Genomic DNA, 56,916 nt, shown 5'->3' with positions numbered 1-56,916 from the left:
GCTCAAACCGCGCCACGTGGAAATCCAGGTATTCGCCGACCAGCATGGCAATTGCCTGTACCTCAACGAACGTGACTGCTCGATTCAGCGACGCCACCAGAAAGTCGTTGAGGAAGCACCCGCGCCAGGCTTGAGCCCGGAACTGCGTCGTGCCATGGGCGAAGCCGCTGTTCGCTCGGCACAAGCCATCGGTTATGTCGGCGCTGGCACCRTGGAGTTCTTGCTGGATTCGCGCGGTGAGTTCTTCTTTATGGAAATGAACACGCGCCTGCAGGTTGAACACCCGGTCACCGAAGCCATCACTGGTCTGGACCTGGTGGCCTGGCAGATTCGCGTGGCCCGTGGCGAAGCGCTGCCGATGACCCAGGCTGAAGTGCCGCTGATCGGTCACGCGATTGAAGTACGACTGTACGCAGAGGACCCGGCCAATGATTTCCTGCCGGCCACTGGGCGCCTGGAACTGTATCGTGAATCAGCCGAAGGCCCGGGACGCAGGGTCGACAGCGGTGTTGAAGAAGGCGACGAAATTTCACCGTTCTATGACCCGATGCTGGGCAAATTGATTGCCTGGGGCGAAGACCGTGAACAGGCGCGCTTGCGGTTGCTGAGCATGCTCGATGAGTTTGCGATTGGCGGACTCAAGACCAACATCAACTTCCTGCGCCGGATCATCGCGCACCCTGCGTTTGCTGCTGCAGAACTGGACACCGGGTTTATCCCGCGTTTTCAGGAGCAATTGTTGCCAGCACCTTCGGACCTCAGCGACGCGTTTTGGCAGGCTGCCGCTCAGGCGGTTGCCCAGAGCCAGCCAGACTCACCGCGTGCAGATGACGTGAGTTCGCCATGGGCTATCGGCAATGGTTTCCGTGCCGGTTTACCGAAAGAAATCACCCTGCACTTGAGCTGCGAAGGCCAGGACCGCGCGCTAACCTTGGGCGACATCCGCACAGCCCACCTTCAAGGTGAGCAATTGCTGACTGAGCACAACGGCGTACGCCGTCAGCACCGGGCAATCCGTCGTGGCGACCATGTCTATCTGCAATGGGAAGGTGAACTGCGCCGCATCGAATCCTATGACCCGATCAGCGCCGTCGAAGCCAGCCACAGTCATCACGGTGGGCTCACCGCTCCAATGAACGGCAGCATCGTACGAGTACTGGTAGAGGCCGGGCAAACGGTCGAAGCCGGGGCGCAATTGGTGGTGTTGGAAGCGATGAAAATGGAGCACAGCATTCGCGCGCCCCATGCGGGCGTGATCAAGGCCTTGTATTGCCAGGAAGGCGAAATGGTCAGCGAAGGCAGTGCGTTGGTCGAGCTGGAAGAAGCGTGAAATGAAGATCGGTCCTACGTTTTACGAGGACCGATCTGATTAGAATTTAGCCGTTGCCTGAACCACTACACCGAGAATTCGACATTCATCGGTGTAAAGGGCTTTCGGATACGTCGGATTGAGCGGGACCAGGTAACGCTGCCCGCCCTCTTCGATCAGTTTGCGAAAAGTCGCCTCGGTGCTGTCCGACCACTGCGCGATCACCAGCTTTCCAGGCTCCGGCACAATGGCCGGGTCCACCAGAATCATCATGCCCTCGGCGATGCTCACGCCTGTGGGTGCGGTCATCGCATCCCCCACCACCACCAGCCAGAAAGCTGCGCCCTGTGCGTGGTAATCCGTCAGCTCGAAACGCGGTTTGCCGTAGACCGATAACTCACCGTCACGCACTTGCGCGGGCTCGCGCCAGTCACTGACGGGATAGCGGAAGTACGGGTTGTACTTGTGGGCCAGGCAAGGCTCGTCGTCCTGCAAGACCAGACGCTCGCGAATCACCGTCGCCACTTCCAGAAAATCCATCCCGAGCGCGCGCAAGACACGATTCATGTCTTCGATGCTCGGCTGACGGCGCTTATTCAGCCAGTGACCCACGCCACCCTGGGACATCCCGAGGCGGTCGGCGAGGACCTCTTGAGTGACTTTGAGGTCACTCATCTTGGCTTTGACTAACTCAATCCATTTATCCATGTGCGGCACGATACGTGGGGTACTCCGACCAACAAAACACAAATTGTAGTATTTAAATTCCAGTCACAAATACAGTTCGTACTAGGATGGATTTACGGATCTGAATCTATCACGGAGCTTGCCATCGTCATGACGTTACCCAGCAATGACCTGCCAGATATGCAAATCGATACCACCCTGACCTCGCCAAAAGGCAATGCCGCCGCACAGCGAGCGCTGGATTATTACTTGAAACCAACTGTGTCCGAACCCGCTGCTGTGGAGCGTTTTTTTGACGTGAACCCGGACATCAGCGCAGAAGAGGCGCTGGTTCATGCCTCGGATTTGTTGCGATGCGCTGCGGCGACGGCACATGAATCAGCCAGCAACCTGCACGGTGCGAGCCGCGACCTGGCCTTTTCGACGGTGCACATGATCGACATGGCCAAGGCGATGATCGATCGGTCTTTGCAAGGGCATCAGAACGTGTGAAGCGGACGTGCTTTCAGGGAGGACAGGAAAGAATTTTCCAATCGTGCAGATAAAATCATTTGACTTGCAAACGAGAATGATTATTATTGCATGCAGCTGGTCGCGAGATCAGTCGATTGTCCAAGTGACCTTAGGTCGGTCTCCTGGACTATCTCCTCATCAGGCTAATCACGGTTTTTGACCCGGCTTTTTGCCGGGTTTTTTTTGCCAGTTATTCTGGCTTTACCTTCAGGCTAATGAAGTCTTTTTGGTGCTGCAAATTCGATGGCGCGGATGATATCAAAAGAATATCAGTTGGCAAAAGAAGCCCCGGCATCATTGGGCCAAACTAATGTACAAATAGCACTTGAGAATCAATCGCACAGTCTCTAAGCTGCGCCTGCGTCATGGAGGACGCCCCCCTCTGCAACCCGCAATTTCTCCTGGTTTTCCTTCGGTAAGCCGTCACGCTTTCGACGTCACTCTTGGCTGAATTACCTGCGACTCCTCGTTCACTATCGAGGTGACCATCGTCGCTATAATCGACTTCAGCGCCAACTGCCCCACTGGCTGACCCTGACTGTCTGTGACCACCAATTCATCGAGCCCCGCTTCAACAAGTCTTTTGACCGCTGACTCCAATGACGTCCCCATGGGTACGGCCAACGTCGCTCCGACTTTCACCTGAACAATGGGCCGCATGATTGCCTCGACGCCGATCACCCGCCCCCGATTCACTTCTTTGACGAAGTTGGCAATGTAATCATCGGCAGGATTCATGACGATTTCCTGTCGGGTGCCTTGTTGCACCACCTCGCCATCACGCAAGATTGCGATGCGATCACCAATGCGCAGTGCCTCATCAAGATCATGGGTAATGAACACGATGGTCTTCTTGATCTCTTTTTGCAGGTCCAGCAGCACCGACTGCATGTCCATGCGGATCAGCGGATCCAGGGCCGAGAACGCTTCATCCATCAACAGAATCGGCGCATCACTGGCCAATGCCCGGGCCAGGCCGACGCGCTGCTGCATGCCTCCGGACAGCTGATTGGGATAGTGACTCGCATACCCCTGAAGACCTACCCGGTCCAACCAGCCTGTAGCAATCTCTACTTGCCTGTCACGGGACATTCCCTGGATCTCCAGCCCATAAACCGCATTGTCGAGCACGGTGCGGTTTGGCAGCAGCGCGAACTTCTGAAACACCATGGAAATTTTATGTCGGCGAAACTCTCGCAGATCATTCTGGCTCATCTTGAGCACATCCACGCCACCGACGATGACTTCGCCGGCGGTAGGTTCGATCAATCGGTTGATATGGCGGATCAAGGTCGACTTACCCGAACCGGAAAGCCCCATGATCACCTGAATCCCCCCGGACGGCATGCTGATATTGATGTCCTTCAACCCCAGCACATGACTGTGATTGCTCAACAGTTCAGCCTTGCTCATGCCCTGTTTGACCCGCTCGATACTGGCCTGCGCCTGGTAACCGAAGATCTTGTAGAGATGCCTGATTTCGATGCCGAAATCGTTGGTCAGATTAGTGGCAATGAACCCTCTCCAAATGCTTTTGCAGTCTTCGGCCATAGGCTTGGCTGACTCGGTCAAAGATCACCGCAATACCGACAATGGCCAGCCCGTTGAAAATGCCCAGGGTGAAATACTGATTGGAAATAGCCTTGAGCACCGGTTGGCCCAAGCCTTGAACCCCGATCATCGACGCGATGACCACCATGGCCAGCGCCATCATGATCGTCTGGTTGATGCCGGCCATGATCGAGGGCAACGCCAAGGGTAACTGGACGTTTTTCAGTTTCTGCCAACTGGACGAACCAAAGGCGTCGGCGCACTCCAGCATCTCGGCGTCAACGTGACGGATGCCGAGATTGGTCAGGCGGATCATCGGCGGCAAGGCGTAGATCACAACCGCTATCAGCCCCGCAACCTTGCCGATCCCCAGCAACATCACCACCGGAATCAAGTAGACAAAGCTCGGCAGGGTCTGCATCACATCCAGTACCGGGCTGACCAGGTTCTGCAGACGATTGGAGCGGGCCATCGCGATCCCGGTCGGCAAACCGATGACGACGGATTTCACCGTGCAGACGAAGATCATCGACAGGGTTTTCATCGTGTCGGACCACATGTCCAGATACCCGATCGCCATCAGCGTGAACACGCACCCCAAGACGATTCTCCAGCTGCGGCTGGCGAACCAGGCAATCAAGGCGACCAGCACGATGATGATCCCGGATGTGGTGATCATCGCCACCGGCGGCCTGCCCCATACCGAAATTCTCTCGGCTGGCAATGAGCTGGTGGTCTCCACCTGGGACATTATTGCCGGGGATGTGAAACCCGGGCGCAATGTCCTGCTGTTCGACGACGCCGGTGATCATGCGGCGCTGCAGGCTGCCGAGTTCATCGCCAGAAGTGGCGCAAAAGTCGAGATCATGACGCCGGACCGGACCTTCGCGCCGGAAGTCATGGCGATGAATCTGGTGCCCTACATGCGCTCGCTGCAAGCATTGGATACCACCTTCACCGTCACCTACCGGCTGCTCGCCGTCGAGCGCGAGGGTCAGGATCTGCTGGCCACGATCGACAGCGATTACGGCAATGCGCGCAAGGTTCGACGCGTCGATCAAGTGGTGGTCAACCACGGCACCCGACCGCTGGACGAACTGTATTTCGAATTGAAATCCGCTTCCAGCAACGGCGGTGTGGTCGAACATCAGGACCTGATCGTCGGCAACCCACAACAGGTTGTGACCAACCCGGACGGCAGATTTCAGTTATTTCGCATCGGCGACGCTGTGGCTGCGCGCAACACCCACGCCGCGATCTACGATGCCTTGAGACTGGTCAAGGACTTGTAAACGAACTCAGGTGAAAAACATGCAAAGCAATGAAACACCCTCGTGGAGCATTGCCGGGAAAAACGGCATCCAGGGACCGGTCGAAGGCTCTATTTATTACTCGTCCTCGATGGATGACTGGTTGCCGACAAAGGCTGAAGGCTTCTGGATCAAACCGCTGTTTGAGGACAGCGAGCGCGGAGAAAAAACCCTGTTGATGAAAGTCGACCCTGGCGCCCATGTTGCCAGCCATACCCATAAAGGGGAGTTGGAGCAACTGTTCGTACTCCAAGGCTCATTCTACGATCAGAACCGAACACTGAACGTCGGCGACTACTGTTGCCGCGCACCGAACGCGGCACACAGCGCGGGCTCGGTGCAGGGGGCCATCCTGATGGTGATCTATACGCGCCGATGAAGGTTTCACTTCACCGCAGGGCGATGTTCGGGGTGAATGGCGCAACGGTAGCCGTCCAGCAATCCTGCCCTCCTCAGGAACCATGCGCCATTCCACAACCCGGGTTCTGAGGAAAAACAATGGCGACCTATAGGACTTGGCGATTTTTTCCAGCCGCCTGATCCTTTCCAGCGTGTAAAGTAGCAGCCATAAAAATCATATTCAGGAACCGACTATGACTGCGGCCAAATCTTCCTTCGACATCAGTGCAAACTTTGACAGCGGCAACATTGAAGTACTGGATATCAGCAATCCGCTTCAAGCGTTACTGGCCATCAAACCCGACACTCGCAGCCAGCATTTTCAATGGTTCCACTTCAAGGCCAGCGGCCTGCACGTGGGTCAGGAACATTGGTTTCGCCTGAACAACGCCAGCAAGTCCTCATACAACAAAGCCTGGGACGGTTATCAGGCCGTTGCATCCTACGATCACGTCAACTGGTTCCGCGTCCCCACCATCTTTGAAGGCGACTGCCTGCGCTTCAGCCTCGAAACCACCGCCACGCACGCCTGGTTTGCCTACTTCGAACCTTACGGTCGTGGCCGTCACGACTGGCTGATCGAACAGGCACTGACCAAGGCCGGCACCGAGCTGCTGGCCACGGGTAAGAGTGTTGAAGGTCGAGACATCCAGTTGCTGCGTAAGGGCACGGGTGCCGAAGGCCGGCGCAAGGTCTGGATGATCGCTCAGCAACATCCCGGCGAACACATGGCCGAGTGGTTTATGGAAGGCGTGATCGAACGTCTGGAAAAACACGACGACCCAGTGTTGAACAAACTGCTGGCCAGCGCCGACCTGTACCTGATCCCGAACATGAACCCGGACGGCGCCTTCCTTGGTCACCTGCGCACCAACGCCATGGGCCAAGACCTGAACCGCGCCTGGCAGAGCGCCAGCCAGGACCTCAGCCCAGAAGTGCTGTTCGCTCAACAGCAGATGGAAAAATATGGCGTCGACCTGTTCCTCGACGTCCACGGCGATGAAGAAATCCCTTACGTGTTCACCGCCGGCTGCGAAGGCAATCCAGGCTATACGCCGAGAATCGAAAAACTCGAAGAGCATTTCCGCAGCCATCTGAAACACCTGACCAAGGATTTCCAGACCAAGCACGGCTACACCCGCGACGAACCGGGAAAAGCCAACATGACCCTAGCCTGCAACAGCGTCGGTCAGAAATTCGACTGCCTGTCGTTGACCCTGGAGATGCCGTTCAAGGACAACAACGATGCACCGAATGCGCTCACGGGCTGGTCCGGCAAGCGCTCGAAGCAATTGGGCAAAGACGTGTTGACCACCATCGCTGACATGGTCGACACCCTGCGCTGATCGCCCGGCCCCTGTAGCAGCTGGCGCAGCCTGCGTCCGGCTGCGAAGCAGTCGTAAAAACGAACACCGCGGTGTTTCAGATCAACCGCGGTGTTTTTGATGACGACTGCTTCGCAGCCGGACGCAGCCTTCGGCAGCTGCTACAAGGGACGCAGGCTGCTACAGGGGTCAGCCGCGATCCTTGCCGCGCAACATGCTGTCCAGCACGTCATCGCGCCGCACCCAACCGTGAAACAACGCCGCCGCCAAGTGCAGCAGTACGGTGAGAAACAGCAGATACGCCAGATACCCATGCGCCTTGCGCAGGAACGCAAACACCTGTGCATTGGCCGGCAGGATCGACGGCAACTGGATCGAAGTGCCAAGCATCACCGGGTCCCCCGCCGCCGAAATCATTGCCCAACCGAGCAACGGCAATACCAACATCAAGACGTACAGCAACACGTGCGAGGCCTTGGCCGCCAGTGCCTGCCAACCCGGCAAGTCTGCTGGCAACGGTGGCTGTTGCGTGGAAAAACGCACGAACAAACGCACGATCACCAGCAGCAAAATCGCAACGCCCAACGGCTTGTGCAGATGAATCAACCACTCATGGCGCTCGGACACCGAGGCCACCATCCCCGCGCCGATAAACAGCATCGCAATGATCATCAGCGCCATCAGCCAATGCAGCAGCCGCGCCAACGGCGCGAAATGGTTCGGTTGAGCGCTCATTGTTGAGCCTCCTGTTTAGCGGCGGGCAACTGACTGACTTCACTGGTGCGGCGCAAGTAGGAATTGGCGTAACCGGCTGAACGAGCAGCGAGCAACGGGTCGTGGGAACCTTCGATACCGCTGGGCAGCACGAGCGGATCGTAGTTGATGTCGCGGCACTCGCCATTGAGTTGTGGCTGCGTACTTTCAAGGACCAAGGTGCCGGCATTCAGGACTTTGCGACCGTCGGGCCAGGCCTTGCTGGCGTCGTCGACCGGATCCTCCGGGTTCGCCAGCGTGATCCTCAACTGCCAATGCAGCGGCCCTGCCGACAAGCGCTGAACCAGGTCTTTCTCAAGAAAATCACTGCCTTCAGGCGCTGTGGCACCCACTGCATCCTGCGCCACCGGCACCATTTGCCAACGCACTGCCTGGCGTTGACCGGCCGCGTTCACCAGGTAAAACGCGTTGACACTGTTGTAAGTCTCCGTCGCATAACTGGCCGACGGCTTGGCGGTTTTGATCCAGGCCAGGAACGGCGCAGATTCCGGATGAGAACCGAAGAATGCCGGGACCGCCGTCGGGTTGGGTTTACCAGTGGCAGGATCCGGTGACTGGGCTTGCTGAAATTGATAAAACGCCTCAGGAGTGCCCACCGGGAACACCGGCATGCTGTTCATCCCGGTGCGCCACTGTTGACCATTGGCCTGGGTGAAACGCAACGCCATGCTGCGAATCGGTACGGCGCTGTCCGGTGCGTAAGGGTTGCCGGCGGGCAGTGCGAATCGCCCGACCACCGGGGTCCGGGCTTCACTGAACACCTGCGCACGGGAATAACTGCGTGCTTCAGCGGTGCTTTCGAAATGGCCGATCACGCACACGCCTTTGGCGTGGTTACGGCGGAAACCCGGGTGTACGCCGTTGTTCTTTTCCAGCACGTTGATCAGCGCTTTTGGTGTCAGGCGCTGTGGGTCGAGTGTGCCGTTGACGTAGGCAAAGGCACCGGCCAGCGCGGCGACCACCACCGCAATGCCAGTCAAACGCAGCGTCAGGCTTGCGGCACTCAGCGGTGGCCGGGTGGGCGGTGATGAGCGATCTACCATGAATAACTCCAGGGCCATCGGCCACAAGTGAGAAGAATCAAGCAGACGTACCCCACCGTGCTTTATTCCATCGCCCGGTGTTTATTTTTGCAGGCGTGGAATAACCTCGAATACCGGGCGTCTTCCTAGTCCAAAGCGTAGTGACTAGTCAGAAACACATGAACGATATCGACGAACAACTCAGAGAAATCATTCCCAGGTTGCGGCGTTTCGCCGTTTCACTGACGCGCAATCCCAGCAGCGCCGACGATCTGGTGCAGTCGAGCCTGGAGCGAGCGCTGTCGAGCTGGGGTGACAAACGCCCTGGGGGTGACTTGCGCGCCTGGTTGTTTTCGATTCTGTACCGGCAGTTTCTGGATGCCCATCGCCGCACCCGGCGTTATGCACGAATGCTCGAATTCTTTACCGGGCGCGACGACGCACAGCCGTCGGTCGAACGCACGGTGATTGCCCAATCGACGCTGCACGCCTTCGATCAACTCACCACCGAACAGCGCGCGCTGCTGCTTTGGGTGTCGGTAGAAGGATTGAGTTATAAAGAGGTCGCCGAGATTCTCGACGTCCCCACCGGCACCGTGATGTCCCGCCTGTCCCGCGCCCGCCAGGCCTTGCGCCAGCTCAGCGACGGCGAAATCACCAGCCCTTCTTTGCGGATACTCAAATGATCAGCATGCCCCCAAGCGAGCGTGACCTGCACGCTTACGTCGATCACCAACTCGACGACGCCGACCGACGTCTGGTCGAGACCTATCTGGCCAGCAACCCGCAAATGGCCGCGCAAGTGCGCGCCTGGCAGCACGACGCCCAACAATTGCGGGCAGCCCTGAGCGGAGCCCTGCAGCAACCCGTCAATCAGGAGCTTGACCCGGCGCTGATTCGCCAGCGCCTTAAACACCAATCCCGTCGTCATCTGGCCAGTGCGGCGATGCTGTTGATCGCCGTCAGCGTCGGTGGGTTGAGCGGCTGGCAAGCGCGCGAGATGACCCTGGCCAGTACCTCGCTGCCGATGACCGATGCCATGCAGGCTTATCGCCTGATCGCCCAGCAAGGCATCCTGCCAGCCGACTATAAAGTCAGCGCCGACGGCGACATGCAGGGGTGGCTCGACCGTTATTTCACCCGCGCCAATCGCCTGCCGGACCTGTCGGGCGCAGGTTTCAAACCGGTCAGCGGCCGTTTGCTCAGCACCGAACAAGGGCCGGCGGCGATGGTGGTTTATGAAGATCAGGGCGGGCACAAGATCAGCTTCTACGTGCGCCCACCGGGACCGAAAAACAACTTGCTGCCACGGGGAAGTCGCAGCGATGGCGAGTTGCAGGCCGAGTACTGGTCCGGCAGCGGCTACAACTATGCGATGGTCAGCCCGAGCGACACACCGGCGGCGCAGATGCTCAAGCAAACCGCGCAATTCTGACCACACCGCGGATCCCCTTGTGGTGCTCCCACAGAGGTCGGCGTCGATTACAAAACCTGGACCTACCCCCAATCAACTGTAGGAGTGAGCCTGCTCGCGATAGCGGTGGGCCAGTTGACATCAATGTTGGATGTACCGGCCTCATCGCGAGCAGGCTCACTCCTACAAGGGGGATCAGCGATTTATTCAGCCCTGCCCAAACACCTGCGAAGGCCGGCGCAGCAGCGGATCGAAGGGATTAATCCGCGGCCCGATCATCGCGGCTTCGCGCTTGAGCATTTCCACCACCGTCGGCAATCGATCCGGCCCAAGCCGGTCACTGACCGTCGCCACACTCAACGCCGCCACCGCCCGCCCCTCTCGATCCAGAATCGGCACCGCCACCCCGGCCATGCCTTGCAGCACACCGGTGTTGCGCCCGGCATAACCCAGCGAGCGCACGTTCTCGACCTCCGCGCGCAGGAACACTTCGTCGTAAAGATGGAAATCCTTGAGTCGCGGCAAGTTGTAGCGAATCACCGTGTCACGCTCCTCCTCCGGTAGAAACGCCAGAATCGCCAGGCTGCCCTGACCCACTCCCAGCGCCACTCGCCCACCGATATCGCCGGTGAACGTGCGGATCGGAAACGGCCCTTCGCTGCGGTCCAGGCAGATCGCRTCGAAACCGCTGCGCGCCAATAGAAACAACGAATCCCCCAACGAAGCCGAGAGCCGCAGCAGCGACGGTCGCACCAGTTCGCGCAGGTTGCCGGTATTGCCCGCACGCGCCGCCAAGGCAAAAAAATCCAGGCTCAGGCGATAGCGTTTGCTGCGCACATCCTGTTCGACCATGCCCTCGTCCATCAGGCTGCGCAACAAACGGTGCGTAGTGGGTTGCGACAAGCCGATGCGCTGCGCCAGTTGCGTCACGCGCTCCCCGCCCTCGACGGTGTCACCGAGGCTGCGCAGCACGGCAAACAATCGGGAGACCGCGCCGACACCGACTTCATTTTTGTTTTCATTCCGCTCAGTGGAATCAGGCATATGGTTTCTCGACAATAAATTTACTCACTGAATGAAATCGAAAATAGTCATCGCTTCAGTGAAATAGGCCATTGAGCCCATCCTAGTCTTCGTCCTAATCTGCGTCCACAGGGGCGATTCGAACAACAGCGGCAGCCGACTCAAGTCGAGCGCCAACGCACCCAGCAAGACCTTTTCGTATCTGCCCATACAAAAAAGCGCGCCTTCGGGTGACGCATAACAATCTCAGGTGGAGCGCAGTCATGGCTTTTGTGCAACTTGAAGGACTCGGCAAACGTTACGGCGAAATCGACGCCGTCGTGGCTACCAACCTATCGGTGGAGAAAGGCGAGTTCGTGTCTTTGCTCGGTCCGTCCGGGTGCGGCAAAACCACCACCCTGCAAATGATCGCCGGCTTCGTTGAAGTCACCAGCGGTCGCATCCTGCTCGACGGCCGTGACATCACCCACGCCAAACCCGCCAGCCGTGGCTTGGGCGTGGTATTCCAGAGTTACGCGCTGTTCCCGCACATGACCGTCAAAGACAACGTCGCCTTCGGCCTGCGGATGCGCAAAGTACCCGCCGCCGAGTTGCAGCAACGCGTGGCCCGGGTGCTGAAACTGGTGCGCCTGGATCAACATGCCGAGCGTTATCCACGCGAGCTTTCCGGTGGCCAGCGCCAGCGTGTGGCACTGGCCCGGGCCTTGGTGATCGAGCCGCCCGTGCTGCTGCTCGACGAGCCGCTGTCCAACCTCGATGCCAACCTGCGCGAAGAAATGCAATTCGAGATCCGCCGCATTCAGCGCGAAGTCGGGATCACCACGCTGATGGTCACCCACGACCAATCCGAAGCGCTGTCCATCAGCGACCGCGTGGTGGTGATGCAGGCCGGACGCATCACGCAAATCGACGCGCCTTACACCCYTTACGAACATCCACGCACCGAGTTCATTTCCGGCTTCGTCGGCAAAGCCAACCTGCTACCCGGCGAACGTGACGGCTCGGGCGTGGTGCAAGTGCGCAGTGGCGGCGAGCTGACCCTGAGCCTGCGCCCGGAAAAAATCGATCTGCGCGAGCGAGATCACGGGCGTCTACAGGGCAAGATCGCCAGCCGCTTCTTCCTCGGTAGCCAATGGTTGTATGGCGTCTCCACGACCCTGGGCGACATCAGCGTGGTGCGTCGCAACGACGGTTCGACACCGCTGAACGAAGGCACAGCGGTCGGTCTCGACTGGGATGCAACGCTGCTGCGGGTGCTGACTGTCGATGAGGTGTCGGCATGAGTACGTTGGTCGCCGTTCGCCAGGGACGCCAAGGGTATTTGTTGTCGGCACCGGCCCTGGCGTTGTACGTCAGCCTGCTGGCCATCCCGCTGCTGCTGACGCTGGTGTTGTCGTTCAACGTCTTCGACTACAGCTCGGGGATCAATGGCGACGCCTACACCCTCAGTCATTACAGCAGCCTGCTGGGCGACCCGTACTTCTACGAGATCTTTCTGCGCACGATGTGGATCAGCGCCCTGACTACCCTGCTTTGCGTGGTGATCGGCGTGCCCGAGGCCTACATCCTCAGTCGCATGGGCGCACCGTGGCGTTCGATCTTTTTGATTTTGATCCTCACGCCGCTACTGATTTCGGTGGTGGTGCGTGCGTTCGGCTGGAGCCTGTTGCTCGGCGCCGACGGCCTGGTCAATCAAACCCTGCAAGCCTTCGGCGGTTCGCCGATGAAGCTGTTGTACACGCCGTTCGCGGTGGTGATAGCGCTGGTTCACGTGATGCTGCCGTTCATGATTATTCCGGTCTGGACCTCGCTGCAGAAACTCGACCCGGCCGCCGAACAAGCGGCGATGTCCCTCGGCGCCAGTCACTTCACGGTGATGCGTCAGGTGGTTCTGCCGCAGATTATGCCGGGCGTGTTGTCAGGCACCTTGATCGTGTTCGGCCTGGCCGCCAGCTCATTTGCCATCCCCGGCCTGCTGGGCGGGCGTCGACTGAAAATGGTCGCCACACTGATCTACGACCAGTACCTGTCGGAGCTGAACTGGCCGATGGGCGCGGCGATTGCCGTGGCGCTGCTGTTGCTCAACCTGCTGATCATGCTGTCGTGGAACCGGATGATCGAAGGCCGCTACAAGAAGTCATTGGGATAACTCGTCATGTCCAAGAACGGTCCTTTCGCCCTGCTGTTCCATGCCCTGGTGGTGCTGTTCATGCTCGCGCCGCTGGTGGTGGTCTGCCTCGTTGCGTTCACCCCGGAAAACACCCTGAGCCTGCCGACCACGGAGTTTTCACTGCGCTGGTTCCGTGCGGTCTTCGAGCGCGCCGATTTTGTCGATGCGTTCTACAACAGCTTGATTCTGGCGTTCTGCGCCGCCAGCCTGGCGACCCTGATTGCGGTGCCAGCGGCATTGGCGATCACCCGTTTCGAGTTTCCGGGACGGGACTTTTTCAACGGTCTGTTCCTGTCGCCCATCATCATTCCGCACTTGGTGCTGGGCGTTGCCTTGCTGCGTCTGTTTGCGCTGATGGGGGTCAACGGCAGCTTCACCTGGCTGATTTTCGCCCATGTGCTGGTGATCACTCCCTATGTGCTGCGACTGGTGCTGGCCTCGGCCATTGGCCTGGATCGTAGCGCCGAACATGCGGCGCAATCCCTCGGCGCCGGACGCTTCACGCTGTTCCGGGAAATCACCTTGCCGATGATTCTGCCGGGGGTAGCGGGGGGCTGGTTGCTGGCGTTCATCAACAGCTTTGACGAGGTCACGCTGTCGATTTTCGTCACCTCGCCGGCCACGCAAACCCTGCCGGTGCGCATGTACGTGTACGCCACCGAATCCATCGATCCGATGATGGCGGCGGTGTCGGCCCTGGTGATCGCGCTGACCGCGCTGACCATGATTCTGCTTGATCGGGTCTACGGCCTTGATCGGGTGCTGGTGGGTAAACAATGAGGGCGCCATGGCTTTGCTGAAACGACTGGCCGAGGGCGACCGCCCGGCCGTGAACTTTACCCTCGACGGCCAACCGGCCACCGCCCTGCTCGGAGACACCGTGCTGACCGCGGTGCTGACCTGCAGCGACCACCTGCGCGGCAGCGACTTCAGCGCCGAGCCCCGCGCCGGGTTCTGCCTGATGGGGGCGTGTCAGGACTGCTGGGTCCGCCTGGGCGATGGCCGGCGCGTGCGCGCGTGTTCGACGCTGCTTGAGAACGATCACCACATCACCCGCGAACCGGGGCGCTCGCTATGAACACACCTTTCAACTGCAACCCCACAGGGGTTCAGCGGCGATCACAACACCTGCAATCAACACAAATCAAATGTGGGAGCGAGCCTGCTCGCGAAAGCGGTGTATCAGTCACCACCTATGTTGAAACTACCGCCGTCTTCGCGAGCAGGCTCGCTCCCACAAGGGTGTTGCGGCGATCATTTGAATGGTGGTGGGTATGAAGCCCGTGGTGATCATCGGTGCCGGCCCGGCCGGGATTCGGGCGGCGCAGACGCTGGTGGCGCATGGCGTTCGCCCGGTTTTGCTGGATGAAGCCGCGCGCGGTGGCGGGCAGATTTATCGGCGCCAGCCGGCCAACTTCAAGCGTTCGGCGGTCAAGTTGTATGGCTTCGAAGCGGGCAAGGCCGAGGCGCTGCATCAGACCCTGGATACGTTGCGCGAACAGCTCGACTATCGGCCGGATACCCTGGTGTGGAATGCCGAAACGGATGCGCTCGACACGTTGCATGAAGGTCGCGCCGCACGAATTGAATTCTCCCGCGTGATTGTCGCTACGGGCGCCACCGACCGGATTCTGCCGGTGCAAGGCTGGACGTTACCCGGCGTCTACAGCCTCGGCGCGGCGCAGATCGCCCTGAAATTTCAGGGCTGCGCCATCGGGGAACGCGTGGTGTTCGCCGGCAGCGGTCCATTGCTATATCTGGTCGCATATCAATACGCCAAGGCCGGCGCGAAAGTGGTCGCGGTGCTCGACAGTTCACCCTTCAGTGCCCAAGTCCGCGCCCTGCCCGGCTTGCTCTCGCAACCGGCTACGCTGGCCAAAGGCATTTATTACCGCAGCTGGCTGACCGCTCACGGCATCCCGGTGCATCAGGGCGCCACCTTGCAACGCATCGACGGCGAACACCGGGTTCAGTCGCTCAACTGGTCCGGCTCAAAGGGCGAACAACGCCTGACGTGTGACGCCGTCGCCTTCGCCCATGGCCTGCGTAGCGAAACCCAACTCGCCGATTTGCTGGGCTGCGAATTTGCCTGGAACCCGCTCAACCGCGCCTGGCTGCCGCAACGTGACAGTGCCGGGCGCAGCAGTGTCGCCGAGGTTTATCTGGCCGGTGACGGCGCCGGGATCATGGGCGCCGATGCCGCGGAAATGGCCGGTGAACGGGCAGCGCTGGCCGCGCTCGAAGACATCGGCTACCTGATTGCGCCGCAGCGCTGCGTCCAATTGGAACAATCGCTCACCCAGGTAAACACCTTTCGCAAAGGGCTGGAACAGGCCTTCATCTTCCCCGAACACTGGGCAACCGAAACCGCAGACGACGTGATGATCTGCCGCTGCGAAGAAGTGCGCGCCGGCGATATCCGTCAGGTCGTGCGCGAAGGCCACTGGGAAATCAACCGGGTCAAAGCCCATTGCCGCGTTGGCATGGGCCGCTGCCAGGGGCGGATGTGTGGCGCTGGTGCCGCAGAAATTATTGCCTGCGAAAGCCAGCGTGACGTATCGCAGATCGGTCGACTGCGCGCACAAGCGCCGATCAAGCCGCTGCCGTTTGGCCTGGAGGTCGAATCGTGATCGAAGTTGACGCCATCATCATCGGCGGCGGCATCGTCGGTGCCTCGGCCGCCCTGTTTCTCAGCAAAGCCGGACGTCGTGTGGCATTGCTGGAGCGGGATTTTTGCGGTTCACATTCCAGCGGAGTGAACTATGGCGGCGTGCGGCGTCAGGGTCGGCCGCTGTCGCAATTGCCCTTGTCGCAGCGGGCCCACGAGATTTGGGGACAACTGCCACAGTGGATTGGCATTGACGGTGAATATCAGCGCAGCGGCCATTTGAAGCTCGCGCGCAGCCTCGACGACTTGCGCGCTTTGCAGGATTACGCCACCAGCAGCCAGGGTTTCGGCCTCGATTTGCAGGTCCTTGATCGCCTTGAATTGCGCGCACGTTTTCCTTGGGTCGGTGACGTCGCCGTCGGCGCTTCGTTTTGCCCCGACGATGGTCACGCCAACCCGCGACTGGTTTCCCCCGCTTTCGCCCAAGCCGCGCGTCGCCACGGCGCACAGGTTCATGAACAATCAGCGGTCTCTTCCGTGGAGCACGACGGCCAGCGCTTTCGGGTCAGCACCCAAAACGGTCTCGAACTGCACGCGCCATGGCTGCTGAACTGCGCCGGCGCCTGGGCCGGCAGCCTTGCCGAACACTTCGGCGAAGCGGTGCCCATGCACGCCGGGCACCCGGCGATGCTGGTCACCGAGCCGTTGCCCCTGGTGATGAATGCCAGCACCGGCGTTGAAGGCGGCGGCATTTATGCCCGTCAGGTCGCTCGCGGCAATTGCGTGCTCGGCGGTGGCCAAGGCTTTGCCCTTGACGGTGCCCGCGCGCGCCCCGGCCAACAAGCAGTGATCGAGATCCTGCGCCAGGCCGTCGAACTTTACCCGTTTCTTGAAGGCGCTCAGGCGATTCGCACCTGGAGCGGCACTGAAGGATATCTGCCCGACCGCCAACCGGTGATCGGCCACAGCAGCACTCAACCCGGTCTGTTGCACGCGTTCGGCTTTGCCGGTGCGGGTTTTCAGATCGGGCCGGCGGTGGGCCAGGCGCTCACCGAGATCATCTGCAACGGCGCCTCGTCGACGTCGCTGGATGCGTTTTCCATCACCCGGTTTCACTCCATCTCCGTAGCTTGAAAGAGGAAGGTCGCGCCAATGAATCATTTCAAACGCACTGCACTGCTCGGATTTTCATGCCTGAGCGCCCTGCTCACGGTTACCCAGGCTCACGCCGAGCCGACGCTTTATCTGGGCATGAACGGCGGGACCATGGAGCGGCTGTACGCCGACAAGGTATTGCCGGTTTTCGAAAAAGCCAACAACGTCAAAGTGGTCATCGTGCCCGGTACCTCCGCCGATATTCTGGCCAAGGTCCAGGCCAGTAAAGGCAACCCGCAACTGCACGTGATGTTCCTCGACGACGGCATCATGTACCGCGCCATCGCTATGGGCCTGTGTGACAAGCTTGAGGACAGCCCGCCCCTGGCGCAGATTCCCGCCAAAGGCCGAATCAAGGATCAGGCCGTGGCGGTCAGTCTCGGCGTTACCGGGCTGGCGTACAACACACGGTTGTTCAAGGAAAAAGGCTGGAGCGCGCCGACGTCGTGGATGGACATGGCCGACCCGCGCTTCAAGGACAAACTGGTGTTCCAGTCGATGGCTTCGTCGACCTTCGGCCTGCACGGCTTCCTGATGTTCAACCGGATCCAGGGCGGCAGCGAAACCGACGTCGAACCAGGTTTCAAGGCCTGGCCGAACACCGTCGGACGCAACGTGCTGGAATACATCCCGAGCTCGGCGAAAATTTCCGAGATGCTTCAGACCGACGAAGCCGCGCTGTTCCCGTTGACCCCGACTCAGGTCACCGCGCTGAAACTCAAAGGCATGCCGGTCGAATACGCACAACCGAAGGAAGGCGCCGTGGTGCTCAACGTCGCGGAGTGCGCCATCGCCAACAACACCCAGCCGGAACTGGCGCAAAAACTCGCCGCGTTTTTGCTGACGCCTGAAGCGCAAGCTGCCGCACTTGAAGACGGTGACCAGATCCCGTCCAACCCGAACACCCCGACCACCGACAAGACGCGCGGCCAGGTCGAGGCGATGAAGCAGTACCTGCAAACGGCGATTGCCATCGATTGGGATCAGGTCAACGAACAGCGCCCGGCGTGGAACGCGCGGTGGAATCGCAGCATCGAACGGTAGATAACTGCCCCCGCACCCAGCTCGGCAGCTCCGCTATCGATGTAGCAGCTGTCGAGCAGCGCGAGGCTGCGTCCGGCTTGTAGCAGCTGTCGAGCACCGCGAGGCGGCGTTCGGCTTGTAGCAGCTGTCGAGCACCGCGAGGCGGCGTTCGGCTGCGCAGCAGTCGTAAACCCCGCACACACGGTCCTTCTGGAACACCGCTTTGCCTGATTTCACGACTGCTGCGCAGTCGAACGCAGCCTCGTAGGCTCGACAGCTGCTACAGGCTGTAATCCCTGTCCGACAACCCGCATCGTCCATCGACATGACTAGAAGGAAAACTACCCATCTGGTTACACTACGCCGCCGCTGCTGCTCGGGGAGCCGGCCTGACGATTTCTGGATGTTATGACCATGGCCGCTCGACCGCCCAACCGTTCGCGACTGACACCACGCTTGCCTTCCTTGCGCAGCCTTTTGTGCAAAGCGCTTGCGGCGCCGGCCAGCGGCATCTCGGCGGGCAAAGTCGTCCACGAATACTTCCGTCAAAAGGCCCATGCCCAGGGCTACACCCTCAGCCACAGCCAGCAGCGAGTGATCGACTGCATGGCGCAGCACGCCACCGCACTGCTCGGCGAGTCGGCGAAAACGCTCCCCGGTCTTTACCTGCATGGCGCGGTTGGACGCGGCAAGAGCTGGTTGCTCGACGGCTTCTTCCAGGCGATCCCGATCGAGACAAAACAGCGGCTGCACTTCCACGAGTTCTTTGCCCGGTTGCATCAGGGCATGTTCACCCATCGCGATCAACCCGATGCGCTGGCAGTCACCCTCGATGAACTGCTGAGCGATTGCCAGGTGTTGTGTTTCGACGAGTTTCACGTCCATGACATCGGCGATGCGATGCTCATCACGCGGTTGTTCAAGGCGCTGTTCCGTCGCGGCATTCTGCTGATGGTAACGTCCAACTATCCGCCGGAAGGGTTGTTACCCAACCCGCTCTACCACGCGCGTTTCAAACCGGTCATCGAGTTGATCCACGCCCGCATGCACGTGATGGAGGTCGGCGGCCCGCATGACTACCGCAGTCAGGTGAAAACGCATGCGCAGCAGGTGTTTACTCAAGGGCGGTATGTCTGGCCGGGTAGCGTGACGCAACGCCAGGCATTGAACCTGCCCGAACGCGACGCCCTGCCGTTGCAACTGCCGGTCGGCACCCGGCACTTTCAAGCGCGGCACTGTGAAGCAAGGACCATCGGCTTCACCTTTGGCGATCTGTGCGATCACCCCACGGCGGTCATGGATTATCTGGAGCTGTGCCGGCGCTTCGATCACTGGATCATTGACGAACTGCCCAACCTGGCCGACTGTTCGATCGCCGCGCAGCAGCGTTTTATCAATTTGATCGACGTTTTATACGATCAGGACAAACACCTGACGCTGCTCGGCCAACAGTCGTTGCGTGAAAGCCTGGGCGGCGATGCCATCGATCTGGCGCGTACGCGCAGCCGTTTGGGGCAGTTGCTGGAGGTACGCGTACCCACCTGACAGGCGAGTCTGCTTTACCGCTATCATGTCGCCCATTTCCAGGCCCCTGCGCCTTCCCTTGATCAAAAGCGAACTCGCTCATGGATACCCTCGCCCAACTGCGCGCCGGCCAATTGACTGGCATCACCCGCCTGGACCTGGCTTGCGGCCTGACAGAATTCCCCCGGGAAATCTTTGACCTGGCAGACTCGCTGGAAGTGCTCAACCTCACCGGCAACGCCTTGCGCAGCCTGCCGGATGACCTCCATCGCCTGACCCGCTTACGGGTGCTGTTCTGTTCGGACAACCTGTTCACCGAACTGCCGGCGTGCCTGGGCCAATGCGCCGCGTTGACGATGATCGGTTTCAAGGCCAATGCCATCGAAACCGTCCCTGCTGCCGCGCTGCCGCCGTTGCTGCGCTGGTTGATCCTGACCGACAACCGCATCACCGAACTGCCTACTGAACTGGGCGACCGACCGTACCTGCAAAAACTCATGCTCGCCGGTAACCGCTTGCAGCGCCTGCCCCGCAGCCTGAGTCAGTGCCATCGGCTCGAACTGATTCGCATCGCCGCCAATCAGCTCAGTGAACTGCCCGAATGGCTACTGGCCTTGCCCAGCCTGACCTGGCTGGCGTACGCCGGTAACCCGCTGGAAACCGAAGCCGATGCGGCTGCACTGGAAGCCACGGCCCAGATTCCCTGGGATCAATTGCGTCTGGGGCAGCAACTGGGCGAAGGCGCTTCGGGGGTGATTTATCGGGCCACATGGCAACAACCGGGGCAACCGGCCATGCCGGTCGCGGTCAAGCTCTACAAGGGTGAAATGACCAGCGACGGTTCACCCCTGCACGAAATGAACGCCTGCATCACCGCCGGCCTTCACCCTAACCTGATCCGGGTCGAAGGCCGAATCGTCGATCATCCCGACCAGCAAGCCGGGCTGGTCATGCAACTGATCGATCCGAGTTATCGCAATCTGGCCGCGCTGCCGAGCCTGGCCTCCTGCACCCGCGACATCTACACCGATGACACCCGTTTCAGCGCGGGCGTGGCATTGCGAATCGCCCATGGCGTCGCCTCGGTGGCCAAACACTTGCACCGCCAAGGCATCACCCACGGCGACCTCTATGGCCACAATATTCTGTGGAACGAGCACGGTGATTGCCTGCTGGGGGATTTTGGCGCGGCGTCTTTCCACGCAACCTGCGACAGCCCTGAAAGCCGAGCGCTGCAACGGATCGAGGTGCGGGCATTTGGTGTGTTGCTGGGGGAACTGCTGGAGCGCATCGACTCGGGGCTGAGCGATATCGCGCGCGTAGAGCTGGAAGTGTTGCAAGAGCGATGCTGTCAGCCAGAGGTGCTGAAGCGGCCGGGGTTTAGCGAGATTGTGCGGGAACTGCAAGATAGGTGACCGCTGCGCGGTCATTCGCGAGCAGGCTCACTCCTACAGTTGACCGAGTTCGTCAGATAGAACTCAATTCAACTGTAGGAGTGAGCCTGCTCGCGATAGCGGTATTACTGAATAAGCAAATTACCCAGCCAGACCCACAAACATATCCTGCACATCATCATGGTTGTCGAGGCCTTCAAGGAACGCTTCGACTTCAGCCATTTGCTCATCGCTCAAACCGCTGACCGGGTTCTTCGGCTGATAACCCAGTTTCGCCGCCAACACAGTGAAACCTTGCTCTGGCAGTGCTTTTTGCACCGCATCCAGGTCCGCTGGCTCGGTCAGGAACAGGGTTGTGCCCTCTTCTTCACCTGGCTCGAAATCCTGGGCTCCTGCTTCAATGGCGGCCATTTCCGGATCGGCGTCCGGGCTGTCCGGGGACGCCTCGATCATGCCGACATGGTTGAAGTCCCACGACACCGAACCCGAAGCGCCCAATTGGCCCTTACGGAACGCCACGCGGATTTCAGCCACGGTGCGGTTGATGTTGTCGGTCACGCATTCAACGATCAGCGGCACCTGGTGCGGTGCGAAGCCTTCGTAAGTCACGCGATGGTATTGCACGGTTTCGCCCAACAGGCCCGCGCCTTTCTTGATCGCACGATCGAGGGTTTCCTTGGGCATCGAGGCTTTCTTGGCCTGTTCAACCACAAGTCGCAGGTGTGCGTTGGTGGCGGTATCGGCGCCGTTGCGCGCAGCAATGGTGATTTCTTTCACCAGTTTGCCGAAAATCTTGCCCTTGGCGTTGGATGCCGCTTCTTTGTGTTTAACCTTCCACTGTGCGCCCATTACTCACTCTCTTGATCTGTGGCGCCGAGACATCTATTGGCCGACGCGTTGCGCAAGTTTATACGGCCTAAAGTTGGCAATCGACCAAAAAATGCTGGCTGACCCACCGGCATCACGGATCGACATTTTCGCCAGTACTCGTAGGGCAATTCTGAAACGCCGATTTACGGTGACCATTGAGTGCCCTGGTTTCGTACCCTTCGCGTCCGTACTCCATGGCAGAAGCGCGTTCGATGCACAACGACAAGGAAAGTCTCTACACCCTGACCCTCCTCGACAGCGGATTGAGCCTGCAGGTATTGCAGTTCAGTGGCGCTGAAGGCCTGAACCAGCCCTATCGATTCGACATTGAAGTGATTGGCCTGGTGCCGGCGATGAACCTCGCCCCCCTGCTGCAACAACCGGCTTATCTGAGCATGGGCGATTACACCGGCATTCACGGCATTGTTCATAGCGCCAGCCGTGAACATCGCGGCTTGCATCGCATCGGCTACCATCTGGTGCTAGTGCCCTACGTTCAAAACCTCGATCGCCACCGTTGCCGTCGGGTGTTTCATCGCCTCAGCGTGCCGGCAATCCTGCGTCAATTGTTCCAGGAACATGCGCTGCCTGAGGCCAGCTATCGCCTGGAACTGGCCTGCGTGCACTACCCGCCCCGGCCGTTTTGCATTCAATACGAAGAAACCGACCTGATGTTGATGCAGCGACTCTGCGAAGAAGAAGGCATCCACTATCACTTCGAACATCGGCAAGACGGGCATGTGCTGGTACTGGCCGATGACACTCAGAAATTCCCCGAGGAGCCGCTGTTGCTGCCCTTTCAGGCCGATACCAGTCACGAGACTTTATTGCCGGTCATCCATGAGCTGTCCCAGCGTCATGACGCGCGCGCCCGACCTGAACGCCGAATCGCCCACAGTCGCGGCCCTCAAGCTACCGGTGACGGCGCAGCCAACCACACCTTCGCCAAATCATCCGTTTCGACCACACGACCCGCCCCCGAGCAGGCACACCGCGTGCAACTCAGTCGTCGGGGACTGGAGCGGTTGCGCTGCCAGCATCGGCAGATTGAAGGCCAAAGCAATCAAGCTGACTTGCGCAGTGGAAGCATCGTACAAGTGGCGGAGCATCCACTTTCGGATTTCAACGATCAGTGGCTGATCACCGATGTTCAACACGAGGGGCAACAGCCTTCAATCCTCGTCGACCAACGTCCTCGGCGCTACAGCAACCGATTCACCGCCATTCCATGGTCAACGGAATTCAGGCCCGCATTGACACAGCCCCGGCCGAACATTCCGGGCTATCAGACAGCGTTAGTGCTGGGCGCGGTCGGGCAACCGGCAGCGCTGGATGAACACAATCGAATACACGTGTGGCTGTGGCCAACACTGGAAGATGACGCGGATAAATCCACCGGCCTATGGCTTCCCGTGGCCCTCGCCACGGCGGACGGTCGGATTGATCCCTCCAGGCTGCCTATCGCCGGCACTGAGGTGCTCATCAGCTTTCTCGACAGCGACCCGGACCGCCCGGTGTTGTGTGCCGCCGCAGGCCGACCGCCAAAGCCTCCAGCCGCTTACCCATCACGCCGTGATGGACGTTTATTGCTCGATTGGCTGATCAATCGCTAGCCCTTGTCAGCCTTGCCGGCCGCTGCGGCAAATTTGGCCAGACGCACGTCCAGGTGCCGTGGCCGGCGCCCGTGATCTTCGGCGCGCTCCTTGCGGCGGATAGCGTTGCGCACCATCAAGGAGCCGAGGTAACGAATCGGCTCCGGTGGAAAAAACCCCAAGGGGCCGTTCACCAACGGCGAACGGGTCCAGGCGTTGTCCAGCCCCAAGACCATCGAAGCCAGAATCTGCCCACCCATGTGGCACGGGCCAACACCGCTGCCGGAGTAGCCGAACCCGTAGAACACATTCCCGCTGGCGCTCATCTGGCCAAAGAACGGCAGACCGGTGACCGAGCGATCCGACGGGCCGTTCCAGGTCGCCTCGACCTTGGCGTCGGCGAACGCTGGAAAGAACTCGCTCAGGCTGTCTTTCAACAACCCGGCGTACGGCGACGGCTGATCGAACACCGGCAACATCCGCCCGCCATAGGCGAAGGTGTTACCACCCTTGCCGAGCATGATCCGGCCGTCCGGGGTGTTGTGGTAGTAGTGCACGAAAATCCGTGAATCGAGCACGGTGACACCGCTGGTCAGGCCAATTTCGTTAAGCAGATCAGGGCGTGGTTCGGTGATCAGCATGTCGCTGGAGACAATCGCCACGCTACGCTCGAACTGCGGGAACGCCCGGGCCATCCAGGCGTTCATCGCCAGTACCACCCGGTCCGCGCGAACCGTGCCGTTGGGGGTTTGAATCCCCGCCGGCTTGCCCTCCTCCAACCCGGTCATCGCGGTGTTCTCGTGAACTCTCACGCCCAGCTGCAACGCCACCCGCCGCAAGCCGCGCACCAGTTTGCCCGGTTGCACACTGGCGGCCGCCGGGGAAAACCAGCCCTCCAAATGCTTGCTGGAACCGGCCATGCGTTGCACGTCGGCGACCGGACGCTGGGTGAACGAGTTGATGCCATTGCGCTCCAGCGCGGCAATCACTGCATCGGTCGAGCCACACTGGGCGCGATTGGTCGCGGTGTAGAGCGTGCCATCGAGACGGTAATCGGCATCCACGCCGTACTGTTCGCAGAAGGTGCCAATCGCGTAAATGCTGCGCTCGGATTCCTTGACCAGGCGCACCGCTTCCTCGACACCGAACAGCCGCTCCAGGGTGAAGTACTTGGCCGACCACGACAGCGCGCAACCGCCGTTGCGGCCACTGGCGCCGGCACCGCAGATGTCGGCCTCGATCAGCACCACGTCGAGTTCGGGGTTCTGCTCCTTGAGCATGATCGCGGTCCACAATCCGGTGTAGCCGCCACCGACGATGCACACATCCGCGCGGGTGTCGCCGTCCAGTGCCGGGCAGGTGTCAGACGTCTCAGCCTTTAAGGCCTGGTCCAGCCAAAAGGGTCTCATGGGGAAAATCTCCAGTCAGATGCCCACACGACAGCCCGCCGCCAGTGCAGCAGGCTGCGAGGGGCAGGATTCAGGTACGCAGGGGTTTGATGGCCATCGCCCGATTGGGCACGAATGGGTAGTTGGTACGCAGGCCAGCCGGGCGGCTGTTCCAGTGGGGGATCAACACCAGGGCCGAGAACAAGGCGCAACCGGCGAAGACAATGAACACGGTGACCGAGTCGAAGTAACCCGGCAGCAATCCACCGAGAATCGCCCCGACCGAACCGCAACCATTGACGAAACCCGCCGCCGTCGCGCCCGCCTTGGCGGTGCCGAAATCAATCGCTGCCGCGCCGCTGATCATCGAGTCCGGTCCGTACAGAGTCAGGCCCATGACAAACAACAGCACGACCACCAGCAAGACGCTGCCGGTGTGCAGGGCGCCCATGAACAAGGCCAGGGTCACCGTCAGCGCCAACAGACTGAGGACGCAGGCCGGCATGCGTCGGGCACCGAACACCTTGTCCGACGCCAGACCGAGCAGAATGGGCCCGAGCAACCCGGCCAGTTCAAACGCGGTCGGGATGATCGCCGCGCCAACCTTGCCCACCGTCGGCATTTGCTCGAAGACGATCACCGGGCCCCACAGCAGAATCGCGTAGCGCGCCGGTTTCAGCAGAAAGTACGCCAGGCCCAGCACCAGCACCGTCCGGTTGCGCAGGATTTCCTTCAAGGGCTCCATAATGCTGATCTTGCTTTGGGCGTCAGCCTCTTCAGCCGTCAACTCGGGTTCGAGGTCTACCGCCGGTAGACCCACGTCTTGCGGCTTGTTGCGTTGAAAAATAAAAAACAGCACGGCGACCAGCCCAACCACCGCCGCACTGGAAATGAACGCCGCATGCCAGGTGCCGATCAGCGTATACGCCCACCAGCCCGCAAACGGCGATGCCACCAGCCCACCAAAGGCATAGCAGGAACTCCATAACCCCAGCACTCTGCCGCGCTGTTGCGCGGGGAAGAAACTGCCGAGGTTCTTACACAGCCCGGACCAGCCAGTGGACTGCGCCAAACCTTGAATCAACATGCAGGTCGCGAAGATCGGCAGTGTCGCGTAAGTGCCCATCACCAGCGCTGCCGCCGCCGAAATCAGTAACCCGCCGAGCACCACGACCCGTGGGCCAAAGCGGTCGGCGAGCATGCCCCAGGTGAACTGCCCAAAGGCGTACGCCGCCAGGTAGATCGCGTCGAGGTTGGCCATGGCCATTTTGTCGAGCATGAAGGTGGGGTCTTCGGCGATCCCCAGTTTTGCCACGGAAAACGCTTTGCGGGTGAAGTAGAAAGCGGCGTAGGCGAGCCAGGTGATCGCAAAGATCTGCACGCGCCAACGCTTGATGGTGCCGATGGGATTGTTCATTGTGGTTCTGACCTCAGGGTGTGAGTGTGCCGGCAGAATGGGTAGAAACGCCTGTGTTTTTATTGTTGAGCACTGCGATATCGCTGTTTCCCTGTGGCGATACCGGTCAGATGAGTCCTGCTGTTGCGCGCACAGGCTCATGGCCACCGATGCTGTTCGACTGACCAGTCACCGGGGCTGAGGTGGATAAAAACAATTACTGATTAATAAGTGAAATCGATTTATCGTATTTCAAAAATAAGCTCAACTTGTTACTAGAGGTTTCGATGTCGGTTTCCCACGCCCAACTCAAAGCCTTCCACGCCGTGGCCGTCCACGGAAGCTTTACCAAAGCCGCCGAGCGGTTGTTCCTCACGCAACCGGCCATTTCCGACCAGGTACGCAAACTCGAAGAGCGCTTCGGTGTGTTGCTGTTCCACCGCAACAAACGCTCGGTGCGCCTGACGGATCTGGGCGAGCGCTTGCTCGCCATCACGCAGCGACTGTTCGTGATTGAGGCCGAAGCGCAGGAGCTGTTGCAGGATTCCCAGGCGCTGCAAACCGGCAGCCTGATCCTCGCGGTGGATGCACCGGTGCACGTGCTGCCGCAGATCGCGCGGTTCTGCGAACGCTATCCGGGCATCAGTGTGAAGATTGAAACCGGCAACACCGATGAGTCGCTGTTTCGCCTGTTCAACTATCAGGCTGACCTCGCTTTGCTGGGGCGGGATGTCAGCGATGAACGGCTGATCTCATTGCCACTGCGCAATGACCCGATGGTGGCGTTTGTTTCACGCCATCATCCGTGGGCGGATCGCGAGTCGATCTGTCTCGCGGACCTGGATGACACGCCGTTGGTGCTGCGGGAAATCGGTTCGGTGACGCGCCAGACACTGGAAGAGGAAATGGCCCGGGCGGGGTTTCGCATTCGCCCGGCGATCCAGGTGGAAGGACGGGAAGCGGCGCGGGAGGCGGTGGTGGTCGGGATTGGCGTTGGGGTGGTGTCGGCGGCGGAATTTGGTGCTGACTCGCGGGTGTGTGCGTTGCCGATTACCGATTGCACACGGCGATTGACCGAGACACTGGTGTGCTTGCGCGAGCAGAGCTCGCGGCGGGTGGTGGCGACGTTTCTGGAGATGCTTCGCGAGAGTCTTGTTTAGGCAGGTCTGGCCCCTTCGCGGGCAAGCCTTGCTCCTACGGGAGGAAACGCCATTCCTGTAGGAGCAAGGCTTGCCCGCGATGACCGCGCCTCGGTTTATCTGGAAGGTGCTAATCCAAAAAACGCCTGTATCAAGCGCAAATCCCGCCGCCGCTCCATGCACCCGATCATGTGCCGGTTCACCAGTCCTTCCCCCACAATCGGCACCGCCGCCACCCGTGGGTCATGGCTGACTTCTACCGACGACACCACGCCCACCCCCAATTCCGCCGCCACGGCCTCGGTCACCGCTTCCCGACTGTCAAGTTCCAGCAACACCCGTGGATTGACCACCGCCGCCGCGCAGGCTTCATCGAACGTGCGTCGGGTAATCGAACTCGGTTCACGCAACACCATGATCACCTGATCCAGTTCATTGAGCTTCACGCTGTTCGCCTTGGCCCAAGGATGGCTTTCAGGCACCAACGCACAAATCCGCGATTCACTCAGCGCCTGCAAATGCAGGCCTTTGCGCGGTTCAACCTCGGTCAGCACCGCCACGTCAGCATGCTCGGACAATAACGCCGTCAGGGTTTCCTGGGCATTGCCCAGCCGCAGGTTCACGGTGATGCCCGGGTAGCGCGCGCGCAGACTGGCCAACATCGGCATCACCAAGTGTGGTCCATCTGCCGCCACTTCCAGGCGCCCGGTCAGCAACTGCCGGTTCGCTTCAAGCATCACCTGCGCCTCTTCCGCCAGGCCGAACATGGCCCGAGTGATCGCGGCCAGTTTGGTGCCCTCTTCCGTCAGCTCCACTCGTCGTGCGGTACGACGCAACAAGGTGATCTGGTAATGCTCCTCCAGGGCCTTGATGTGCCCGGTCACCGCCGGCTGACTGATAAACAACCGCGTCGCAGCTCGGGTGAAGCTGCCTTCGCGGGCCACGGCGTCAAAGGCTCGAAGCTGGAACAGGTTCATGAATAACTCTCGCTGATGGTTGGCATAACAACAAACAATTTGATTGATACAACCGCAAATTGCAATTTATGTCCCGTAGCTTCATCCCATCAAATGCGAGGACACGAGAATGAGTACTGCCGAACCCATCCTGCTCACCCCCGGCCCACTGACCACATCGACCCGCACCCGTCAGGCGATGATGGTCGACTGGGGTTCATGGGATGACCGCTTCAATCAACTGACCGCCAGCCTGTGCGAGCAATTGCTGGCCATCATCAACGGCGGCGCCAGCCACCACTGCGTGCCCCTGCAAGGTAGCGGCACCTTCGCGGTCGAGGCAGCGATCGGCACGCTGGTGCCCCGCGACGGCAAAGTGCTGGTGTTGATCAACGGCGCCTACGGCAAACGCCTGGCGAAAATCTGCGAAGTGCTCGGTCGCTCTTTCAGCACTTTCGAGACCGCTGAAGACGAACCGACCACCGCTGCCGACGTCGACCGCCTGCTGCACGCCGACCCCAGCATCACGCATGTCGCACTGATTCACTGCGAAACCAGCACCGGCATCCTCAACCCGCTGCCGGAAATTGCCGACGTCATTGCCCGACACGGCAAACGCCTGATCATCGACGCCATGAGTTCGTTCGGCGCGCTGCCGGTGGATGCACAACAGGTGCCGTTCGACGCCCTGATCGCCGCGTCCGGCAAATGCCTGGAAGGCGTACCGGGCATGGGTTTCGTCTTCGCTCGCAAAGAGTCATTGGCCAACGCCGCCGGCAACTCGCACTCGCTGGCGATGGACCTGTTCGACCAGCACACCTACATGGCCAAGACCGGTCAATGGCGCTTCACTCCGCCGACCCATGTGGTCGCGGCGCTGCACGAAGCCTTGCTGCAATACAACGAAGAAGGTGGCTTGCCGGCGCGTCATCAGCGCTATGCCGACAACTGCAAAGTGCTGCTTGATGACATGGCCCAACTTGGCCTGCGCAGCTTCCTGCCCGCCGCGATTCAGGCGCCGATCATCGTCACGTTCCACGCACCGAAAGATCCGCGTTACCAGTTCAAGGAATTCTACGAACGGGTCAAGGCCAAGGGTTTCATCCTCTACCCCGGCAAATTGACTCAGGTTGAAACCTTTCGTGTCGGCTGCATCGGCCACGTCAATCAGACCGAGATGCACGCGGCCGTGGCGGCGGTTGCCGAAGCTTTGCGCGAGATGGAAGTGTTAGAGATCTAAACCACACCACCTTCCCCTGTGGGAGCGAGCCTGCTCGCGATAGCGGTCCGACATTCACCATCAATGTCAACTGACAGAGCCTCATCGCGAGCAGGCTCACTCCCACAAAAAGCTGCTCCCCATAGCCAGTTTTCACAGGAAAATAGTCACCATGAACTACGCAAACCCAACCAAACTGCAAGCCGCCATCCTCGACTGGGCCGGCACCGTCGTTGACTTCGGTTCCTTCGCACCTACCCAGATTTTTGTCGAAGCCTTCGCCGAATTCGACGTTCAGGTCTCCATCGAAGAAGCCCGAGGGCCGATGGGCATGGGCAAGTGGGACCACATCCGCACCCTGTGCGATCAGCCGAAAGTCGCCGAGCGTTATCGCGCCGTGTTCGGCCGCGCACCGACCGACGACGATGTCACCGCCATCTACAAACGCTTCATGCCGCTGCAAATCGAAAAAATTGCCGAACACTCGGCCCTGATTCCGGGCGCACTGGAGACCATCGCCAACCTGCGCCAACAAGGGATCAAGATCGGCTCGTGCTCCGGTTACCCGAAACAGGTCATGGATAAAGTGGTCGAACTGGCCGCCACCAACGGTTACGTCGCCGACCACGTGGTCGCCACTGACGAAGTCCCCAACGGTCGTCCGTGGCCTGCTCAGGCTTTAGCGAATGTGATTGCGCTGGGCATTGACGATGTCGCCGCCTGTGTGAAGATCGACGACACCGTGCCGGGCATTCTCGAAGGTCGTCGTGCCGGCATGTGGACCGTGGCGCTGATCTGCTCGGGCAACGCGCTGGGCCTGGACTACGAAGGCTATCGCGCCCTCGGCAGCGAGAAACTGAACAGCGAACGCAAGCGTATCCACGCGATGTTCGAAAGCTCACGCCCGCACTACATGATCGACACCATCACCGACTTGCCGGAAGTGATTGCCGACATCAACAAGCGCCTGGCCAATGGTGAGATGCCGCAAAGCAGCTGATCGCGGTTCTCTGCGCATAAAAAGCGCCCGTCCCCCAAAGGAACGGGCGCTTTTTTATTGCCAATCACTTGATCCAGAGCCTTGAACACTCAAATAGCCACAGGCAAATCCACCAAATCGGATTACAGTAAAGGAACACCGTCGGACAAGAACGGTGGCTTTAGACCAGACCTGTGAGGAACACCCTATGCCATGGAAGAATTCCGAATCACGCTACAGCACCGTATCGATCACGCTGCATTGGTTGATGCTGGTCTTGCTGGCGCTGGTATACGCCAGTATCGAGTTTCGCGGGATCTTCCCTAAAGGCAGTGGCGGTCGAACGCTGATCGTCGAATCGCACTTCTTGCTGGGCCTGACTGTGTTCGTGCTGGTCTGGTTCAGGTTATTCGCCCGCAGCCTGGGGCCCGCACCGCAGATCTTCCCCGCCTCGCCTCACTGGCAAACCACACTCGCGAAGTTGATGCACTGGGCGTTGTACATTTTTATGATCGCGATGCCGATTCTCGGGTGGCTGGTGACCAGCGCCAAGGGTAATCAAGTGATGTTTTACGGGTTTGACCTCCCGATGCTGGTGGCGGAAGACAAGGACTTCGCCAAACAGCTCCAGGGCTGGCACGTGCTCGGCGGCACCATCGGCTACTGGCTGATCGGCTTGCACGCCGTGGCCGGGATCTATCACCACTATGTGGTGGGGGATAACACCTTGCTGCGGATGATGCCTAAAAGCAAATGAGCACGGTTGAACGCGTTCCTGTAATTGGATGGACTCGCCCAAGCCGAGGCGTCTTTGCGCCACGGTGGCGTAGTTATTGAAACCCCCGGCGTCCCTGCAAGCCGCCGGTGTGGATGAAGATCAAGTGTGTACCCTTTTTGAAATTTCCAGCCTCGATTTGCTGCTTGAGCATCAGCAGCGCTTTGCCGGTGTACAACGGCTCCAGTGGCATACCGCTGACTTGTTCAGTTTGATCGATGAAGTCGAGTAACGGCTGATCGACTTTGGCAAAGCCGCCACGACTGGCGTCCAGCAGTTCATAGTTGCGCAGCGCTACCCCCGCTTCTTGCAGAATCGATTCGACGTGTTGCGCAACGCCGTGATCGTCGGGCACCGCCATCACACCGTACACCTTGCGTTCGCCAGCCTCGGCCAGCACCAGGCCGGCCAGGGTGGTGCCGGTTCCGCAGGCCAGCCACCAGCCGTCGTAGTCGCTCCAATCCAAATGACTCAGTTGATCGTCAACCATTGCCTTCAACGGTATGCAGCCGCGCGCACCCCGTAGACCGCCGCCCCCTTCGGGTACCGGATGCAGATCGGGGTATTGCGCCTGCCAGGGTTGCCAGAAACCTGGCTCATTCCGCGCCCGGTAGCCGCCGTAACCCAACCAGTGCAATTGCATGCCGAATGCCTGCAAGTCCTTCACCGTCGGGGTTTCTTGAGGGTGACCGCGCAAAAGGCCGACGGTGCGGAAACCGAAACGTTTGCCGGCAGCAGCCAATGCGTGCAGATGATTGGAGTGCGCACCGCCCAGGCTGATGATGCCGTTGGCACCGGCGAGGTCAGCGGCGTGGAGGTGTTCGATGAGCTTGAACCACTTGTTACCGCTGATCAGCGGGTCGATCTGGTCGAGGCGCAGGGTGGCGACTTCGATACCGGCGGCGGTGAGCCAGTCGAGCTTGAGGGGTTCGAGGGGGGCCTGGGGTAGCCAGTCGTTGGGAGGGAGAAGCATCGATGCCGGCTCTGGGTAAAGAGCTGGCATTCTAGTCGCTCAGAGGCAACCTTCGCGAGCAGGTCGGATCGCGAAGGCCATTGGCACGCTAGCCCTGCTGATTACAACTCAGCAGCCAACCGCGACCCTTGGTTGATCGCGCGCTTGGCATCCAGCTCCGCCGCCACGTCCGCGCCGCCAATCAAATGCACGTTCTGCCCCGCCGCCACCAACCCGTCCTGCAATTCGCGCAGCGGATCCTGCCCGGCGCAGATCACGATGTTGTCCACTGGCAGCACTTGCGGCTCGCCGGTTTCGCCGATACGAATGTGCAGGCCTTCGTCGTCAATCTTCAGGTACTCGACGCTGTTAAGCATCTGCACTTGCTTGTTCTTCAGCCCGGTACGGTGAATCCAGCCCGTGGTTTTACCCAGACCGTCGCCGACCTTGGATTTTTTGCGTTGCAGCAGGAACACGTCACGGGCCGGTGCATGCGGCACAGCCTTGATGCCCGCCACGCCACCGCGCGCTTCAAGGTGAGTATCGATGCCCCACTCCTTCCAGAACGCTTCGCGGTCTTGACTGGTGGCCACGCCCTGGTGCACCAGGAATTCCGACACGTCGAAACCGATACCGCCAGCGCCGATCACCGCGACGCGCTTGCCCACCGGTTTGCGCTCAAGGATCACGTCCAGGTAGCTCAACACCTTGGCGTTTTCCACGCCGGGAATCGCCGGGGTTCTTGGCGCAATGCCGGTGGCGAGAATGATCTCGTCGTAACCGCCCTCGACCAGTTGCGCCACGTCAACGCGGGTGTTCAGGCACACCTCAACGTTGGTGGTCTGCAATTTGCGGTTGAAATAGCGCAGGGTTTCAAAGAACTCTTCCTTGCCCGGCACGCGCTTGGCAACGTTGAACTGACCGCCGATTTCGCTGGCCGAATCAAACAGCGTCACTTGATGCCCACGCTCGGCGGCCACCGTCGCAGCGGAAAGCCCCGCAGGACCGGCACCGACCACGGCGATTTTCTTGATCTGCTGCACCGGCAAGTAGTTGAGCTCGGTTTCATGGCAAGCGCGCGGGTTGACCAGGCAACTGGTCAACTTGCCGCCGAAGGTGTGATCCAGGCACGCTTGGTTGCAGCCGATGCAGGTGTTGATTTCATCGGCACGCCCTTCAGCGGCCTTGTTGACGAAGTCCGGATCGGCGAGGAACGGCCGCGCCATCGACACCATGTCGGCATCGCCTTCGGCCAGAATTTGTTCGGCCACTTCCGGGGTGTTGATGCGGTTGGTGGTGATCAGAGGAATGCTCACCGAGCCACGCAGTTTAGCGGTGACTTTGCTGAACGCCGCTCGCGGTACTTTGGTGGCGATGGTCGGGATCCGCGCTTCGTGCCAGCCGATTCCGGTGTTGATGATGGTTGCACCGGCCTGTTCGATAGCCTTGGCCAGGGTGACGATTTCTTCCCAAGTGCTGCCACCTTCCACGAGGTCGAGCATCGACAGGCGGAAGATAATAATGAAGTTCGGCCCCACCGCTTCACGCACGCGGCGCACGATTTCTACCGGCAGGCGCATACGGTTTTCGTAGCTGCCACCCCAACGGTCGGTGCGGTGGTTGGTGTGGGCGGCGAGGAACTGGTTAATGAAATAACCTTCGGAGCCCATGATCTCGACGCCGTCATACTCGGCTTGTTGCGCCAGGGTCGAACAGGTCACGAAATCGCTGATTTGCTTCTCGATGCCTTCCTCGTCCAGTTCTTTAGGTTTGAACGGGTTGATCGGCGCCTGAATGGCGCTCGGCGCGACCTGTTTCGGGCTGTAGGCATAACGCCCGGCGTGGAGGATCTGCATGCAGATCTTGCCGCCCGCTTCATGCACCGCACGAGTCACGATCTGGTGCTTGAGTGCTTCTTCCTCGGTGGTCAGCTTGGCCGCCCCGGAATACACCCCGCCCTCGTCGTTAGGGCCGATGCCGCCGGTAACCATCAGGCCAACGCCGCCACGGGCACGTTCGGCAAAGTACGCCGCCATGCGTTCGAAACCGCCGGGTTTTTCCTCAAGACCTGTGTGCATCGAACCCATCAGGGTGCGGTTGCGCAGCGTGGTAAAACCCAGGTCCAACGGGGCCAAGAGGTGCGGGTAATGAGCGGCGGCCATTTGTAACTCCACATCGAGCGATCACGGAAAAAGTGCAGGAACTCTTCGGCCCCTGTCAGTCATGTGGCACAGACTAAGAGCCGCGCCGCTGTCGCTCAATGACCGAAACTGACAAATTAATGATCGAAATGTGCAGCAACCCTTGGCAAGTGCGCGCATGGGCCCTCCTGTGCACAAAGGGTTTTCATGAGTTTTCACTTCGATTGGAATTTTTTTCACTAAGAATGGAATCAGCCAGCCATAGCCTGCCGTGTCACGGGAACGTTAAAGGCCAGCATGGGCGCCGTGTGTGAAATGTTTTATGTCGTGATGTCGTGCCATGGCTAGAGGAATTTTCGCGGTGCGGCGCTGAACAGCCGCACTCTGAAGCAAACCTCCAGCTTGGCGACACTCTTGGCCCCGCAGCTGATATCGCTCATGCATCAAGCGGCCTTGGCGAAGCTGCCGACCCGGCACTGCGCACAAAGCATCCGAAAGTTCTTACGCTGACCACCCAGCGCGTGCCGCGTGAGGCGACGCATTGGAGTGGCAGTGGTCAGAGTAGGATAAGATGCCTGCAAATCAGGCTCGCTGTGAGTAGCCCCGCATGACAGAAAACAGTCGGAACACCACCCGTCTGATCAAGAAGTACCCGAATCGCCGTCTGTATGACACGCACACCAGCAGTCATTTGACCCTTGCGGATATACGTCAATTGGTCGTCGATAGAATCCCGTTCGAGGTGGTCGACGCCAAGACTGGCGAGGATCTGACCCGAAGTATTTTGCTGCAGGTCATTCTGGAAGCCGAAAGTGGCGGTGAGCCGATATTCTCCAGTGAGATGCTGATGGGGATTATCCAGTTCTACGGTCCCTACCAAAGCGTCCTCGGCAGCTACCTGGATAAAAGCATCCAGACGGTCATCGACATCCAGTCCCAGACCGGCGCTCAGTCCTCCGAAACCTGGAGCGAGTTCATGCACCAGCAGGCACCGGTCATGCAGGATTTGATGCGCCAGTATGTCGACCAGTCAAAAGCCCTCTACCTGAACACTCAGAACCTCTTCGGCCTGTTCGGCGGCATGCCTCCAGGCAAGCCAGGTGCCGGTGGCGGGCCGAAAAAAAATGGCGATGGGGAGTAAACCCATCGCCATCAGTGTAACTGCTCTAATGTGACTTACTTGTTACCGCTTGTAGCCTTGGCACCAGGAGCGGTTTTGCCGGCTGCGGCGGTCGCTGCGTCAAAACCGCTCTGGGCAACGTCAGCAGCCTGTTTTACAGCTTTCTGTGCGCTTTCAAAAACGGTACCGGCATTCGCCAGCGACGACTTGAACGCGGCCACAACAGGCTCGGAGCCAGCCGGTGCATTCTTGCTGATCACTTCAACGAACTCTTGCACCTGCTGGGTGCCCGCCTCGACCTGACGCGAGGTCAGTTTGGCGATTTCCGAGTGAGTATCGACAATCAACGCTTGCACTTGGCGATTGAAATTAGCCAAGCGTTCGGCTTGCACATTTGGCTGGGTGAAAGAAGCCTGCAGCTCAGCGAATCCTTGTGGATCACGTACCGCAAGCAGCTTGCGAAAGCCGTCGAACTGCTCCTCGGTGGAGGCTTGCAGAGTCTTGAACTGCAACTGGCTCAGCTGTTCAACACTGGAGAAGATTTTGCCGCTGATTTGCTGCAGGAGGTCGAGATTGGCTTTCTGAGCGTCTTGCAATTTTTCCGAGTTGAAAAAAGACATGCTTGAATCTCCTGATACTGGAAGGCCGACATGGGCCTGAGGACGCGATAGCGATCCTGCCGATCATCGCGTTAGACTTGATATTGCAGTGCACAAATCATTTTGGCAATGATTTTTTGTGCGGTGCACAAAAGACTTTCCCCTCCTGCCGATATTCGCTATAGACTCCTGACATCGAACGGACAGCCAAAGCTCTGTTTGTTAATGAGCCGCAGGCACCTGCTTCTCATGCATATCATCAGGAGATCACCATGGGCCAGGAAGACATTATTGCACCGCAACATGAAAAGCCTTCCTCACAACGCGGCCTATGGGAACACCTGAGTCACCTGCAACGCCTCAACACGCTGAACCTCCTTGATGCTTTGCGCCAGCGCCAGAAAAAAACCCTCGCGCCTCTGAAACGAGGTCAACTCAGACAACCTACACCCGCTGAATGGCAGGAATATGTCACCGACTTCGGCCAACGCTGCCTACTGTTCTGGGACACCCTGCGCCAGCGCGGCGACAATATGCTGGCCCATGAACGCGCCGGGTATCCGCTGCTGCTCAAGTTCGATCATGAAACCTTGATCGCAGGCTCTGATCTTCCACGCCCGGTCAACTTTTCACTGCTGCGAATCATCCCCGGACCAGAGCAAACAATCGACAGCAACAGCCAGCCGGTGGTCATCATTGATCCACGCGGCGGCCATGGTTCGGGAATCGGCGGCTTCAAACAGGATTCGGTATTAGGTGAAAGCCTCAGAGCCGGCCACCCCACCTATTTCATCTCTTTCAGTCACTCGCCACAGCCTGGGCAAACCCTGGCCAATATCGTCGAAGCCCAGGCCCGGTTCATCGAAGCCGTCAGCGCCCTTCACCCGGCCAACAGCAAGCCGATCATCATCGGTAACTGCCAGGCCGGCTGGGCCTTGATGGGACTGGCGGCAACACGACCGGAACTACCGGGATTGATCATTATCAATGGCGCCCCCCTGTCATACTGGGCCGGTGTCAATGGACGCAATCCGATGCGCTATACCGGTGGCCTGCTGGGTGGTGGCTGGATGGCTCACCTTGGCAGCGACTTGGGCAATGGCCGTTTTGACGGTACCTGGCTGGTCAGCAACTTCGAAAACCTGGACCCGGCCAACACCTATTGGGGCAAGTACTACCAGTTGTTCAGCCAGGTCGACAGCGAGGCTGCGCGCTTCCTCGACTTCGAACGCTGGTGGGGCAGCCCGACCCTGCTCAATGGCGAAGAGATCGAGATGATTGTCGATGATCTTTTCATCGGCAACCAATTGTCCGGCGGTCTCGACCGCAAGAGCAGCGGTATCGACCTGAAACGGATCGAAGTACCGGTGGTGGTGTTCTGTTCCTACGGAGACAACATCACCCCTCCCCAGCAAGCATTGAACTGGATCGCCGATGTCTATCCCAGCGATCTCGCTTTGCATGAGGCAGGACGTACCATCGTCTACCTTCGGCACGCCAGCATCGGCCATTTAGGTATTTTTGTCTCCGGCCAGGTGGCGCGGCGCGAACACCGAGGGTTGCTCGGCGCGGTCGAAGCCATCAATGCGCTGCCGGCGGGGCTGTATGAAATGCTGATTGACGATCTGCCGCCCCCTTCAGGCAGCAGTGACGTGCAATATCGAGTGCGTTTCGAATCAAGGCTAATTGCCGATATCCATGATGACATCGAACCGGCCCGTGATGACGATCGCGAATTCTCTCTGGTAGAGCGCGCCTCTGAAATCAACAGCGCGTTTTACGACGGATTGATACGTCCGTGGCTACGTCAGATAGTCAACGAGCCCATTGCCGAATTGATGCGCAGGACGCACCCCTTCCACCAGCAGCAATTGCTATGGAGTAGCCTGAATCCGGCGCTGTGGTGGTTAGCCGGGACCAAATCAAAAGTCAGCAGTGATCGTCGTCCCGCACGCAAAGACAACCCGTTGCTGGCCTGGCAGGAGCTGTTCTCCAACCAGATGCAAGACACCCTGAATGCGTACCGCGATGCGCGTGACGCCACTCAAGAAATATGTTTTTACGGTATTTACGGCGCACTGAGCGCCCTCACCAGCAACAAGCCTGCGCGAAATCTCCAGGCACATGCCGACCAGCAGGACCAGGCCCTGATCGAACGCCTGCAGGATTCGCTGCCCCATGGTGGCCCCTTGGAAGCGTTGGTGCGGATTCTGTTTTTGCTGGGCCGCGACAGCGACAAGGCGGGCAAGGAAAGCCTCGAAAAACTGATCCAGCAGGTGCACCTGCTGGTCCAGGATTACAGCAATGAGCCCACGGCGCTACGCGAAGCCATCCGATTGCAGAACCTGCTGGTTTTTGCCTACCCGCAAGAAAGCCTGCGCAGCCTGCCCTTGTTGCTACCAGAGGCAAAGGAACGCCACCAGGTCCTGACAGCCGTTGGGCAATTGATGCCTGAACTGCTAGCAACTACTGGAGCTGAAGGCACCTTCTGGCGTGAACTGCACGCGCTCCTCGAAGTCCCCCTACCGGGCTTTAGCCTGACCCAACCACCCAGTGAAACAGTTGTCATCCCGCAGGAGACCCCTTTGGAGCCATCTCCGCTTGCAGTAACGCTGTCGCCGCAGATCACACCACTGCCCGCTCCCGCCATCGTAGTTAAAGCCCCGAAGCGCAAAGCGAGCAAAGGGACAACAGGCCCCAAGCCTCAATGACCCTTCACAAGGGATTAGCGGTGCATCCGTTCGGCGTAGTCGTTGGCGAAGCCTGCGATCTTATAATCTCTGCGCAGACCGACGAGGTTCATGGTTCGGACCGGCGCGACTTCCTTGTGCACAGGCAACAACTCGCGGGCTCGATATTGACCGGGGGTCATACCGAACCAACGGGTGCATGCCTTATGGAAGCTGCTGTGATCATGAAAGCCGAGCAGGTGAGTCACATGCTTCAGGTTGAAATGAGAATGGCGCAAATAGAAGTCGGCCATCTGCCGGCGCACATCGTTCAGGACATCCTTGAATTGCGTGCCGTCCTTCTCAAGGCCTCGTTGAAGCGTTCGCTTGCTGATGTTCAGTGCTGCCGCAATCGACTCCATATCACATTGCCCTTGGCCTTGTCCCTGGCTCAAGCGCTCGGTAACCAGCGCGCGAATCCTGCCAACAATGGAGTAACCGGACAACAGGTCCAATTGAGCCATGGCAAAACTGTCATGGAGCGTGGCCAATGCCTCGTTGGCCATACTCAACGGACTCAGAAGCTCCTGGCCATCGAACAAGATGCTGTCATATGCCGCCCCGAAACTCAGCGGACAGCCAAAAAGTCGCTGATGCTCCGACGTGTCTTCAGGTTCGGGATAAGTGAACTCCACACTCAACGGTTGCGGTGACTTGCCACCTGTCAGCCAACGGCAGAAACCCAGCAGCGAAGCCAAGGCTGCATCCGTGTATTGCCGGGGCTTGACCGAGCCATGTTGCTGATGATCGAGACTGGCCAATCGGTAATGCTGCTGCTCCTGGACAAGGAAAAGGCTGAATCCGGTACCGATCAACGGGCTGAAACGAACCAGACGTTCAAGCGCCCTTTTCAGATTCGAACTGGACATCATCGTGTAGCCCACGATCTGAAAACTACTGGGATGGAATTCCCCGTAGGCTTTCAAACCGATATTCGGATCATCCGAAGCCTGAGCAGCCAGATCCCAAAGACGATAGATAACGCTTCGCTCGCAGAATGCTCCTGGTTTATTCACGAACTCGACATCAAGTCCCACCTCTTGGCACAGACCGGCAAGATCCAGTCCTTGGGCCAAAAACGTATTCGCCAGCATGCTGGCATAACCTGAACTCATTCTATACATGGCGTCCTCAATGACCAGTGGAACCGAACGTCCTGTCCGGAGCCGATACTGACATGCGTTGAACATATTTCAACTGTGTTGCAGAAATATTAACTATCCATTCAGTTTCAAGTATTGATCCCAGTATAGGTATTCCTCATTTTTTGCCAGCGGGTACCTCCCCCGCGTGGCACCGAAGGACAGGAGAACGTCACCTTCAAACACTTCCGCACGGCCCGTAGATAACCAACAATCTTCTCTCCTGCAGCGCAAAAAAAATGGAGTAGAAGTATGGAGTCGCGTAGTCGTATTGCTGTGGTAACGGGTGGTATGGGCGGCATTGGTACGGCAATCAGCCAACGTCTATACAAGGAAGGATTCAAGGTAATCGTCGGCTGCAGCTCTGATTCCAGCCGCAAGAACGACTGGATTGCCAGCCAGCTGGAAGCGGGTTATCAGTTCGAATGCATCTATGGCGACGTCACCGATTGGGAGACCACCCGCAAGGCTTTCGAGATGGCTCGTGAACAATTCGGCCCAATCGATGTGCTGGTCAACAACGCCGGCATCACTCGCGACGCCTCTTTTCGCAAGCTCACCCCGGAAGACTGGAACAGCGTGATCGGGACTAACCTGACGGGCTTGTTCAACACTACCAAGCAAGTCATTGAAGGCATGTTGGCCAAGGGTTGGGGGCGGATCATCAATATCTCCTCGATCAACGGTCAGCGTGGCCAGTTCGGTCAGACCAACTACTCCGCCGCCAAGGCTGGCATTCATGGTTTCACCATGGCACTGGCCCGGGAAGTCTCCGGCAAGGGCGTGACCGTCAATACCGTATCCCCAGGCTACATCCAGACCTCCATGACCGCGGCAATTCGCCCGGACATTCTCGAAGGCATGATCGCTGCAACTCCGGTTGGTCGCCTTGGCCAACCCGAAGAGATCGCCTCAATCGTGGCCTGGCTGGCTTCCGATGAGTCCGCCTACAGCACCGGTGCCGATTTCTCGGTAAACGGCGGCATGAACATGCAATAACCCCGATCAGGGCAGGAATGCCCTGGTTTGCTCGACGAATTTTGTCTTTTCGATGAGGTCACGCATGAACGAAGTCGTAATCGTTGCCGCTACTCGTACCGCCATTGGCAGTTTCCAGGGTGCTTTGTCTGCAATTCCCGCGACCGAACTGGGTGCCGCAGTGATTCGCCGCTTGCTGGAGCAGACGGGTATCGATGCTGCTCAGATTGATGAAGTGATACTCGGCCAGGTACTCACTGCCGGCGCTGGGCAAAACCCGGCACGCCAGACAGCGATCAAGGCTGGCTTGCCACACACCACGCCTGCCCTGACCTTGAACAAGGTCTGCGGCTCCGGTCTCAAGGCGGTCCATCTCGCCGTCCAGGCAATCCGTTGTGGCGACGCGGAACTGGTAATCGCTGGCGGTCAGGAAAATATGAGTCTGGCGCCCTATGTTCTGCCCAAGGCACGCACCGGCCTGCGTATGGGCCATGCGCAACTGCAGGACAGCATGATCCAGGATGGCCTGTGGGACGCCTTCAACGACTATCACATGGGTATCACCGCCGAGAATCTGGCGCAGAAGTACGAGATCTCTCGTGAAGCACAGGATACCTTCGCTGCCGCCTCGCAACAGAAGGCCGCCGCAGCCATTGAGGGCGGGCGTTTCCAGAGCGAAATCACCCCGATCCTGATTCCTCAGCGCAAGGGCGAACCGCTGGTCTTCGACACCGACGAACAGCCGCGTATCGACAGCACTGCGCAAGCGTTGGCGAAACTCAAACCGGCATTCCAGAAGGACGGCAGCGTGACCGCCGGCAACGCTTCGACCCTCAACGATGGTGCGGCCGTGCTGTTGCTGGCCAGCGCCGCTAAAGCACAAGCGTTGGGCCTTCCGGTACTGGCACGGATCAAAGCCTATGCCAGCGCCGGCGTGGACCCGTCGATCATGGGCATCGGCCCAGTCCCGGCTACACGTCTGACTCTGCAAAAGGCCGGCTGGAGTGTCGAGGACCTGGACCTGATCGAAGCCAATGAAGCCTTCGCCGCCCAGTCGCTGGCGGTTGGTAAAGAGTTGGGTTGGGACACCAGCAAGGTCAACGTCAACGGCGGCGCGATCGCCCTTGGCCATCCGATCGGCGCGTCGGGGGCACGGATTCTGGTGTCGCTGGTGCACGAACTGATCCGTCGCGACGGCAAGAAGGGATTGGCCACTTTGTGCATCGGCGGCGGACAAGGCGTCGGCCTGGCTATCGAGCGCTAACCAACGACATCTGAGTAGCCCATGCGCGGACTTGGGATCCTTGTTCCGCGCATCAGATTTGCGTCAAACAACGCTGCCCGCATTCCTGCCGTCGCTACGCCGGAGTCCGGCAAAGCGCGGCTTTTTTTCTGCCCGGCTCATCTGTATGGGCAAGGAACTTTATGGACAATAACGCGCATACATTCAAAACCTATTGGTCAGGCCAGGTTCCGTTCATCGCTTCCTTTGCAGTGCAACAATTACGCCTATGGGTCAGCACTAATCCGTGGTTTTCCGGGCATGAGCACGGCACCTGGTTCGAGTTGCCTCGCGAAACCCTGGACAGCCTTCAAGCGGACTACCAGGTTCAATGGGGCCAACTCGGCCAAAAACTGCTGACCGGCCAACCCTTCAGCTTCGATGATCGACGCTTCTCCAGCGGCAACTGGAGCGAGCCACTGTTCGGCTCCCTCGCTGCGTTTTACCTGCTCAACGCAAGCTTTCTCCTGAAACTGCTCGACAAGCTGCTGATCGACGAAAAAAAACCGCGCCAACGCCTGCGCTATCTGGTGGAGCAAGCCATTGCCGCCAGTGCGCCAAGCAATTTCCTGGTCAGTAACCCTGATGCGCTCCAGCGTGCGGTCGAGACTCAAGGTGCCAGCCTGCTAACAGGTATGCAGCATCTGGCCAGCGACATGAACGAAGGCAAAATGCGCCAGTGTGATAGCGGCGCCTTCAAGGTTGGCGTCGATCTGGCCAACACCCCCGGCGAAATCGTCTTTGAGAATCACCTATTCCAGCTAATTCAGTACTACCCGCAAAGCGAAACCCAGTACCGACACCCGGTATTCGTCGTACCTCCGTCGATCAACAAGTACTACATCCTTGATCTGCGCCCGGACAACTCGATGGTCCGCCACCTGCTGGAACAGGGACATCCTGTATTCCTGATGTCCTGGCGCAACTTTGACGAGGAACACGCTGGCACCACCTGGGATGACCTGATTGAGCACGGGGTTATCGACGCCTTGCAGGTGACCCGCGATATCAGTGGCGAGCAGCGACTCAATTGCGTGGGCTTCTGCATCGGCGGCACCCTGCTGAGCACGGCGCTGGCAGTACTTGCTGCACGCGGCGACAGGGAGATCGCCAGCGTGAGCCTGTTCACCACGTTCCTTGACTACCTGGATACCGGTCCCATCGACATATTCGTCGACGAAGAACTGGTGGCCTATCGAGAGCGCACCATCGGCGGCATGAATGGTCCCATCGGTCTGTTTCGTGGTGAGGACATGGGCAATACCTTTTCCCTACTGCGCCCCAACGAGCTGTGGTGGAACTACAACGTCGACAAATACCTCAAGGGGCAGAAGCCGATCCCGCTTGATCTGCTGTTCTGGAACAACGACAGCACCAACCTTCCGGGGCCGATGTACTGCTGGTATCTGCGCCACACCTATCTGCAGAACGATTTGAAATCAGGCGAGCTGGAGTGCTGTGGGGTCAAGCTGGATTTGCGTGCAATTGACGCTCCCGCTTACATCCTCGCCACCCATGATGATCACATCGTGCCTTGGAAAAGCGCCTACGCCAGCACCAACCTGCTCTCCGGGGCCAAGCGTTTTGTATTAGGAGCTTCAGGGCATATCGCCGGCGTCATCAATCCACCGGCCAAGCAGAAGCGCCATTACTGGACCAATAATCGGGTCACGAAAAACCCGGAGACCTGGTTCAAGAATGCTGAGCAGCAACCCGGTAGCTGGTGGAGTGATTGGTTCAACTGGCTGGAGGGACACTCCGGCGAGCGCCAACCAGCGGTTGCGCACATAGGGAATGACAAATTCCCGCCTCTGGAGCCGGCGCCAGGCAGTTATGTAAAGCAATGAAAGACTGAAATACCCTGCTGCATGACTGCATGCAGCAGGTCTACTGCGGCTCATATGATCGGCACGCTGCAAAGTTTATCCACTATTGCTGCTGCAAAATCAGCAGTCCGCCCTGGGTCAGTTTTCAATCAGCGCCAACTTCTTATTACGTGTGACCCGCCCCACCCCTACCAATAAACAGCCGACCGGTAGGCCCAACCGACGGCACATCATTTGTTTGGGTACAAGGAGAGACGACCCATGAGCACCCCGTTCCGTATCAACGAAGCACTTTTGATTGCCGGCCACGCATTCGAACCTTTTCAATGCGTCGCCTGGGCTCCGCAAGACGGTAATGGCGAACTGAGCCTGACCGTCATCGACCAGGCCAACACTCGTATTTGTCGCAAACAGATTCCAAGCAGTGCCTATTCCGACCCGGTGCAGCTGGAAAGCCTGCTGGAAGAGGTGCGCGCCGAGTTGAGCCAGGAGGGCTACAAGCTACAATCCTGGACAATGCCAGAGTAAGCATTCTCGCGGATCGCTACCTGTGATCCGCCTAATACTCCACTCTCAAGATGAAGATCAAGGATTGATGCCAGGAAAGTCGGCGCCCTTAATCACACATTTTGTTACCGCATACCCCAGCGGGGTGTAAAAAACCTGCGTTGGTAACAGCCGCGCAGGCTGCCTCCCCCCTGCGCTCACCTGCCTGCCAAGCCCATCCCAGAGCGCTGTACGCGCTTTCTCAAACGCCCAATCGGCGAATTGGCCGGGTGATTGCATATGCTTGTCTGTACAAGTATCTGCGTGTGCATAAGACATTTCACCACGCAGTACACGCGCTCTTGCGGCACAAGCGCTTTCGATGGTCCTTGGGAATAAAATAATGAAAAAAGCATTTCTCACCCTTTCTGCATTGGCTTTGTGTGTGGCTGCCGGTTCTGCGCTGGCCAAGGAGTACAAGGAGTTGCGTTTTGGCGTCGACCCCTCTTATGCGCCGTTCGAATCCAAGGCCGCCGATGGCAGCCTGGTGGGCTTCGATATCGACTTGGGCAACGCGATCTGCGCTGAGCTGAAGGTCAAGTGCAAATGGGTCGAAAGTGACTTCGACGGCATGATTCCCGGCCTCAAGGCCAACAAGTTCGACGGCGTGATTTCTTCCATGACCGCCACGCCAGCGCGTGAGAAAGTCATCGATTTCTCGAGCGAGCTGTTCTCTGGCCCGACCGCGCTGGTATTCAAGAAAGGCGCGGCCATCGGCGCCGATCCGGCCTCCCTCAAGGGCAAGAAAGTCGGCTACGAACAAGGCACCATCCAGGAAGCCTACGCCAAGGCCGTGCTGGACAAAGCCGGGGTAGAGACCCAGGCCTACGCCAACCAGGACCAGGTGTACGCTGACCTGATCTCCGGTCGTCTCGACGCTGGGATCCAGGACATGCTGCAAGCCGAACTGGGCTTCCTGAAGTCGCCACCAGGCGCCGACTTCCAAGTCAGCGAGCCGGTCGAAAGCCCGCTACTGCCAGCCAAAACCGCCGTGGGTCTCACCAAAGGCAACGCCGAGCTCCAGGCCTTACTGAATAAAGGTATCAAGGCGCTGCACGACAATGGCACCTACGCGGCCGTCCAGCAGAAGCACTTTGGCGATCTGAATCTCTACAGCGGCAAATAATGACCCTGCGCCCATTTCCGGATGGGCACTTTATTGATTGACGTAGGGCTGCTCAATGCTAGAAAACCTATTGCAGATTCTTGGGCTGTCAGGCTTTAGCCTGAAGGGCTTCGGCCCGCTGTTGCTGCAAGGCTCGTGGATGACTGTCAAATTATCCTTTCTGTGCTTGCTGGTGAGCGTTGGCCTGGGCCTGATCGGCGCCAGCGCCAAGCTTTCGAAATCGGCACTGCTGCGCGTCCCTGCGCAGGCCTACACCACGCTGATTCGCGGCGTGCCGGACCTGGTGCTGATGCTGTTGATCTTCTACAGCCTGCAAACCTGGCTGACGTCGTTCACCGACTTCATGGAATGGGAATACATCGAGATCAACCCGTTCAGCGCCGGGGTCATCACCCTGGGCTTCATCTACGGGGCGTATTTCACCGAAACCTTCCGTGGCGCGATCCTCGCCGTACCGCGAGGGCAGATGGAAGCGGCTACCGCCTACGGCCTGACCCGAGCTCAGCGCTTTCGCATCGTGGTGTTCCCGCAAATGATGCGTTTTGCCCTGCCGGGCATCGGTAATAACTGGATGGTGATTCTCAAGGCCACCGCACTGGTGTCGATCATTGGCCTGGCCGATCTGGTCAAGGTGGCCCAGGACGCGGGCAAGAGTTCCTATCAGCTGTTCTTCTTCCTGATTCTGGCCGCCTTGATCTATCTGGTGATAACCACCGTTTCGAACTACGTCTTGCGCCGGATGGAAATCTTCTACGCCGCAGGCACCCGGGAGGCCGTGCGATGATCGAGCTACTGCAGGAATACTGGAAACCTTTCCTGTACCAGGACGGCAATCACATCACCGGGCTGGCCATGACCCTCTGGCTGCTCAGTGCCTCAATCTTCTTCGGCTTCGTGATGTCGATCCCGCTGTCGATTGCCCGGGTCTCGACCAATGTCTGGGTGCGCTGGCCGGTGCAGTTCTACACCTATCTGTTTCGGGGTACGCCTCTCTATATTCAGCTGCTGATTTGTTACACCGGAATTTACAGCCTGGCCGCCGTGCGCGCTCAGCCAGTACTGGATGCGTTCTTTCGCGATGCGATGAACTGCACCATCCTGGCCTTCGCCCTGAACACCTGCGCCTACACCACGGAGATTTTCGCCGGGGCGATTCGCAGCATGAACCACGGTGAAGTCGAAGCCGCCAAAGCGTATGGTCTGACCGGCTGGAAGCTGTATGCCTACGTGATCATGCCGTCCGCCCTGCGTCGCTCGCTGCCTTACTACAGCAACGAAGTGATTCTGATGCTGCACTCGACCACCGTGGCCTTCACCGCGACCATCCCGGACATCCTGAAAGTCGCGCGAGACGCCAACTCGGCAACCTTCCTGACCTTCCAGTCGTTCGGCATCGCCGCGTTGATCTACCTGGCAGTCACTTTCTCTCTGGTCGGTCTGTTCCGCCTGGCCGAACGTCGTTGGTTGTCTTTCCTCGGCCCGGCTCACTAATTCAGGATGCTTGCTCATGTACAAACTGACCGTTGAAAACCTGCACAAAAGTTACGGTAACCATGAAGTCCTCAAGGGCGTTTCGCTAAACGCCAAGACCGGCGATGTGATCAGCCTGATTGGCGCCAGTGGTTCGGGCAAGAGCACCTTTCTGCGTTGCATCAACTTCCTGGAAACGCCCAACGATGGCGCCATGAGCCTGGACAACCAGCCGATTCAAATGGTCCATGATCGCCACGGCATGCGCGTGGCCGACGCCAATGAACTGCAACGCATCCGCACTCGCCTGGCGATGGTGTTCCAGCACTTCAACCTGTGGAGCCACATGACCGTGCTGGAAAACATCACCATGGCCCCACGCCGAGTGCTGGGCGTCAGCAAGAAGGACGCAGAGGATCGCGCCCGGCGCTACCTGGACAAGGTCGGTTTGCCGGCACGGGTCGCCGATCAGTACCCGGCGTTTCTCTCGGGTGGTCAGCAGCAACGGGTCGCCATTGCCCGTGCCCTGAGCATGGAACCGGAGATCATGCTGTTCGACGAGCCGACTTCGGCCCTGGACCCGGAACTGGTGGGCGAAGTACTCAAGGTAATCCAGGGCTTGGCCGAAGAAGGCCGCACCATGATCATGGTGACCCACGAAATGAGCTTTGCGCGCAAAGTGTCGAACCAGGTGCTATTCCTGCACCAGGGGCGGGTCGAAGAGCAGGGCGCGCCCGAGGACGTATTGGGCAACCCCAAAAGTGAGCGCCTGCAGCAGTTCCTCAGCGGCAACCTGAAGTAACAAGAGCGCCTTTGAGCGACCGCTGGGTCGCTCAAAGGCGCTGGCTCAACCCTCAAAACGCCCACGCTCTACCTGAGCAATCAGTGTTGCCAGCATCCCTGTGATGCCGTAGCCGCTGACGAGCCGAGCAAAACCCTGTTTTAGATGCGTCCAGCGTGTTTTCACAACCCATCACGAAGCTAGATGCTGTTGGCAGAATTAACGGGCAAAAAAAAACCGAAGCCTTTACCAGGCTTCGGCTGTTGGTCTCGGTCTATTTTCGACGCTGTGATCTCAAGGATTCGAAGGTGCCTGGGAATTACCCGCCCCCCCTTCCAGTGGACTTTGATTGACCAACGGTTGCACCTTCGGCGAGCGCAACGTCCATAGCAGGTAAACCCCTACCAGTCCGGCTGCCGACAGCGACAACATCCCCGCCCGTGGATCGGTGAACCAGACTTCCATATTGGCCTTGAGCATTGGCGCGACGAAGCCGCCGATGTTGCCCATGGAGCCAATCAGGGCTATACCACCTGCCGCGGCGACCCCGCCGAGGTAGCCGGTCGGCAGCGTCCAGAACAGCGGTTGAACAGTCACGAAACCAGCCGCTGCAAAACAGAAAGCCAGCAGTACCGGGGCAAAGCTGTTGAGCAACGCCGAAGCAGCAATACCAAGGGCCGCCATGCCGAGCATGCACATAGCCATCTTCAGGTGCGCCCCATGTCGGTCGGCATAACGCGTCACAAAGTACATGGCGATGGCTGCACACAGCCACGGCAGCGAGATGAACATGCCAACTTCGAGGCCGACCTTGGTCCCCAGAAGCTCTGCAATTCGGGTTGGCAGATAAAAGATGACCCCGTACACACTGACCTGAACGCTGAAGTAGATCAGGATGAACTTCAGCACTCGCTTGTTGCGGACCAGGTCCAGCAGGCTGTTCGGTCCATGGGCCAGCTTGAGCTTATCTTCAGCCTTGAGTTCCTGACTCAGCGCGGCTTTCTCCTCTGCTGTAAGCCAGTTGGCATCCTGTGGCTTACTCTTGAGGTAGAACAGCGCAATGATCCCCACGACGACAGCCGCCAGGCCTTCCACCAGGAACATCCACTGCCAGTTGGTCAGGTTGAACATGCCATGCATTTCCAACAACCAACCCGACAGCGGACTGCCCAGCATCAGGGCCATTGGCAAGCCAAAATAGTAGATGCCGATGGCCTGGCCGCGACGCTGGGCCGGAAACCAGTAGGTCAGGTACAGGATGACACCCGGGGAAAACCCGGCTTCGGCCACGCCGAGGAGAAAACGCAGTACGTAAAACGTTGTTTCATCCCGGGTGAACATCATGGCGGCGGACACCAGCCCCCAGGTGATCATGATTCGGCTGAGCCAGACTCTCGCGCCGACCCGGTGCAACATCAGGTTGCTGGGGACTTCGAAGATCGCATAACCGATAAAGAAAATACCCGCGCCCAAGGCGAAGGCAGCATTGCTCAAGCCAATATCGGTTTGCAGTGCCGCCTTGGCGAAACCCACGTTGGAGCGATCGATCATTGCCAGGGCGAACATCAATGCCAGGAACGGCAACAGCTTCCATCTGCATTTGGCGATGGCGCTCTCGATGGCTGCCGCGTGATCCGGTCTTTTTGTATTTTTGGTCATCATTTGGGGGCCTTATTATTATTGTCCAGCGACCACTGTTTTTATCTGCCAGGAACCTCTGGCAGGTAAATCAGTGGAGTGATTTACCTGCCTCAAGGCCGCGAGCAGCCAGGTTGCCCATCAATGCTCGCAGGCCAAACGTCCATGGCGTGGCTTCATTGCTGTAGGTGACACGATTGTGCAGCGTGCCCAGCAATGGGCTGCCGATGCTGACGCTATCGCCCTGCTTGTGGGTGAAACCGCTGCCCTGCTCTTCACGATCCTGTGTCGGAGCAAACAGGGTGCCCAGAAACAGCATGAAGCCATCCGGGTACTGGTGATTGCTGCCCACAGTCTGGGCTACCAGCTCCAGCGGGTCGCGACTGATCTGCTCCATCGAACTGCTGCCGCGCAGGATGAAACCGTCATCACCTTCGACGATCAGGTCGACCACGCAACGGCGCACATCATCCAGAGAAAAGCCTTCGTCGAACAGGCGAATAAACGGGCCGATCGCGCAAGACGCGTTGTTGTCCTTGGCCTTGCTCAACAACAAGGCACTACGGCCTTCGAAGTCGCGCAGATTAACGTCGTTACCCAGGGTTGCACCAAGTATCTGGCCACGACTACTCACTGCCAGGACGATTTCCGGTTCAGGGTTGTTCCATTTGGATTGAGGATGAATACCGACCTCGTTACCGCTGCCGACAGAAGCGAGGACCGGCGCCTTGGTGAAAATCTCGGCATCAGGGCCAATGCCCACTTCCAGGTATTGTGACCACAGCCCCTGCTCGATTAATACGCCCTTTAGCCGGGCGGCTTCGATCGAACCGGGTTTGATCGAGCGCAGGTTGTCGCCGATAGCCACCTTGACCACGTTGCGCACGCTCTCGGCCTTGACCGCATCACCACCGGCCTGCTCTTCAATCACGCGCTCGATCATGCTGGAGGCGAATGTTACGCCGGCGGCTTTGATCACTTGCAGGTCAGCCGGCGGCAACAAGAAAGCCTTGGTGGGGTCGGCGCCCATTCCCGTATTGGCCAACAATTCGTCAACACTGCCAATGTATCGACCCCGAGCGCTGCGAACAGCCTCGAGCGGCGACGGGCTCTCAAGCAGATCGCTCAATGTCGCAAACTCCTGCGACACATCAAACACGCCATCGGCGCGCAATACCACCGGTGACGGGCCTGCGGTCTCCCCCGGCACCCAGGCGCGACCAATCAGCGTGCCTTCCAGGCCGTCGATCGGGAGGGTGTTTTTACCAGTCAAATTCAGCTTCGGCATATGCAGATCCAGGTCAATTCGGTAACGACCGGGCAAAACTAGTGGACTGGATCGATAAATCCCAATGACATATTTTCAGCATTTGATATCGTTTCGTTATCAATCAGATTTGAGCGACTTATGGAAAACGACGAGATTTCCTACGCCAGCGTCAGCAAATGGCTCAAGATCAAGCACCTGATGCTGGTCGATACCCTGGCTCGGACCCGCAATATGCATACCACCGCCGAGCTGATGAACCTGACCCAGCCCGCCATCAGCAAGATGTTGCGCGACATCGAACTGTTGCTCGGCTTTGCCTTGTTCGAACGGCAGACTCGCAGCATGGTCCTGACCGAGCTCGGCGAGTTCGTGGTCCGCTATGCGCGGATGACCCTGGATGACACGCAATCTTTCGTCGATCAGCTCAATAAGCTGCGCAAAGGTGGGCATGGCCATTTGAAAGTCGGCGCGATTTTCGCCGCGACCTCGGTCGTGCTGCCCGAGGCCATCACCCGGATCAAGCTGGACCGCCCGATGTTGTCCATCGAAGTGATCGAGCAAACCAGCAATCAACTGCTGGAAATGCTCGAACATAAAAAACTCGATCTGATCATTGCCCGCTTCACCGATGAGCGTTATCAGCAGCCCTTCGAGTTTCGTGCGCTCGGGCCCGAGCCCTTTTGCCTGGTGGTCAACAGTCGCCATCCTCTGGCACAGTTCGATGAAGTGGCGACCGATCAGCTCGGCGATTGGCCCTGGGTCATGTACCCCTTCAATGCCCCCATACGGCGACGAATGGAAAGTGCCTTCGCCGAGTTCAATGTGCGCACGCCCACCAATACGGTCGAGACCATCTCGATGCCGACCTTCTTGCAACTGCTGCAATCGGGACCGATGCTCGCGATGCTGCCCGAATCCATGGTCCAGTCGCAGGTTCAGAGCGGCTTGCTCAAAGTGCTCAACACGCCGTTCAAGGTCGAGCCCCAGGACTACGGCATCATCACGCGCAAGGACGAACCGCTGAGCGAAGCTGCCCGGGAGTTCGCCGATACCTTGCTGGAATTCGCCAGGCTGAGACGGGAAGCTGGCGACCGCTGAGCGATGTTTCACTCAAAAAACCCTGAACCAATGAGAAAAGGTTATCGATCAATCCAAAGGTCTCATTAGGCACACACCTACGGCGGCTCTTATAGTGCAGCAACAAAGGTAAGGCGCGGCCCGTTCGCCAGCGACCTCCCACGCTTCATAGCCAGAGAGTTTGCGATGGAATTGATCATGAAAACCGGTGCAGCCGCCGTACTGCGCCTCAATCCTCTGGACGATGTATTGATCGCCCGTCGGCCGTTGCTGGGAGGCGAAGTACTCGAGCAGGAAGGCCTGACCGTGCGCCAGCCGATACCTGCCGGCCACAAGATCGCCGCACGCCGTGTCGAAGCCGGCCAGCCCTTGCGTCGTTACGGACAGATCATCGGTTTTTCCACGGGGGTTATCGAAGCCGGCGATCACGTGCATGTGCACAACCTGACCATGGGCGATTTCTCCCGTGACTATGCCTTCAGCGTCGATGTGAAACCCGACAAACCCTTGAACGACGAGCCCGTGTTCATGGGGATCGTGCGCCAGGATGGCCGAGTGGCGACACGCAACTACATCGGCATCCTGACCTCGGTCAATTGCTCGGCCACCGTGGCCCGAGCCGTTGCCGACCACTTCCGCCGGGACATCAATCCTGCCGCGTTGCTGGCGTACCCCAACGTCGATGGCGTGGTCGCCCTCACCCATTCCGCCGGTTGCGCCGTGGACCCCGCCGGCGAAGGCCTGGCCTTGCTGCGTCGAACATTGGCCGGCTACGCCACCCATGCCAACTTCGCCGCGGTACTGGTAATCGGACTGGGCTGCGAAACCAACCAGATCGAAGGGCTGCTCAGCACCCAGGGCCTGAGCCGCAGCGATACGCTACGTACTTTCAGCATCCAGGACAGTGGCGGTACCTCCAAAGCGGTCGCCAGCGGCATCGCCCAGGTTAAGGCGTTGCTTGAGGAGGCCAACCAGGTCACGCGCGAACCCGTGAGTGCCAGGCATCTCGTGATTGGATTGCAATGTGGCGGCTCGGACGGTTATTCCGGTATCACGGCCAACCCGGCGCTAGGCAATGCCGTGGACCGACTGGTCGCCTGTGGCGGTACGGCCATCCTTTCCGAAACCCCGGAAATCTACGGTGCCGAACACCTGCTGACCCGTCGGGCCGTCAACCGCGCCGTGGGCGAAAAGCTCATCGCCAGGATCCGTTGGTGGGAGGCCTACTGCGAGCGCATGGGCGCAGAGCTGAACAACAACCCTTCGGCCGGTAACAAAGTCGGAGGATTGACCACCATCCTGGAGAAGTCCCTGGGTGCCGTGGCCAAGGCAGGTTCCAGCAATCTGGTTGATGTCTATGAGTATGCCCAGGTGGTCAGCGCCAAAGGTCTGGTGTTCATGGACACCCCCGGCTACGACCCTGTATCGGCCACAGGCCAGGTCGCCGGCGGCGCCAACCTGATCGCCTTCACCACCGGACGTGGCTCGGCCTACGGTTGCGCCCCCACACCATCGATCAAACTGGCGACCAACAGCACCCTGTGGAACCGCCAGCGCGAAGACATGGACATCAACTGCGGCGAGATCGCCGAAGACACCATGACCATCGAAGAATGCGGTGAAGCCATCTTCAAACTCATGCTACGCATCGCTTCGGGCGAACGCAGCATGAGTGAGCAGCACGGTTACGGGCAGAACGAATTCGTGCCCTGGCAGATCGGCGCAGTCACCTGAATCCCTCTCTCCACCCCTATTGCCCTGAAATCCCCGCAAGGGGGATTCGAACATTCTTTTCTGGAGCCAGAAATGCCCACGATCATCGGCCACAACTACATCGCCGGTCAGCGCAGCGCTGCCGGCAATATCATCGTCAACAGCGTTGACGCCAGCACTGGCGAAAACCTGCCTTACAGCTTCTATCAGGCCACCCTGGAAGAAGTCGATGCCGCAGCCAAGGCTGCCGCTGCCGTCTACCCGACCTATCGCAACCTGAGTGCCGAACGCCGGGCGCAATTTCTCGATGCCATTGCCGATGAGCTGGACCTGTTGGGTGATGCCTTTGTCGCGCTGGTCTGCAGCGAAACCGCGTTGTCGGCGGCACGGATTCAAGGCGAACGCGGTCGCACCAGCGGCCAGATGCGCCTGTTCGCCAAAGTGCTGCGTCGCGGTGATTTCTACGGTGCGCGGATTGATCAGGCACTGCCGGATCGCCAACCACTGCCACGTCCGGACCTGCGCCAATACCGCATCGGCCTTGGGCCAGTCGCGGTATTTGGTGCGAGCAACTTTCCTTTGGCATTCTCCACAGCGGGCGGCGACACCGCCTCGGCATTGGCGGCTGGCTGCCCGGTGGTGTTCAAGGCGCACAGTGGTCACATGGCCACGGCCGAGCTCGTTGCCGACGCGATCATCCGCGCCGCAGAAAAAACCGCGATGCCCGCCGGGGTGTTCAACATGATCTACGGCGGCGGTGTCGGTGAGGCGCTGGTCAAGCATCCGGCTATTCAGGCGGTGGGTTTCACCGGCTCGCTCAAGGGTGGTCGCGCGCTGTGTGACATGGCCGCTGCCCGTCCTCAGCCAATTCCGGTGTTCGCCGAAATGTCGAGCATCAATCCGGTAATCCTGTTGCCCGAGGCCCTGGAAGTGCGCGCCGAAAGCGTTGCCCGTGACCTGACCGCTTCAGTGGTACAAGGCTGTGGTCAGTTCTGTACCAACCCTGGCTTGGTGATCGGTATTCGCTCGCCGCAGTTCAGTGCGTTCGTACAGCAGGTGGCTGGGTTGATGGAGGATCAGCCTGCGCAAACCATGCTCAATGCCGGCACCTTGAGCAGCTATGGCAAAGGTCTGCAAAAACTGCTCGCGCATCCGGGCATTCAGCACCTCGCCGGCAGCCCGCAACAGGGTAATCAGGCCCGACCGCAGCTATTCAAGGCGGATGTCGGCCTGTTGCTCGACGGCGATGAAGTCTTGCAGGAAGAAGTCTTCGGCCCGACCACGGTGTTCGTCGAAGTCGCGGACCATGCACAACTCAATGCCGCATTGAACGCCCTGCACGGGCAGTTGACGGCGACCATCATCGGCGAGCCGGCGGACTTTGAACGGTTCGGCGAGCTGACGACGTTGCTGGAACAAAAGGTCGGACGGATTCTGCTCAACGGTTATCCGACAGGTGTGGAAGTCTGCGACTCGATGGTCCATGGCGGGCCGTACCCCGCGACTTCGGATGCGCGCGGTACGTCGGTGGGCACCCTGGCGATCGATCGCTTCCTGCGCCCAGTGTGCTTTCAGAACTACCCCGACAGCCTGCTGCCCGACGCCTTGAAAGCTGCCAACCCCCTAGGCATATCTCGCCTGGTCAATGGCCAAGCTACTCGCGAAGCTCAGTAACACTCGCAGTGTCATCAATGAGGAGACCGCCAGCGGCTCCTCGATTCACGGCGCGGTAGCCACCATTGCGCCCGCTGGCCTCGCCCGCGCATTGTCCCGATCGCCTACGACCAGCGCTTACTGATTCGTGCTGGTATTCGTGATGCGGCCCAAAGAGGGTAAAAAAGGTTCTTTGTCCCGATGAGACTCCATCCTGACCGGGAATGCCGTCCTGAGCCTCATCTGGCCAAGGACTAAGCGAGTGTGAAACGCTACAGGCCAGACGACGTTACGTTCCAGTCGTCGCCTGTAGCACCTCAAGCAGAAAATCGGCGCCGATCTGGAAGAAGACATCCGTCGCGCCACAACTCTTCGCGAAGAAATTGGCTGGGATCGTTCCCTGATGATGGACGCCAACCAAGTCTGGGGCGTCGATGAGTCGGTAGCCAACATGCGCCGCCTGGCCGCGTTCGCCCCCCCCTGTGGATCGAAGAGCCCACCAGCCCCGATGACATCCTCGGCCATGCCAGCATCCGCCGGCGCATCGCACCGATTGGCGTCGCCACCGGTGAGCATTGCCACAACAGGGTGATGTTCAAGCAGATGTTCCAGGCCGGAGCTCTGGACTTTTGCCAGCTGGACGCGGCCCGCCTGGGTCGTCTCAATGAGGTGTTGATCGTGCTGTTGATGGCGGCCAAGTTCGACGTGCCGGTCTGCCCCCATGGCGGTGGCGTCGGTTTGTGCGAGTACGTGCAGCACATCGCCCTGTTCGACTACATCGCCGTCTCGGCCTCGCTGCACAACCGTGTTCTGGAATGCGTCGACCACCTGCACGAGCACTTCCTTGACCCGGTCGTGATCCGCCGCGGCCGCTACATGCCTGCGCGGCGCTCGGGCTATAGCATCGAAATGACCGCTCAATCCCTGGAACGATATCAATATCCCGACGGCCCGGTCTGGCTCGATATTGCTCGCGCTTGATAGCCGTGCCGTGGCAGCCATATGCTGCTAAAAGATTTAGTCAGTCTGTTGCATCGACCGGTTGTAGTGGTCAACTAATCCCGGACACGACGTTAAGTTTTTCTTCGGTCCGAGCTGGCGCAAACCCAGCGGGTCCGTACCAGTTTCCAGATGCTTTTTTCGAGGACAAAACAAAACCCCTACCTGCATACGCAGATAGGGGTTTCGGAATTTAATCTTGACGATGACCTACTCTCACATGGGGAAACCCCACACTACCATCGGCGATGCATCGTTTCACTGCTGAGTTCGGGATGGGATCAGGTGGTTCCAATGCTCTATGGTCGTCAAGAAATTCGGTAGCCAGGTCGTTTACCTTTCGGTTCACGCTCCAGCGA

General features: G+C 59.2%; 49 protein-coding genes, 1 rRNA gene and 4 pseudogenes (1 of these 54 only partly in view). 36 read left to right on the top strand and 18 right to left on the bottom strand.

All coding sequences use genetic code 11. The annotated features are described in order from the left end of the window. Window positions 1-1,330: the 3' portion of an acetyl/propionyl/methylcrotonyl-CoA carboxylase subunit alpha gene (locus tag AC1DWM_RS22080; RefSeq protein WP_477796101.1), read on the top strand. It extends 620 nt beyond the left edge of the window; only the last 1,330 of its 1,950 coding nucleotides appear in the window; the start codon falls outside the window, past its left edge; the stop codon is at window positions 1,328-1,330. Between the two features lie 39 nt (window positions 1,331-1,369). Here the strand turns inward: AC1DWM_RS22080 and AC1DWM_RS22075 are convergent, their stop codons facing one another. Then, complete coding sequence (locus AC1DWM_RS22075) at window positions 1,370-2,017, bottom strand: LexA family protein (RefSeq protein ID WP_223517172.1); 648 nt, start codon at window positions 2,015-2,017, stop codon at window positions 1,370-1,372. A 129-nt stretch (window positions 2,018-2,146) separates the two neighbouring features. Between AC1DWM_RS22075 and AC1DWM_RS22070 the strand changes: the two genes are divergently transcribed. Next, window positions 2,147-2,488, top strand: a complete 342-nt coding sequence (locus AC1DWM_RS22070) for a DUF6124 family protein (RefSeq protein WP_223517174.1) — start codon at window positions 2,147-2,149, stop codon at window positions 2,486-2,488. Window positions 2,489-2,932: 444 nt separating this feature from the next. On the opposite strand, the gene AC1DWM_RS22065 is transcribed toward AC1DWM_RS22070, so the two are convergent. Next, complete coding sequence (locus tag AC1DWM_RS22065) at window positions 2,933-4,060, bottom strand: quaternary amine ABC transporter ATP-binding protein (RefSeq protein ID WP_477796100.1); 1,128 nt, start codon at window positions 4,058-4,060, stop codon at window positions 2,933-2,935. Then, complete coding sequence (locus AC1DWM_RS22060; protein WP_477796099.1) at window positions 4,014-4,739, bottom strand: ABC transporter permease; 726 nt, start codon at window positions 4,737-4,739, stop codon at window positions 4,014-4,016. Before AC1DWM_RS22060 ends, AC1DWM_RS22065 begins: the two co-directional genes overlap by 47 nt. Here AC1DWM_RS22060 and AC1DWM_RS22055 point away from each other — a divergent pair. Continuing rightward, window positions 4,723-5,352: pseudogene (locus tag AC1DWM_RS22055) on the top strand (N-methylproline demethylase); the annotation flags it as partial. The gene AC1DWM_RS22060 and the pseudogene AC1DWM_RS22055 overlap by 17 nt on opposite strands. A 19-nt stretch (window positions 5,353-5,371) precedes the next feature. Further along, window positions 5,372-5,749, top strand: coding sequence for a cupin domain-containing protein (locus AC1DWM_RS22050; RefSeq protein ID WP_477796098.1), 378 nt, complete (start codon window positions 5,372-5,374; stop codon window positions 5,747-5,749). Window positions 5,750-5,760: 11 nt separating this feature from the next. Here AC1DWM_RS22050 and AC1DWM_RS22045 read toward each other — a convergent pair. Then, window positions 5,761-5,850: pseudogene (locus AC1DWM_RS22045) on the bottom strand (hypothetical protein); the annotation flags it as partial. Window positions 5,851-5,963: 113 nt separating this feature from the next. Between AC1DWM_RS22045 and AC1DWM_RS22040 the strand changes: the two are divergent. Beyond that, window positions 5,964-7,115: a M14 family metallopeptidase gene (locus tag AC1DWM_RS22040; RefSeq protein ID WP_477796097.1), complete on the top strand. Its 1,152-nt coding sequence runs from the start codon at window positions 5,964-5,966 to the stop codon at window positions 7,113-7,115. Between the two features lie 168 nt (window positions 7,116-7,283). Here AC1DWM_RS22040 and AC1DWM_RS22035 read toward each other — a convergent pair whose 3' ends face one another. Together AC1DWM_RS22035 and AC1DWM_RS22030 are read right to left on the bottom strand one after the other, a co-directional pair. Beyond that, window positions 7,284-7,829 carry a cytochrome b gene (locus AC1DWM_RS22035; RefSeq protein WP_223517184.1) on the bottom strand — a complete coding sequence of 182 codons (546 nt, stop codon included), beginning with the start codon at window positions 7,827-7,829 and terminating at the stop codon, window positions 7,284-7,286. After that, entirely contained in the window at window positions 7,826-8,911 is a 1,086-nt protein-coding gene (locus AC1DWM_RS22030) for a catalase family peroxidase (protein WP_477796096.1), read from the bottom strand. Before AC1DWM_RS22030 ends, AC1DWM_RS22035 begins: the two co-directional genes overlap by 4 nt. Before the next feature lie 158 nt (window positions 8,912-9,069). Between AC1DWM_RS22030 and AC1DWM_RS22025 the strand changes: the two genes are divergently transcribed. Both AC1DWM_RS22025 and AC1DWM_RS22020 read left to right on the top strand, forming a co-directional pair. Continuing rightward, complete coding sequence (locus AC1DWM_RS22025) at window positions 9,070-9,576, top strand: sigma-70 family RNA polymerase sigma factor (protein ID WP_223517188.1); 507 nt, start codon at window positions 9,070-9,072, stop codon at window positions 9,574-9,576. Continuing rightward, window positions 9,573-10,325 (top strand): anti-sigma factor family protein, encoded by a 753-nt coding sequence (locus AC1DWM_RS22020; RefSeq protein ID WP_477796095.1) that lies wholly within the window; start codon window positions 9,573-9,575, stop codon window positions 10,323-10,325. The genes AC1DWM_RS22025 and AC1DWM_RS22020 overlap by 4 nt, the downstream gene beginning before the upstream one ends. A gap of 186 nt (window positions 10,326-10,511) precedes the next feature. On the opposite strand, the gene AC1DWM_RS22015 is transcribed toward AC1DWM_RS22020, so the two are convergent. Continuing rightward, window positions 10,512-11,348, bottom strand: coding sequence for an IclR family transcriptional regulator (locus AC1DWM_RS22015; RefSeq protein WP_477796094.1), 837 nt, complete (start codon window positions 11,346-11,348; stop codon window positions 10,512-10,514). A gap of 242 nt (window positions 11,349-11,590) precedes the next feature. On the opposite strand from AC1DWM_RS22015, the gene AC1DWM_RS22010 reads away from it, so the two are divergent. The 9 genes from AC1DWM_RS22010 (at window position 11,591) to AC1DWM_RS21970 (ending at window position 21,222) form a co-directional block, all read left to right on the top strand. Beyond that, window positions 11,591-12,610: an ABC transporter ATP-binding protein gene (locus tag AC1DWM_RS22010; protein WP_477796093.1), complete on the top strand. Its 1,020-nt coding sequence runs from the start codon at window positions 11,591-11,593 to the stop codon at window positions 12,608-12,610. Further along, window positions 12,607-13,476 carry an ABC transporter permease gene (locus AC1DWM_RS22005; protein ID WP_223517196.1) on the top strand — a complete coding sequence of 290 codons (870 nt, stop codon included), beginning with the start codon at window positions 12,607-12,609 and terminating at the stop codon, window positions 13,474-13,476. Before AC1DWM_RS22010 ends, AC1DWM_RS22005 begins: the two co-directional genes overlap by 4 nt. Window positions 13,477-13,482: 6 nt before the next feature. Then, entirely contained in the window at window positions 13,483-14,277 is a 795-nt protein-coding gene (locus tag AC1DWM_RS22000; protein WP_223517198.1) for an ABC transporter permease, read from the top strand. A gap of 7 nt (window positions 14,278-14,284) precedes the next feature. Next, window positions 14,285-14,575, top strand: a complete 291-nt coding sequence (locus AC1DWM_RS21995; protein WP_223517200.1) for a (2Fe-2S)-binding protein — start codon at window positions 14,285-14,287, stop codon at window positions 14,573-14,575. Window positions 14,576-14,771: 196 nt separating this feature from the next. Next, window positions 14,772-16,127 carry an FAD/NAD(P)-dependent oxidoreductase gene (locus tag AC1DWM_RS21990; protein WP_223517201.1) on the top strand — a complete coding sequence of 452 codons (1,356 nt, stop codon included), beginning with the start codon at window positions 14,772-14,774 and terminating at the stop codon, window positions 16,125-16,127. Continuing rightward, a complete protein-coding gene (locus AC1DWM_RS21985) occupies window positions 16,124-17,239 on the top strand; it encodes an NAD(P)/FAD-dependent oxidoreductase (protein ID WP_477796092.1) in 1,116 nt (371 codons plus the stop codon). Before AC1DWM_RS21990 ends, AC1DWM_RS21985 begins: the two co-directional genes overlap by 4 nt. 18 nt (window positions 17,240-17,257) lie before the next feature. Continuing rightward, window positions 17,258-18,304: an ABC transporter substrate-binding protein gene (locus AC1DWM_RS21980; RefSeq protein WP_223517205.1), complete on the top strand. Its 1,047-nt coding sequence runs from the start codon at window positions 17,258-17,260 to the stop codon at window positions 18,302-18,304. Window positions 18,305-18,697: 393 nt separating this feature from the next. Then, complete coding sequence (gene zapE / locus AC1DWM_RS21975) at window positions 18,698-19,828, top strand: cell division protein ZapE (protein ID WP_477796091.1); 1,131 nt, start codon at window positions 18,698-18,700, stop codon at window positions 19,826-19,828. A gap of 80 nt (window positions 19,829-19,908) precedes the next feature. After that, window positions 19,909-21,222 carry a leucine-rich repeat-containing protein kinase family protein gene (locus AC1DWM_RS21970; protein WP_477796090.1) on the top strand — a complete coding sequence of 438 codons (1,314 nt, stop codon included), beginning with the start codon at window positions 19,909-19,911 and terminating at the stop codon, window positions 21,220-21,222. Between the two features lie 120 nt (window positions 21,223-21,342). Here the strand turns inward: AC1DWM_RS21970 and AC1DWM_RS21965 are convergent, their stop codons facing one another. Then, a complete protein-coding gene (locus AC1DWM_RS21965) occupies window positions 21,343-22,050 on the bottom strand; it encodes a YebC/PmpR family DNA-binding transcriptional regulator (RefSeq protein WP_223517210.1) in 708 nt (235 codons plus the stop codon). A 233-nt stretch (window positions 22,051-22,283) separates the two neighbouring features. On the opposite strand from AC1DWM_RS21965, the gene AC1DWM_RS21960 reads away from it, so the two are divergent. After that, window positions 22,284-23,684, top strand: coding sequence for a type VI secretion system Vgr family protein (locus AC1DWM_RS21960; RefSeq protein WP_477796110.1), 1,401 nt, complete (start codon window positions 22,284-22,286; stop codon window positions 23,682-23,684). Here the strand turns inward: AC1DWM_RS21960 and AC1DWM_RS21955 are convergent. Next, the gene (locus AC1DWM_RS21955) at window positions 23,681-25,072 is read right to left on the bottom strand and encodes an FAD-dependent oxidoreductase (protein WP_477796089.1); all 1,392 of its coding nucleotides are present in this window, start codon (window positions 25,070-25,072) and stop codon (window positions 23,681-23,683) included. The two genes, AC1DWM_RS21960 and AC1DWM_RS21955, sit on opposite strands and share 4 nt — an antisense overlap. A gap of 70 nt (window positions 25,073-25,142) precedes the next feature. Further along, a complete protein-coding gene (locus tag AC1DWM_RS21950) occupies window positions 25,143-26,468 on the bottom strand; it encodes an MFS transporter (RefSeq protein ID WP_223517216.1) in 1,326 nt (441 codons plus the stop codon). A gap of 266 nt (window positions 26,469-26,734) precedes the next feature. Between AC1DWM_RS21950 and AC1DWM_RS21945 the strand changes: the two genes are divergently transcribed. Beyond that, window positions 26,735-27,607 carry a LysR family transcriptional regulator gene (locus AC1DWM_RS21945; RefSeq protein ID WP_223517218.1) on the top strand — a complete coding sequence of 291 codons (873 nt, stop codon included), beginning with the start codon at window positions 26,735-26,737 and terminating at the stop codon, window positions 27,605-27,607. 95 nt (window positions 27,608-27,702) lie between these two features. Here AC1DWM_RS21945 and AC1DWM_RS21940 read toward each other — a convergent pair whose 3' ends face one another. Then, complete coding sequence (locus tag AC1DWM_RS21940; RefSeq protein ID WP_223517220.1) at window positions 27,703-28,563, bottom strand: LysR substrate-binding domain-containing protein; 861 nt, start codon at window positions 28,561-28,563, stop codon at window positions 27,703-27,705. A 109-nt stretch (window positions 28,564-28,672) separates the two neighbouring features. Between AC1DWM_RS21940 and AC1DWM_RS21935 the strand changes: the two genes are divergently transcribed. From AC1DWM_RS21935 to AC1DWM_RS21925, 3 genes are all read left to right on the top strand, one after another. Continuing rightward, on the top strand, window positions 28,673-29,782 hold the full coding sequence (locus AC1DWM_RS21935; protein WP_223517222.1) for a 2-aminoethylphosphonate--pyruvate transaminase: 1,110 nt from the start codon (window positions 28,673-28,675) through the stop codon (window positions 29,780-29,782). Between the two features lie 151 nt (window positions 29,783-29,933). Next, window positions 29,934-30,761, top strand: a complete 828-nt coding sequence (gene phnX, locus AC1DWM_RS21930) for a phosphonoacetaldehyde hydrolase (RefSeq protein ID WP_223517224.1) — start codon at window positions 29,934-29,936, stop codon at window positions 30,759-30,761. Window positions 30,762-30,948: 187 nt separating this feature from the next. Further along, entirely contained in the window at window positions 30,949-31,497 is a 549-nt protein-coding gene (locus AC1DWM_RS21925) for a cytochrome b (RefSeq protein WP_477796088.1), read from the top strand. A gap of 73 nt (window positions 31,498-31,570) precedes the next feature. Here the strand turns inward: AC1DWM_RS21925 and AC1DWM_RS21920 are convergent, their stop codons facing one another. Beyond that, window positions 31,571-32,488: a 1-aminocyclopropane-1-carboxylate deaminase/D-cysteine desulfhydrase gene (locus AC1DWM_RS21920; protein WP_477796087.1), complete on the bottom strand. Its 918-nt coding sequence runs from the start codon at window positions 32,486-32,488 to the stop codon at window positions 31,571-31,573. A gap of 101 nt (window positions 32,489-32,589) precedes the next feature. After that, on the bottom strand, window positions 32,590-34,629 hold the full coding sequence (locus AC1DWM_RS21915) for an oxidoreductase (RefSeq protein ID WP_477796086.1): 2,040 nt from the start codon (window positions 34,627-34,629) through the stop codon (window positions 32,590-32,592). A 404-nt stretch (window positions 34,630-35,033) separates the two neighbouring features. On the opposite strand from AC1DWM_RS21915, the pseudogene AC1DWM_RS21910 reads away from it, so the two are divergent. Beyond that, window positions 35,034-35,156, top strand: a pseudogene (locus AC1DWM_RS21910) (IS630 family transposase); the annotation flags it as partial. A 59-nt stretch (window positions 35,157-35,215) separates the two neighbouring features. Further along, window positions 35,216-35,749: a polyhydroxyalkanoate synthesis repressor PhaR gene (gene phaR, locus AC1DWM_RS21905; protein WP_223517231.1), complete on the top strand. Its 534-nt coding sequence runs from the start codon at window positions 35,216-35,218 to the stop codon at window positions 35,747-35,749. A gap of 35 nt (window positions 35,750-35,784) precedes the next feature. Here phaR and phaP read toward each other — a convergent pair whose 3' ends face one another. Continuing rightward, window positions 35,785-36,348 carry a TIGR01841 family phasin gene (gene phaP, locus AC1DWM_RS21900; RefSeq protein WP_477796085.1) on the bottom strand — a complete coding sequence of 188 codons (564 nt, stop codon included), beginning with the start codon at window positions 36,346-36,348 and terminating at the stop codon, window positions 35,785-35,787. A 251-nt stretch (window positions 36,349-36,599) separates the two neighbouring features. Between phaP and AC1DWM_RS21895 the strand changes: the two genes are divergently transcribed. Further along, window positions 36,600-39,038, top strand: coding sequence for a DUF3141 domain-containing protein (locus AC1DWM_RS21895; protein ID WP_477796084.1), 2,439 nt, complete (start codon window positions 36,600-36,602; stop codon window positions 39,036-39,038). Window positions 39,039-39,052: 14 nt separating this feature from the next. Here the strand turns inward: AC1DWM_RS21895 and AC1DWM_RS21890 are convergent, their stop codons facing one another. After that, window positions 39,053-40,180, bottom strand: coding sequence for an AraC family transcriptional regulator (locus AC1DWM_RS21890; protein ID WP_317849409.1), 1,128 nt, complete (start codon window positions 40,178-40,180; stop codon window positions 39,053-39,055). A gap of 270 nt (window positions 40,181-40,450) precedes the next feature. Between AC1DWM_RS21890 and phbB the strand changes: the two genes are divergently transcribed. The 8 genes from phbB to AC1DWM_RS21850 all read left to right on the top strand — a co-directional run bounded on the left by phbB (window position 40,451) and on the right by AC1DWM_RS21850 (window position 48,228). Then, on the top strand, window positions 40,451-41,197 hold the full coding sequence (phbB, locus tag AC1DWM_RS21885) for an acetoacetyl-CoA reductase (RefSeq protein WP_223517254.1): 747 nt from the start codon (window positions 40,451-40,453) through the stop codon (window positions 41,195-41,197). 64 nt (window positions 41,198-41,261) lie between these two features. Further along, window positions 41,262-42,440: an acetyl-CoA C-acetyltransferase gene (locus tag AC1DWM_RS21880; protein ID WP_477796083.1), complete on the top strand. Its 1,179-nt coding sequence runs from the start codon at window positions 41,262-41,264 to the stop codon at window positions 42,438-42,440. Between the two features lie 161 nt (window positions 42,441-42,601). Continuing rightward, window positions 42,602-44,305, top strand: a complete 1,704-nt coding sequence (gene phaC, locus AC1DWM_RS21875; RefSeq protein WP_223517258.1) for a class I poly(R)-hydroxyalkanoic acid synthase — start codon at window positions 42,602-42,604, stop codon at window positions 44,303-44,305. A gap of 240 nt (window positions 44,306-44,545) precedes the next feature. Beyond that, window positions 44,546-44,812: a hypothetical protein gene (locus tag AC1DWM_RS21870; RefSeq protein WP_223517260.1), complete on the top strand. Its 267-nt coding sequence runs from the start codon at window positions 44,546-44,548 to the stop codon at window positions 44,810-44,812. Between the two features lie 361 nt (window positions 44,813-45,173). Then, the gene (locus AC1DWM_RS21865; RefSeq protein WP_223517262.1) at window positions 45,174-45,956 is read left to right on the top strand and encodes a transporter substrate-binding domain-containing protein; all 783 of its coding nucleotides are present in this window, start codon (window positions 45,174-45,176) and stop codon (window positions 45,954-45,956) included. 55 nt (window positions 45,957-46,011) lie between these two features. Continuing rightward, window positions 46,012-46,740, top strand: coding sequence for an ABC transporter permease (locus tag AC1DWM_RS21860; protein ID WP_223517264.1), 729 nt, complete (start codon window positions 46,012-46,014; stop codon window positions 46,738-46,740). Next, the gene (locus AC1DWM_RS21855) at window positions 46,737-47,447 is read left to right on the top strand and encodes an ABC transporter permease (RefSeq protein WP_477796082.1); all 711 of its coding nucleotides are present in this window, start codon (window positions 46,737-46,739) and stop codon (window positions 47,445-47,447) included. The genes AC1DWM_RS21860 and AC1DWM_RS21855 overlap by 4 nt, the downstream gene beginning before the upstream one ends. Window positions 47,448-47,463: 16 nt before the next feature. Then, window positions 47,464-48,228, top strand: a complete 765-nt coding sequence (locus tag AC1DWM_RS21850; protein ID WP_046031503.1) for an ABC transporter ATP-binding protein — start codon at window positions 47,464-47,466, stop codon at window positions 48,226-48,228. Between the two features lie 273 nt (window positions 48,229-48,501). Here the strand turns inward: AC1DWM_RS21850 and AC1DWM_RS21845 are convergent, their stop codons facing one another. Then, the gene (locus tag AC1DWM_RS21845) at window positions 48,502-49,869 is read right to left on the bottom strand and encodes an MFS transporter (RefSeq protein ID WP_223517267.1); all 1,368 of its coding nucleotides are present in this window, start codon (window positions 49,867-49,869) and stop codon (window positions 48,502-48,504) included. A gap of 67 nt (window positions 49,870-49,936) precedes the next feature. Further along, on the bottom strand, window positions 49,937-51,133 hold the full coding sequence (locus tag AC1DWM_RS21840; protein WP_477796081.1) for a fumarylacetoacetate hydrolase family protein: 1,197 nt from the start codon (window positions 51,131-51,133) through the stop codon (window positions 49,937-49,939). Between the two features lie 120 nt (window positions 51,134-51,253). Here AC1DWM_RS21840 and AC1DWM_RS21835 point away from each other — a divergent pair, with 120 nt between their 5' ends. The 4 genes and pseudogenes from AC1DWM_RS21835 to AC1DWM_RS21820 all read left to right on the top strand — a co-directional run. Continuing rightward, window positions 51,254-52,213, top strand: a complete 960-nt coding sequence (locus AC1DWM_RS21835; protein ID WP_056741656.1) for a LysR family transcriptional regulator — start codon at window positions 51,254-51,256, stop codon at window positions 52,211-52,213. Window positions 52,214-52,378: 165 nt separating this feature from the next. Further along, window positions 52,379-53,926 carry a UxaA family hydrolase gene (locus AC1DWM_RS21830; RefSeq protein WP_223517271.1) on the top strand — a complete coding sequence of 516 codons (1,548 nt, stop codon included), beginning with the start codon at window positions 52,379-52,381 and terminating at the stop codon, window positions 53,924-53,926. 72 nt (window positions 53,927-53,998) lie between these two features. Continuing rightward, complete coding sequence (locus AC1DWM_RS21825) at window positions 53,999-55,579, top strand: aldehyde dehydrogenase (NADP(+)) (RefSeq protein ID WP_477796080.1); 1,581 nt, start codon at window positions 53,999-54,001, stop codon at window positions 55,577-55,579. 292 nt (window positions 55,580-55,871) lie between these two features. Beyond that, window positions 55,872-56,539, top strand: a pseudogene (locus AC1DWM_RS21820) (enolase C-terminal domain-like protein); the annotation flags it as partial. A gap of 215 nt (window positions 56,540-56,754) precedes the next feature. On the opposite strand, the gene rrf reads toward AC1DWM_RS21820, so the two are convergent. Further along, a 5S ribosomal RNA gene (gene rrf, locus AC1DWM_RS21815) occupies window positions 56,755-56,870 on the bottom strand. Between the last annotated feature and the right edge of the window lie 46 nt (window positions 56,871-56,916).

The organism is Pseudomonas sp. P4_C8 (assembly GCF_056401975.1).
The sequence above is the reverse complement of the archived record's forward strand: the minus strand, read 5'-3'. Positions and strand labels throughout refer to the sequence as shown.

Bases quoted from the DNA above. Each gene is read 5' to 3' on its own strand.
- AC1DWM_RS21825 (WP_477796080.1), top strand. From the start codon at position 53,999: ATGCCCACGATCATCGGCCACAACTACATCGCCGGTCAGCGCAGCGCT.
- AC1DWM_RS22030 (WP_477796096.1), bottom strand. From the start codon at position 8,911: ATGGTAGATCGCTCATCACCGCCCACCCGGCCACCGCTGAGTGCCGCA.
- AC1DWM_RS21960 (WP_477796110.1), top strand. From the start codon at position 22,284: ATGCACAACGACAAGGAAAGTCTCTACACCCTGACCCTCCTCGACAGC.
- AC1DWM_RS21830 (WP_223517271.1), top strand. From the start codon at position 52,379: ATGGAATTGATCATGAAAACCGGTGCAGCCGCCGTACTGCGCCTCAAT.
- AC1DWM_RS21835 (WP_056741656.1), top strand. From the start codon at position 51,254: ATGGAAAACGACGAGATTTCCTACGCCAGCGTCAGCAAATGGCTCAAG.
- phaR (WP_223517231.1), top strand. From the start codon at position 35,216: ATGACAGAAAACAGTCGGAACACCACCCGTCTGATCAAGAAGTACCCG.
- AC1DWM_RS21965 (WP_223517210.1), bottom strand. From the start codon at position 22,050: ATGGGCGCACAGTGGAAGGTTAAACACAAAGAAGCGGCATCCAACGCC.
- AC1DWM_RS21890 (WP_317849409.1), bottom strand. From the start codon at position 40,180: ATGTATAGAATGAGTTCAGGTTATGCCAGCATGCTGGCGAATACGTTT.
- AC1DWM_RS21840 (WP_477796081.1), bottom strand. From the start codon at position 51,133: ATGCCGAAGCTGAATTTGACTGGTAAAAACACCCTCCCGATCGACGGC.
- AC1DWM_RS22005 (WP_223517196.1), top strand. From the start codon at position 12,607: ATGAGTACGTTGGTCGCCGTTCGCCAGGGACGCCAAGGGTATTTGTTG.
- AC1DWM_RS21925 (WP_477796088.1), top strand. From the start codon at position 30,949: ATGCCATGGAAGAATTCCGAATCACGCTACAGCACCGTATCGATCACG.
- AC1DWM_RS22060 (WP_477796099.1), bottom strand. From the start codon at position 4,739: ATGATCACCACATCCGGGATCATCATCGTGCTGGTCGCCTTGATTGCC.
- AC1DWM_RS21860 (WP_223517264.1), top strand. From the start codon at position 46,012: ATGCTAGAAAACCTATTGCAGATTCTTGGGCTGTCAGGCTTTAGCCTG.
- phaC (WP_223517258.1), top strand. From the start codon at position 42,602: ATGGACAATAACGCGCATACATTCAAAACCTATTGGTCAGGCCAGGTT.
- AC1DWM_RS22075 (WP_223517172.1), bottom strand. From the start codon at position 2,017: ATGGATAAATGGATTGAGTTAGTCAAAGCCAAGATGAGTGACCTCAAA.
- AC1DWM_RS22065 (WP_477796100.1), bottom strand. From the start codon at position 4,060: ATGGCCGAAGACTGCAAAAGCATTTGGAGAGGGTTCATTGCCACTAAT.
- AC1DWM_RS22035 (WP_223517184.1), bottom strand. From the start codon at position 7,829: ATGAGCGCTCAACCGAACCATTTCGCGCCGTTGGCGCGGCTGCTGCAT.
- AC1DWM_RS21845 (WP_223517267.1), bottom strand. From the start codon at position 49,869: ATGATGACCAAAAATACAAAAAGACCGGATCACGCGGCAGCCATCGAG.
- AC1DWM_RS21865 (WP_223517262.1), top strand. From the start codon at position 45,174: ATGAAAAAAGCATTTCTCACCCTTTCTGCATTGGCTTTGTGTGTGGCT.
- AC1DWM_RS21945 (WP_223517218.1), top strand. From the start codon at position 26,735: ATGTCGGTTTCCCACGCCCAACTCAAAGCCTTCCACGCCGTGGCCGTC.
- AC1DWM_RS21980 (WP_223517205.1), top strand. From the start codon at position 17,258: ATGAATCATTTCAAACGCACTGCACTGCTCGGATTTTCATGCCTGAGC.
- AC1DWM_RS21870 (WP_223517260.1), top strand. From the start codon at position 44,546: ATGAGCACCCCGTTCCGTATCAACGAAGCACTTTTGATTGCCGGCCAC.
- AC1DWM_RS22040 (WP_477796097.1), top strand. From the start codon at position 5,964: ATGACTGCGGCCAAATCTTCCTTCGACATCAGTGCAAACTTTGACAGC.
- phaP (WP_477796085.1), bottom strand. From the start codon at position 36,348: ATGTCTTTTTTCAACTCGGAAAAATTGCAAGACGCTCAGAAAGCCAAT.
- AC1DWM_RS22025 (WP_223517188.1), top strand. From the start codon at position 9,070: ATGAACGATATCGACGAACAACTCAGAGAAATCATTCCCAGGTTGCGG.
- AC1DWM_RS21855 (WP_477796082.1), top strand. From the start codon at position 46,737: ATGATCGAGCTACTGCAGGAATACTGGAAACCTTTCCTGTACCAGGAC.
- AC1DWM_RS21950 (WP_223517216.1), bottom strand. From the start codon at position 26,468: ATGAACAATCCCATCGGCACCATCAAGCGTTGGCGCGTGCAGATCTTT.
- AC1DWM_RS21915 (WP_477796086.1), bottom strand. From the start codon at position 34,629: ATGGCCGCCGCTCATTACCCGCACCTCTTGGCCCCGTTGGACCTGGGT.
- zapE (WP_477796091.1), top strand. From the start codon at position 18,698: ATGGCCGCTCGACCGCCCAACCGTTCGCGACTGACACCACGCTTGCCT.
- AC1DWM_RS21935 (WP_223517222.1), top strand. From the start codon at position 28,673: ATGAGTACTGCCGAACCCATCCTGCTCACCCCCGGCCCACTGACCACA.
- AC1DWM_RS21880 (WP_477796083.1), top strand. From the start codon at position 41,262: ATGAACGAAGTCGTAATCGTTGCCGCTACTCGTACCGCCATTGGCAGT.
- AC1DWM_RS21895 (WP_477796084.1), top strand. From the start codon at position 36,600: ATGGGCCAGGAAGACATTATTGCACCGCAACATGAAAAGCCTTCCTCA.
- AC1DWM_RS22050 (WP_477796098.1), top strand. From the start codon at position 5,372: ATGCAAAGCAATGAAACACCCTCGTGGAGCATTGCCGGGAAAAACGGC.
- AC1DWM_RS21940 (WP_223517220.1), bottom strand. From the start codon at position 28,563: ATGAACCTGTTCCAGCTTCGAGCCTTTGACGCCGTGGCCCGCGAAGGC.
- AC1DWM_RS22070 (WP_223517174.1), top strand. From the start codon at position 2,147: ATGACGTTACCCAGCAATGACCTGCCAGATATGCAAATCGATACCACC.
- AC1DWM_RS21955 (WP_477796089.1), bottom strand. From the start codon at position 25,072: ATGAGACCCTTTTGGCTGGACCAGGCCTTAAAGGCTGAGACGTCTGAC.
- phnX (WP_223517224.1), top strand. From the start codon at position 29,934: ATGAACTACGCAAACCCAACCAAACTGCAAGCCGCCATCCTCGACTGG.
- AC1DWM_RS21970 (WP_477796090.1), top strand. From the start codon at position 19,909: ATGGATACCCTCGCCCAACTGCGCGCCGGCCAATTGACTGGCATCACC.
- AC1DWM_RS22000 (WP_223517198.1), top strand. From the start codon at position 13,483: ATGTCCAAGAACGGTCCTTTCGCCCTGCTGTTCCATGCCCTGGTGGTG.
- AC1DWM_RS21850 (WP_046031503.1), top strand. From the start codon at position 47,464: ATGTACAAACTGACCGTTGAAAACCTGCACAAAAGTTACGGTAACCAT.
- phbB (WP_223517254.1), top strand. From the start codon at position 40,451: ATGGAGTCGCGTAGTCGTATTGCTGTGGTAACGGGTGGTATGGGCGGC.
- AC1DWM_RS21920 (WP_477796087.1), bottom strand. From the start codon at position 32,488: ATGCTTCTCCCTCCCAACGACTGGCTACCCCAGGCCCCCCTCGAACCC.
- AC1DWM_RS21990 (WP_223517201.1), top strand. From the start codon at position 14,772: ATGAAGCCCGTGGTGATCATCGGTGCCGGCCCGGCCGGGATTCGGGCG.
- AC1DWM_RS21995 (WP_223517200.1), top strand. From the start codon at position 14,285: ATGGCTTTGCTGAAACGACTGGCCGAGGGCGACCGCCCGGCCGTGAAC.
- AC1DWM_RS22020 (WP_477796095.1), top strand. From the start codon at position 9,573: ATGATCAGCATGCCCCCAAGCGAGCGTGACCTGCACGCTTACGTCGAT.